This is a genomic window from Candidatus Krumholzibacteriota bacterium (assembly GCA_034520215.1).
Taxonomy (GTDB): Bacteria; Krumholzibacteriota; Krumholzibacteriia; order Krumholzibacteriales; family WJIX01; genus JAGHBT01.
Map to the genome: position 1 here is coordinate 1384117 of JAXHNR010000001.1, position 57671 is coordinate 1441787.

At 42.9% G+C, this 57671-nt stretch carries 30 protein-coding genes (2 of these 30 only partly in view); all 30 read right to left on the reverse strand.

The window, feature by feature from the left end; genetic code table 11:
• Positions 1-552 carry the 5' portion of a phosphoribosylamine--glycine ligase gene (purD, locus tag U5O15_05970; GenBank protein ID MDZ7860198.1) on the reverse strand. Its footprint begins 711 nt before the window's first position, so only the first 552 of its 1263 coding nucleotides appear in the window; the start codon lies at positions 550-552; its stop codon lies beyond the left edge, outside the window.
• A 195-nt stretch (positions 553-747) separates the two neighbouring features.
• Positions 748-1695 (reverse strand): carbamate kinase, encoded by a 948-nt coding sequence (gene arcC, locus U5O15_05975; protein MDZ7860199.1) that lies wholly within the window; start codon positions 1693-1695, stop codon positions 748-750.
• Positions 1696-1772: 77 nt separating this feature from the next.
• Positions 1773-2924: a pyridoxal phosphate-dependent aminotransferase gene (locus tag U5O15_05980; protein ID MDZ7860200.1), complete on the reverse strand. Its 1152-nt coding sequence runs from the start codon at positions 2922-2924 to the stop codon at positions 1773-1775.
• A gap of 657 nt (positions 2925-3581) precedes the next feature.
• Positions 3582-5267 (reverse strand): hypothetical protein, encoded by a 1686-nt coding sequence (locus tag U5O15_05985; protein MDZ7860201.1) that lies wholly within the window; start codon positions 5265-5267, stop codon positions 3582-3584.
• Entirely contained in the window at positions 5255-6064 is an 810-nt protein-coding gene (locus tag U5O15_05990; protein ID MDZ7860202.1) for a hypothetical protein, read from the reverse strand. Before U5O15_05990 ends, U5O15_05985 begins: the two co-directional genes overlap by 13 nt.
• Positions 6019-7785 (reverse strand): lamin tail domain-containing protein, encoded by a 1767-nt coding sequence (locus tag U5O15_05995; protein ID MDZ7860203.1) that lies wholly within the window; start codon positions 7783-7785, stop codon positions 6019-6021. Before U5O15_05995 ends, U5O15_05990 begins: the two co-directional genes overlap by 46 nt.
• Before the next feature lie 101 nt (positions 7786-7886).
• Positions 7887-10085 (reverse strand): hypothetical protein, encoded by a 2199-nt coding sequence (locus U5O15_06000; GenBank protein MDZ7860204.1) that lies wholly within the window; start codon positions 10083-10085, stop codon positions 7887-7889.
• 417 nt (positions 10086-10502) lie between these two features.
• A complete protein-coding gene (locus U5O15_06005) occupies positions 10503-10901 on the reverse strand; it encodes an STAS domain-containing protein (protein ID MDZ7860205.1) in 399 nt (132 codons plus the stop codon).
• Between the two features lie 29 nt (positions 10902-10930).
• Positions 10931-11299, reverse strand: coding sequence for an STAS domain-containing protein (locus U5O15_06010; protein MDZ7860206.1), 369 nt, complete (start codon positions 11297-11299; stop codon positions 10931-10933).
• A 45-nt stretch (positions 11300-11344) separates the two neighbouring features.
• Complete coding sequence (locus U5O15_06015) at positions 11345-12466, reverse strand: hypothetical protein (protein ID MDZ7860207.1); 1122 nt, start codon at positions 12464-12466, stop codon at positions 11345-11347.
• A gap of 90 nt (positions 12467-12556) precedes the next feature.
• Entirely contained in the window at positions 12557-13291 is a 735-nt protein-coding gene (locus tag U5O15_06020; GenBank protein MDZ7860208.1) for a ParA family protein, read from the reverse strand.
• Positions 13288-17604, reverse strand: a complete 4317-nt coding sequence (locus tag U5O15_06025) for an anti-sigma factor antagonist (protein ID MDZ7860209.1) — start codon at positions 17602-17604, stop codon at positions 13288-13290. The genes U5O15_06020 and U5O15_06025 overlap by 4 nt, the downstream gene beginning before the upstream one ends.
• Positions 17605-19491 carry a PorV/PorQ family protein gene (locus U5O15_06030; GenBank protein MDZ7860210.1) on the reverse strand — a complete coding sequence of 629 codons (1887 nt, stop codon included), beginning with the start codon at positions 19489-19491 and terminating at the stop codon, positions 17605-17607.
• A gap of 12 nt (positions 19492-19503) precedes the next feature.
• The gene (locus U5O15_06035; protein ID MDZ7860211.1) at positions 19504-33168 is read right to left on the reverse strand and encodes an Ig-like domain-containing protein; all 13665 of its coding nucleotides are present in this window, start codon (positions 33166-33168) and stop codon (positions 19504-19506) included.
• A gap of 474 nt (positions 33169-33642) precedes the next feature.
• Complete coding sequence (locus tag U5O15_06040; protein ID MDZ7860212.1) at positions 33643-34047, reverse strand: glycogen-binding domain-containing protein; 405 nt, start codon at positions 34045-34047, stop codon at positions 33643-33645.
• 2 nt (positions 34048-34049) lie between these two features.
• Positions 34050-34433, reverse strand: a complete 384-nt coding sequence (locus U5O15_06045) for a glycogen-binding domain-containing protein (GenBank protein MDZ7860213.1) — start codon at positions 34431-34433, stop codon at positions 34050-34052.
• A 12-nt stretch (positions 34434-34445) separates the two neighbouring features.
• Positions 34446-36437 (reverse strand): glycogen-binding domain-containing protein, encoded by a 1992-nt coding sequence (locus U5O15_06050; protein ID MDZ7860214.1) that lies wholly within the window; start codon positions 36435-36437, stop codon positions 34446-34448.
• Positions 36434-37987 (reverse strand): hypothetical protein, encoded by a 1554-nt coding sequence (locus U5O15_06055; protein ID MDZ7860215.1) that lies wholly within the window; start codon positions 37985-37987, stop codon positions 36434-36436. Before U5O15_06055 ends, U5O15_06050 begins: the two co-directional genes overlap by 4 nt.
• 15 nt (positions 37988-38002) lie before the next feature.
• A complete protein-coding gene (locus U5O15_06060; protein MDZ7860216.1) occupies positions 38003-38902 on the reverse strand; it encodes a hypothetical protein in 900 nt (299 codons plus the stop codon).
• A complete protein-coding gene (locus tag U5O15_06065) occupies positions 38883-39374 on the reverse strand; it encodes a DUF4388 domain-containing protein (protein MDZ7860217.1) in 492 nt (163 codons plus the stop codon). The genes U5O15_06060 and U5O15_06065 overlap by 20 nt, the downstream gene beginning before the upstream one ends.
• Positions 39374-40168, reverse strand: a complete 795-nt coding sequence (locus tag U5O15_06070; GenBank protein MDZ7860218.1) for a CDP-alcohol phosphatidyltransferase family protein — start codon at positions 40166-40168, stop codon at positions 39374-39376. The genes U5O15_06065 and U5O15_06070 overlap by 1 nt, the downstream gene beginning before the upstream one ends.
• Before the next feature lie 78 nt (positions 40169-40246).
• The gene (gene ppdK / locus U5O15_06075; protein MDZ7860219.1) at positions 40247-42985 is read right to left on the reverse strand and encodes a pyruvate, phosphate dikinase; all 2739 of its coding nucleotides are present in this window, start codon (positions 42983-42985) and stop codon (positions 40247-40249) included.
• Between the two features lie 666 nt (positions 42986-43651).
• Positions 43652-45025 (reverse strand): hypothetical protein, encoded by a 1374-nt coding sequence (locus U5O15_06080; GenBank protein ID MDZ7860220.1) that lies wholly within the window; start codon positions 45023-45025, stop codon positions 43652-43654.
• Between the two features lie 31 nt (positions 45026-45056).
• Positions 45057-47393: a hypothetical protein gene (locus tag U5O15_06085; GenBank protein MDZ7860221.1), complete on the reverse strand. Its 2337-nt coding sequence runs from the start codon at positions 47391-47393 to the stop codon at positions 45057-45059.
• A gap of 57 nt (positions 47394-47450) precedes the next feature.
• Complete coding sequence (locus U5O15_06090; GenBank protein ID MDZ7860222.1) at positions 47451-49457, reverse strand: hypothetical protein; 2007 nt, start codon at positions 49455-49457, stop codon at positions 47451-47453.
• A 218-nt stretch (positions 49458-49675) separates the two neighbouring features.
• Positions 49676-52762 (reverse strand): T9SS type A sorting domain-containing protein, encoded by a 3087-nt coding sequence (locus tag U5O15_06095; GenBank protein ID MDZ7860223.1) that lies wholly within the window; start codon positions 52760-52762, stop codon positions 49676-49678.
• Positions 52763-53275: 513 nt separating this feature from the next.
• Complete coding sequence (gene glyS, locus U5O15_06100; protein ID MDZ7860224.1) at positions 53276-55423, reverse strand: glycine--tRNA ligase subunit beta; 2148 nt, start codon at positions 55421-55423, stop codon at positions 53276-53278.
• Between the two features lie 110 nt (positions 55424-55533).
• Positions 55534-56415: a glycine--tRNA ligase subunit alpha gene (locus tag U5O15_06105; GenBank protein MDZ7860225.1), complete on the reverse strand. Its 882-nt coding sequence runs from the start codon at positions 56413-56415 to the stop codon at positions 55534-55536.
• 1 nt (position 56416) lies between these two features.
• Positions 56417-57172, reverse strand: coding sequence for a DNA repair protein RecO (gene recO / locus U5O15_06110; GenBank protein MDZ7860226.1), 756 nt, complete (start codon positions 57170-57172; stop codon positions 56417-56419).
• A gap of 36 nt (positions 57173-57208) precedes the next feature.
• On the reverse strand, positions 57209-57671 hold the final stretch of the coding sequence (gene mgtE / locus U5O15_06115; GenBank protein MDZ7860227.1) for a magnesium transporter. Its footprint extends 881 nt past the window's final position; only the last 463 of its 1344 coding nucleotides appear in the window; its start codon lies beyond the right edge, outside the window; it ends in the stop codon at positions 57209-57211.

The following is a 57671-nucleotide window of genomic DNA, read 5'->3' on the forward strand; positions in this document are numbered from 1 at the left end:
AATTACTATTCTGCTGCCCGCTTCGCCAAAATCCTTTTTTTTCATTATCTTGTTAACAGCAACCCCGGCTTCTTTATCATCTTGACAAATAATTACACCTTTGCCCGCCGCCAAACCATCCGCCTTCAACACATAGGGTGGACTGCTATTTTCAATATATTCAAGCGCAGCGGAAGGATCATCAAAAACAGAAAAACCACCGGTTGGAATCCCATATTTTTCCATAAACGCCTTAGCCCACACTTTGCTTCCCTCTAAACGAGCCCCTGATCCGGTAAACCCGAATATTCTCAACCCCTCAGAGATAAATCTGTCCGCGATACCATCTACAAGCGGGGCTTCGGGACCTACGACTGTCAAGTCTATCCCTTTATCTAAGGCAAATTTCAAGAGTCCCTCAATATCATTTGCCTCAACGGGAACAGATTCAGAAACTCCTTCAACTCCGGCATTTCCCGGCGCTGTATATATTCTCTCAACTTCCCGGGATTTGGAAATTTTCCACGCGAGTGTATGCTCCCGCCCCCCCGAGCCTATTACCAGGACCTTCATTGAAACTCCCTCCTCTGGAGATGAATTGATTATTATTAAAAACTGTTCTTTATAAAAATATCTTGCGTCTATTCTATTTCCAGCACAAATGAGATTCCATTTTAATAGTAATATATTGAATCAGCATCTTGATCGAGTATTTTTACACCAAAGAGAACTTTTAACCCGGAGAAGAAAGTTACTCAACTATCTTAATCAATCATGGTAAATATGAGTGCCGGATTTGCCCTCGCAGGCTTCAAGCAGATGAGAAGCATGGGAGATAATAGCTTCATCACCGCCGGATTCCAAAAAATCTATGGCAGCCCTTACCTTAGGCCCCATGCTTCCAGCGGGGAATTCATAATTCCTGTAGAGCTTTGTTAAATCCGATAGTGAAATTCTCTCAAGTGCTTCCTGGTTGCTTTTCCCGTAATTTACATACACATAATCAACATTAGTAAGTATAATAAGCCTGTCAGCCTTAACATCCTCGGAAAGAACAGAGGCGGCTCTATCCTTGTCGATAACAGCTTCGACGCCTTCAAAGCCATTTTCCCTTCTAACCACCGGAATCCCGCCCCCTCCGACGGCAATTATAATTACATCAAGGCTCAGGAGTTTCGAAATGACCGGTGTTTCAATAATTTCAAGAGGTGTTGGGCTCGGCACAACACGTCTGAATCCGCGCCCACCGGCATCTTCCTTCATTATCCAGTCTTTCTCTCTTTCGATAACTTCCTTTTCTTCTTTTGTATAAAATGGCCCGATAGGTTTAGTCGGTTTATCGAAGGCGTCATCATCTTCCGCCACCCTTACCTGCGAAATAAGAGAAACAACCTCTTTATTAATCCCTTCACTTCTGAGTTCACTCCCAAGTATTTGCTGGACCATATATCCAATCCCGCCTTGCGAATCAGCGCCGCAAACGTCTATAGGCATCGGAGGTATATGGTCTTTTACCGCTTCTCCCCGCTCAATAATATTACCAACGATAGGTCCGTTGCCATGTGTGATGATAATCTTCCTGCCGGATTTTATGAGAGAGCATATCTGCTTCATCGTTCTCCTCGTCACTTCTCTCTGCTGTTCTATCGTACCCTCTCCTTCAGCGGGTAAAATAGCATTTCCGCCAAGTGCTATTACGTCAATATCTGTTTTCAAAGCAACCTCCAGAAATAAAGCTCCCCGGCGAAAGGTGTTGGTTCTCGCCAGGGAGTCAAGCTTTACGTGTTATAAAACTACAGCGCCTCTTTTATAAGTTCCAGAGCTCTTTTAAGATTCTTCTGAGAATTAGCGTAAGAGAACCTTAAATAACCCTCTCCATAACTTCCGAAACTCGTACCGCTGAGGCCCGCGACACCCGCTTCATCCAGAAGGTATTCCTCTATCTCTTTTGATTTTTTCCCCGTACCGGTTATATTCGGAAAAACGTAGAAGGCACCCTTGGGTTTCAGACATTTAAACCCGGGGATTTCGTTTAGCCCTTCAACGAACATGTCCCTTCTTGCCTTAAATTCTGCCATCATTTTTTTAGATTCATCCTGAGGTCCCGTGACAGCTTCTACACCGGCCTTCTGAATAAAAGTTGATGTACAGGAATTACTGTTAGTCTGGATCTTGGCAATCTGCGCCGCCAGTTCCTCCGGCATAGAAGCGTATCCAAGTCTCCAACCGGTCATAGCGTAAGTTTTTGAATGACCCTCGAGAAGAATAGTTCTGTCCATTACTTCAGGGTAATCATATATACTCACATGATCACCATCATAGACCATCTTGCTGTAAACTTCATCACTAAGTATCCACGCGTCGTACTCAACAGCCAGTTCCGCTATACCCTTCATATCATCCGGCGTCAAGCTTCCGCCAGTCGGGTTATGGGGTGAATTCAAAATAATCAATTTGGTTTTTTCATTTACTAGATCCTTCATCTCATCTAAATCGAAGGAAAATTCTTTTTCCTCTCTCAAGGGAATTGGAACAGGTTTGCCGCCAACAAAGTTAATAACAGACTCATATATAGGGAATCCGGGATTCGGATATATAACTTCATCTCCCGCGTCAACAAGGGCCAGAATTGAGAAGAAAAGAATCGGTTTAGCACCAGGTGTTACAACGATATTCTCGGGACCAATATCAACACCGCGGTCTTTACTTATAAAATCAGCAAAAACCTTTCTTGTTTCCGGCAGTCCTGCTGATGGCCCATAATGAGTAAATCCGTCATTTAGAGCTTTAATTGCCGCGTCAATTATATTCCTCGGAGTGTCAAAATCGGGTTCTCCGATTTCAAGGTGGATGATTTCACGTCCCTCGGATTCCATTTTATTGGCTTTTGAAAGGACTTCAAAAGCAGTCTCAGTTCCAAGCCGGTTCATTCTTTCTGCCAGCATAGGTCCTCCAATCATAACTGACTATTTGCCAAAGAATTATATAATTAATAATTGAGCGGAAATATCAAACAATCCACTCTATCCTCTATTACGCATAATATTACGCGCCAGCTAACATCGTATCCAATATATTAGCTCTTCGGAAGGTTATTGTCAATATCTGTAATTTGTGGAGCTTCCCCGAAAATCCGTCAAGTATTTTACTAACAATGCGAAATACAATCATTTATTAGGATTAGTAAGTGGAATAGGGCTTTCATTGCTGATGAGTGCGGCTGATTGATATTTTCAAAACCCTCCGGAGGGCGAGCGGGCAAGGATTTCTGACCCGAAGGGGCAGAAAGAGCGAGCCCGAGGTGGGAGTGGCAATTCCCTCGCCGGGGGAATTGACCACGATTTTGAAAATATCAATCAGCCGCATACTGTTACAAATCATCGACTGCCTTATAGGTTATAAAAATTGGGGAAACTCCACTAGTAATTTCTAAAAATATAACTGTCAATCAATAAAAAGCTTCCGTTTTATCAGTGTAATTTCTCAATTCTTATTCTTAAATTATGTTAATTAACTAATCCGCTTTTCAGGTATTCAGAGTAAAAAAAGTATGGAAGATAAGCGGATAAGAAGAAGTCAATGTGAAACTTTAGCGTAAAATACTATAATCCCATAACAGCCTGTACGGTCATATCTGTCTTCCCTGAAGAATCAACTGAGAACAGCAAATGTATAAGTGTTTTTCTATAATAAAGCTCGAATCCTATGACATTGCGGAAACCGCTTCCGGAGAGATGTTTCCAGGCAAAACTCCCCCTTACGGAAGGCTGATAGTAATAATATGAAGGGTTTCCCTCAAGAGCCCTGTACGCAGCGAATGAATAATTTCCTTTGATAAGCCCGTCCATGAAAGTAAACTCCACCGAAGGGGCAATCAGGTAGCCGTATGAATCTTCTTCCCATGGGATTTTCATTGAATTGCGGATCTTAACATGCTCACCGGCTTTACAGTTAAATAATAATTTAAGGGTGTTAGAAGCTGAGAAAGGTTCAATTTCCCGGAGCATAGCCCCTTTCTTTTCTTTTTCACTGTGCTTCCATGCCAGACGGATCTTCTTATTACTCATTTTCCTGATAAGCTGAAACCTCAGGGATAATTTATTTTCCAGTAAATAGGATCGTCTGTTCATCCAACGCTCGATCGAACAGCGAAGAGATAAATCTTTTAGAAATTCTCTTTCGACCACAACAGAGATCCCGCGCTGCATCCCGTTTAATTTCCTTCCGTCCGCTGGAATCCTCCCCAGAGAATTACCAAAATATCTGTTCACATTATAAAGGAGAATCCCCGCTTTTGTTTTCCTTTTCTTAATGCTTCCGGCACAGGAAAGGGCTTTTCCTCCTTCCGCAGATAATGCCAGCTCTAAACCAAGGTCCAGACTTCCCCTTTTGATCCTTGCATCTATTCCGGCATAATTTCCAGATGATGTTCCATCTCTTATAATGGAAGCGCCAACCTTTGATTCGCCGATTTTTGTCTCTAATCTCCCTCCCCGGTAAAGATTATCACTAAAAATAAACTTTCCGTCCTTATATTTTCGCATCAACCCGTTAAAAATAAATATCCGGAATAAACCTCTTTTGTAACAAGTAGCCATTCCCCTGATAACTTTTCCGTAAAAGTAAGTTCCTTTACTTATAAACCTGTAGTTGTTCAGCGGGTAACTGTATGAAAAAGGGTAATAGAACGTCTGCCCTTCTGCTACAAGTCCCATAGCGAAATCAGGAAGGAAATCCCCGACGTAAAAGCTTAAATGCCTTTCTATAAGATCAAACAACACGTATGCGGTCATCTCGGGCGCGCCCCCCCTTCTTCTGATCCTCCCCGAAAAATCCGCCCATTCGTTCTCAAGATGAATATATCCATCATCGGTATATCCGTCTGAATCTAATAAGTGTCTGGATGTGTATCGTAACTCAAAATTGTAGCCCTTCACCGATGGGATAATTATGAACCTTTTGTATTTTACTATCTCCTTCCTGTCTCGAGGAGATAATAATAACATCCAATCACTATCGTCTTCAGATTGATTGACAGCTTTTATAACCCTGCGCGCGAGAGGTATCGTAAATCCCGGGATTTCCATAAGGTCCCCGACACTCGCTTTATAAAGATCAACAGGATTATCCTGAAGAAACTTAATAACCCTGTACTCTTCTTCGGAAAAACCCTCTATTGATCCTGCCGCGGAGTCATCATAGATTTCAGCGGACAGATTTACGTTTGTAAGAATCAGGGATATATTTATAAATATACAAGCCCTGATAAACAAAGTCATCCCGCCCATAACACACCAACTCCGGCCGAAATCGTGCTTCCGAGCACTGGATGATTGTTCCAAGTTACACCGAAATACCAATAATTTCTTCGATAAACCAAGCCCGTTGAAATTTCATTTGTGTTTTCGTCGTACCCGGACAAAATACAAAAGTTACAGCTCAAATTAACTTCCAACCCGATAAGGAAGTTATCGTCATTCCTCCTCAGAACAACATAATTAAAAAGAAGAGATATGGGGGGATCACTTATTGAAACCATGAATTTTACTTTTTCGTTATCATAACAATCAAAGTTATGTAAATTCCCCTTAACTCCCAATCCGAGAAGATTTCTCCAGTTGTAACTTGCTGATACTCCTATCGTTTTCTCTGTTTCATAGTTAAACCCGGCAACCCTCTTGCCTCTAAAACCAGGAGCTAACCCCAATTTAATACCACATCGCGCTATTCTTCTTATCCATCTTATTCTAACGCGGTCTTCTCTGTATAAATCATGATTAAGAAGAGACCAAGAGATCCATAGATCATTACTGCCGTTATGGATTCCCGTTAAAAGAAAGGAATCAGTGAGTCCTTTTATTGAATATGGGTTGGAAACAGAGGAAATCAGCCCGATATGATTACAGTCAGTTCTTAGACAATTCAAATTAGGGACGATACCGGGATGGACCGCTCCACTTCTCGCCTTAGTCCAAACCGCCGCGCCAGCGGAAACCGGCACAGGAATATTAATAATATAATACAGAATGATTATTAATATTATCTGTCGTTCTTTACCGCCACACACTTTTTCTCTATTCTGCATACACTACCACCCAACCCGAAATACTCCACAACACAGATATAAAGACCCGTCACTACAGCCCTGCCTTCGGAATCGAGACCATCCCACAGGAGAGAAAAATAGTCGGCCCCGTTTTTCTCTCCGGCCAGCCGGATAACTTCCATCCCCTCCATATTGAATATTCTCACTAGAAAACCGCTGTCGCGGCTTCGAGCCTTACCGGAGATAACAAGCTCGCCGTCTCTGGAAAGAGAAAAAGGGTTCGGCGATATTCTAAGTTTTTCGGTTATCGCGGAAAGCCCATTGAAAGATGAATTTTCTTTCCCCGGGGTTGAACCGCAGGGCGCGGCAGATCTATGCCATAATCCCCCCTTGACCAAGCTGCATACAAATGGAGAAAACCTCTCGATCGACCTTCCTCTCTCTTCCTCGGTGATATTATGATATTCGATCTTTTCTTCTATTCTATCCCGTCTGTTTTTCATAATAATAACTTCAGGTGAAGAAGGTGTACTGTAATCGTTAAGCACCGGCCATCCGCCTTCAACGTCATGGATCGCGATATTTCCGTCAGAAAGAGTTTCTTTCAGACCTTCCGGGAATTGAGCAAGAAGTAAATATCGCCCGGGAGCTATTAAAAGTTCACTGCTGGAAATCAGTTTCCCGGCCCGATTCGCGTCGCTTAAGAACCAGCCCCGCAGATTAACGCAGTTATCGCCGGTATTATATAATTCAATCCATTCAGATGAACCGTCATCAGGTCTGTACATAATTTCGTTTATTACAAGGTCTCGGGGAGATATATAGAAGGATACACAAGCTGAGTCATTCCCTGTATTCTGGTCTTCATCCTCTTCGATAAATGCTAAGACCGAAACGCTGTCACTAAATCCTGAAACTGAAAAATCATGTTTATAGCCAAAAACCTCTTCCGATTTTAGCGCTTCTTTATTAGATATGACCGCGATCTTTTCCCTTATATCTTTTGAAACTGCAGCTACACAAATGTGAACGGGACAGGAGAAATTCTCTAAACCGCAATTCTTAAGTTCGATATCCAAACTGACCGGGGCATTGGCGCATGGGAAAAGTTCATCATTTTTTATTGACAACTCCAGATCTGTTCTAAAGAAATTCTTTTCTCCCGGCGTAGGAGAAGAAGGAACAAAATCGGCATTGTTGTTTTCACTGTCTCTTCCATCCGGTTTCCTGGAGAGACTAAACCCCGCATCCACATCTACAGCGGGTTTCGATTCATAGAGAGCGCTTAAACTCAATTCTCCATACCCCGCCAGATCAACGATAGACCCGTTATATATCAGCCTTACCGCGTCAGGTCCGTTTTGCAGTCCGCACATTGCCGTAAACTCGGGAGTGGGAACACAATATTGTCCTCCAGCAAAAATTAATTCTTGAGAGGCAAGATAAATATTATCGATAAAACTGAAATATGTTTCCGAACCTCCGGTCCTGCCATCCAAAAATTCAATCCTGAATCCATTAAGATTAACAGCTTCCTCACCTGTATTATACAACTCAACAAATTCATGCCCGGTATCACTGCCTGGATGATCATAATATATTTCATTGATTACTATCCCTTCGGCACATATAGACGGGGCCGGAAATACTCCCGGCGCAAAGAGACCGAACAGCAGGAACATTCCGCAGGAAATATTAAGGTTTAGGTTATTATAGCTGGGAAAGATCTTCTTTCTGGTATGACCCTTCAACTTCATCATCACAACCTCCTCACAGGATCGATATATTCATATTAAATTAAATCAGAAAGTTATTTCAAGAACTTTTTAATAATATCTTAAAAATAATATCAGATGGTCAGCTATACCATATTCCATAACTTCCTCAAAATCCACTCGGCTGTTAGCATACTGATAATTACAACAAGGAATATGACATTAGTTCGGAATGAGCTTTTTCGAGTTATCTCGATCTTATCGGTATGAGGAGTCATACTCGAAAAAATTTCGTCAACTTTTTCCGGGAGATAAAACCTGCCTCCAGACTTCTCAGACAAACGCTTGAGAAATTCGCCATCCATGGATCTTTGGATATACTCAACTGAGAGCGAATCAACACTGAATTCCGTTTCTCCTTCAAAACCTCTGCCTGAATCCAGAATTTCCCTCGCCGCAACCCTGTAACGACCCGGATTAAGCAGGGATAGTTTAGACCTGTAAATTCCTCTTTTCGTAATTTCAGGATCGAAAATGAAAGTCCGCAGAAGATTTTCTTCATTTTTCTCAATTTTATAGAGTTTCCCCTTAATAGCTCGAGGCTTTCTCTCCGCACTTAAATATACGGATATATCGGGCTTTTCTCCGGCAGTATACCTGTTTCTAGATGGAACAACATCCAGCATATGACTCTGAGCTCCGGAAGCAACATATTGAATCAACGCGGAGAAGATCACATTGTAGATATTCTCTCTGTCCGAACCGGACAACTTCCACTTCCAGAGTGACATCCCAAATAATAGACCTGAAACACCACTTTCAATTCTTTCAACAGCTATAAGGGGTTTTAAGTCGTCCTTATTCTTATCAGTTAAATAAAGAGGAATCTCCGTCCCCATAGAAGGACTGAATCCATAAAGGTAAGCGGTCAATGGAGGAAGATTATAAATATCTCCACTCTCGGCAACCCTGATTGTAATGGGATTATTTCTATCCTGAGGGAGCTTCAAATAGTATTCACCCCCTGATATCTTTGATACCGACACCTTTTCGGCAGGAACAACACTTTCTATAAGTTTATATGAAACCTCAGCATTTAAAGGACTTTTTCCATCGGCAAGGAACAGAACACCTCCGCCATCGCGGGTATATTCAATCAAATTATCGGCATTCTCACGTATTGAAAAAATCTTTTCAGCATCGGAAATAATCACGAGGTCATACCGCTTTAACCCCGGACTGCCGGTTGGAAACTGCCATTTGAGGTATTCCGGCAACTTGATAAAGCCGTGTTCGCGGTTCCAGGTAACGAAATCAAATTCGTACCTTTTCATTTCATCCGCGAGATTACGGAGAAAAGTCATATTCCAATCGGCATGCTCATCAATGTAGAGAATTTTCTGCGTTTCCTTGAGTATATTGATATTGAATTCCTCAATTCTTCTGCCGGATAATCTTTCCTCTTCATATTCCATCTCAATCTTCATTCTGTGGCGCGCGGCCTTCCCCGCTGTATAATCAAAGTCAGCCCGGTATTCACCAATATCTTTCCCGGTAGAAATCAATAAACTGTCTATTAATTTGCCGTCTTCGAACAATCTGGCCTTTATTTGACCATCTCCGTTTAGTCCTCCCGCGGCGGATACTACTTCTATACTCGTTTTCATTCCGGCATAAACTCTGTTTTCATATATAACATCTTCTATAGATAAATATCCTCCGCCCGAAGAATCTCCAAATCCTACTGAATACACCGGTAATTCAAATCCTTCAGTCAACCTATCCTGATCTGTCTGAACACCGTCTGAAAGAAGTATTATCCCGGGAGTATTAGAATACCTGTACCGATTTGCGACTGTCTTTAACGCGGCTGTAATCATAGTTCCTTCTCCATTAGCTTCCGGAAGGCTATCCTCAGGTATTGAATTTTCATTCACACTGCTTGAAAAAGGTATGATTTCCATATCAGCTGAATATTCATCCCCCATGTTAACCAGCCTGCTCAGAACAGATATTGATGACTCAAACCGGCTTCCGCCTGAACAATCCTCTATATTCATACTTTTTGAAACATCTACAAGTACAGGAATTAACGGCTTTCTTTCTTCACTATTCTGATATGTGATAATGGGATTTACGATAAGGATAATAAGGAAAAGGAAAGTCATGGCCCTGAGACCGGATAAAATCCCCCTCTTTAATCGTGAAATGGGAGGAAAAGATCTCCTGTAGATAAAAAAAGAAAAAATAATAAATACCGCGCAGGCTATCCAACCCGATAAGCCTAATCCTGTCATCATACTTACAACAACTTCAAACACGGTTTTCCCTTCATCTTCAGGCAATGGGCAAGTGTAATAGAAAAAGAAATATCAATCAAGGAGTCATAATTTGAAGTTTTCCCAATTTTTATAACCTATAAGGTAGTCGATGATTTGTATTCTGTGCGGCTGATTGATATTTTCAAAATCGTGGTCGATTTCCCCGGCGAGTAAATCGCCACTCCCGCCTCGGGCTCGCTCTTTCTGCCCCTTCGGGCCAGAAATCCTTGCCCGCTCGCCCTCCGGAGGGTTTTGAAAATATCAATCAGCCACCATCTCTAAAAAATCAATGAAAACCGATTTGTTAAAAATTGGGAAAGATCCGAAGTATAACTCTAATATGCAGGAAAGCGCTGCGGGATATAAACAGATAGGCCAAGAGTGAATAAAAAACACTGAATGGCCCAAAATTTCTAATTTGTATTGTAATGAGCAGTCAGATCAAACTTGTTTACTGCCAGTTTTTTCCCAGTTATTCTCCTTAAATCCGCCGAAGCTGCGGACTGCTTCATCTACACTGTCATAACTTTCCAGTATTGTTTGAAACTCCAGAAGTTCGAATACTTCATAAACATCGCCCACCATGGAGGCAAGTTTAAGATCTCCGCCGTTCTGCCGTATCTTCTTAATTTCACTTATGAAAATCCCCCAGCCGGCTGAGCTAATATAATCCACATCGCCCAAATTGATAACAATATCAAATCTCCGTTCATCAAGAAGTTTTTTAATGGCTTCCTCCAACTCGCTGGATGTAGTTGTGTCTATAAATCCTTTTACAGTTACAATAGAAACATTCTGATTTTCTTCTGGTTTGGAAAAAGAAACACTGATATCGTTCATGTCATTTCCACTCCTTTTGGATTTGCATATTAATTCGTTTTATTGCTCTTTCGCGAATCGAATGCCATCAAAGCATCCGTAGCGGACTCGTATGGAGTCAATAATGTGTCAAATTCTAAGAGTTCAAAAACATCACGGACTTCAGGGGTCATCCCGGCTAGCTTGATATCTCCCCCTTTTTCACGTAACCCTTTAATTTCGGAAACAAAGATACCCCAACCAGCTGAGCTGATATAATCCACTTCAGTCAGATCAATTACTAATCTTACCCTCTCGGCGATTATTAACTCATCGAGCTTTGACTCAAGATAAAAGGAAGTCGCGGAGTCAATTAACCCAAAAAGCTTTAAAATTGTTATATCTTCAATAAATTCTTCTTCAATACGCAACTTATTCATATCTAAGATTCCCCTTTTCTATCAATAGTTATTTATAAGCAAGGTTCAGTCCAATAAGGCCCTTAATAATATAAAAATCCCCTGCCTTTCATTCTCTGTCAGCCTGATATTCTTTTTGGCCTTCTCATAATCTTTATTGATCTTAACAGCCATCTTGAAAGCCTTCCCGGCTCTGTCCATAAACATCTTGCTCTTGGCGGCGTATAGTATTCCAAGAGAATTATGCGCGTCGGCGAAATTAGGATTCTGATCTACTATTTTCTCCATACTCTCGAGATATTTATCAATCTCTATTTCTTCAAGATCATCTCCACTCTGCAATATCATTAAATAAAGTTCGCTTATAATCTTATCCACATTGATTCTATCTGAAACTTCTTCAACACGGTCAAGAACATTCAAAACATCTTCATACTTTTCTTCACTGAAAAGCTTCTTTACCTCTTCTATTTTATCCCTGTTCAAAGAAGGATTCAGCGTTGAGACTTTATCGAGATATTCGTCAAAATCACCCTTAAGTTCACGCGATAACTCATAATCCTGTTTTATTATTGAATTCAACATTAAAGTTTTTATTATATTCAAATAAGCTTCACCATAATAGTAATTCTGCTCAATCGCCCGATTAAAACTGTCCACAGCGAGTCTGCAGTTATTTCGCATATAGTATATCTTCCCGGCAAGATTGTGTAGATCAGGGTAATCCGCTCTTATCTTCAATCCCTTAATCACAGCGTGAAAAGCTTTCGTATATTCACCCATTTCATACCAGGATCCGCTGATTATTTTGTAAGGCTCTGCTCCCTTCTCACCCTTCTTTACGGCAGTTTCCGCTTCTTCGATAGCTTCATTATAGAGATTCCGGAGAAACAGAGCTTTCGCCAATTTGAGATGAGCCCAGGCTTTATCAGAGGATCTTATTTTTTCTCTTACATCAAGAAGCAGAAGAAACTTAGCCTTGTTCCTATTATGAATAATCTTTGCCGTCTCAACAGACTCGTCCGGCGTTTTTCCTTCCTTCAGGGGATAAGTAACTGAATCAAAACAACCCCCCTTTTTGAAAAACGCCGCCACAATAGAATTATCCCGAGGCAGAAAAGTAGTCTGGAGAAAATACTTTTCTCCATCCCTGCTTATTTCCTCTCTTAATTCAAAATTATCAGCCAATTTTTCTCCTTCAAATTCAAATTCTCTTGAATAGCATACATATTCAGGATACTCCAATATACAGCAGTGTCAAACCCTCATTCAACCCTGTCAAATATTCAGTATCTCCTCGGTTAGACGGTAGTAATCAAAAGCGCCTCTTGAGAGGGGGGCATGTTCATATATGGTTTTGTTAAAGCCCGGAGCTTCTCTCAGAGCGGTGTTAACTCTAATCACAGTTTTGAATATATTTTCAGAATATTTTGATCTGATCTCTTCAAGAACGATCTTTGAAATATTTGTACGTGAGTCGAAGAAAGTGGGAAGAACAATAAAGTTAATTGTCCTCTTTGGAGCATGCCATTTAACTTCATCTATCATTTCAATCGTTTGAGTTAATCCAACTTTAGAAAGATGATCAAGAGAAACGGGAACTATGACTTCATTGGAAAAGGCCAGAACATTTATGTTTATCAAGTTCAATGAAGGGGGACAATCACATATAACAAAATCAGGTCCCTTGAGATTAGAAAGGGCCTTCGACATTCTCCTTTCGCGATTCTGCTGACTTCCAAGAAGAAGTTCAACCTCCATAAGATCCTTCCCCCCTGAATCAATAAGAAAGAGATTGTCCCTCACCAGCATAATATCTACATCTCCGGTTCGCAAAAGACTTGAAAGTCCTCTTTTTCCCTGATTACCAAAAGTGATTGAAGTGTTCCGCTGCGGGTCACAATCTATAAGCAGCACCTTTTTTCCGCTCAACGCTAGTCCATGAGCAAGGTTGACACCTGTGGTCGTCTTGCCCGTTCCACCCTTCATCGTCATTATAGCGTATTTTTTCATTTATCGGTTCCTTTATCTCCCTTTTTATTCTTCTTTGAAAGCTTTTTGCCATAAGCGTCCCATCCGATATTTCTAATTTTGCTGTCTTTATCCTCCAGCCTGTCTATCTTTTCCTTTTCAACGTCAATATCTGAGCCGGAAGTAGTTTCCTCTTTTTCTGACAAATCTTTTAAATAGGAATTCTCATCCTCCTGTTTAGCTGTGTCTGACTCAATATAACCGTCTTTTTGAATATTGGATGAGTAGATAATTTCTTTTTCCCGCTTTTCTTTCTCTTCCTCTCTGCTGCTCTCTATACCGTCGGTATGATCAACTTTATTCTGTGTTATTTCTTCTGATATCTCTTCCTCATCTGCTCCTTTATTTCTATTATTTGAGGAAGCGCCCACACCTTCTGTAACTCTAAGCTCTTCAACAGCCCTTTCCGTGTTTGTAAAATGAGGAATAAGGTCTTCAAACCCGAGGTCTGTGAAAATATTGAATATTGCAGAATTCATTCCTGAAAGAGCTAATTTCATTCCGTCTGATTTCATTCGTTGTTGTGCGTATCTGGCAATATTTCCCCATCCGCTGCTGTTTATATATACCGCATTTGATAAATCAACAATCAGAAAGTCGGGATCACCGGCGAGTGATTCTTCGAGACTTCTATTGAATTCGTCATTACTTGAAGCATCTATCGCGCCTTCTACTTCAAGTATTACACCTTCACTCCCAGAATCTTTGACTCTCTCGAGATTGACTCCAAATGAGTACCCTTCTGCACCGGTGTTACTATGGTCGGCAGCCACAACAGCAGGTTCCGATTCAAGATCGTTTTCATCGTACCCGGCTGCCGCAATTTCAACATCGAAATCCTCTACCGCTTCAGCCATCACATTAAAGGAACGCATAAGATCATCAAATCCGAGCATTGTGAATACCCTGTTTAATTCTGAATCCATCCCGAATATCTTAAGGTCACCGCCCTTTCTTCTCAATCCTTCAACCCTTGAAGCGAAGACACCCCAGCCGGCGCTGCTTATATATTCCACGCCGGACATATCAGCCACAATCTTTATAGACCCCGTTTGTAATACTCGTTCAAATATATCACTTAATTTAACGGAACTCACTGTGTCAATTATACCGTTTAGTTCCAGGACGGTAATCTCCCCGCTCTCTCCAACCGATCCCGCTTTTATACTTAATGGAATCATATCAGCATGTTCAATATCCAGCCCTTCTGAAATAGGTGTCTTTTCAGGATTCTTCTTCCTGTATTTCTTCTGCTTAACTTTTAAGTGTTTCTGCCTTTCCTTGAATGGAAGTGACAGATAATCCAAGGCATCTTCTTTCAACCGGAACTGCATAATGATATCCATAAAGCCCAGCAATTCAAATATGTCATATACTTCCCGGGACATCCCGACTAATACAACATCACCTTTTTTCTCCCTTAAATTTTTCACCCGGCCCACGAATACACCCCATCCACCGCTGCTTATATAAGTAACGTCCTTCAAATCAACAATTATATTAGTTGCTCCCTCTTCAAAGAGGTTTTCCATAATATTTTCTAATTCACCTGTAGAGGAAGAATCGAGGTGGCCGGATACTTTTAGAATGGTTATATCCTCATTGTATTTTTCATCTTCAATATTTACAACCGAATCTGTCCCATATTCCATTTCCTCAATGTTTTCTTGATATTCAATTTCTCTACTTGTTTTACCCTCAACAGTTTCAGTCACGCCGGGTTTAAAAGCTTCTCCCGAATCAGTTTTCGAAGCAACAGGCAGCTTGTCAGCAGTTTCTTTCTGATCGGGTGAAACGTAACTCTCACTCTTTTCTTCTTCTATGCCGGCAGTCTCTCTTTTTGCTTTATCAATATCTTTAGATTCAACTTCTCGCTCACCTTCGAATATTATCCCGCTTCTCTTTAAATATTCCGCTCTCTTCTCGTATGTGTTCAGCCTCATTCTCTTCAGTTCTTCATATACCAATGAGGAAGTAATCTTGTTCTCCTCGGCTTTTCCCTCATTAAATCTGTCCGCAATCCTTTTAGGGCCAAACTTGGGATCCTGTTTTACTATTTCCATCAATTTTGCTCTTTGTTCGTTACTGAAACGCCTTAGATCCTGATCCTCTCTTAGATTTTTATTCTTCAGTCCGCGTTCACCCAGCAACTCAAGACGTTTCTTATATCTGTAATATGTCGAAGGAGAGACTTTCATCTTTCTGCAGGCCTCTGCAACAGATATTCCTTCAACGCTTACCAGATCCAAGAGTTTTTTCCTAATACCGGACAACACTTCATCGGCCACATATTTTTCTTTGAAGGCAACAACTGTAATATCGTCATTCTGCGGATATTCTCCCGTAAACCTATCAATATCCTCACTTAAACTGTCTAGAAACTCCTGAGGTGATTTTCCGCCGCTTTCTTTCATGAGTTTGAGAAGCCTTTTCTCGCCGTACTGCTCTCTATTTACATTCATTGCCTCGGTAACACCGTCTGTGTATATAAGAAGCATATCGTCTTTCTTCAGCTTGATCTTCTCAACATCTATCGATTTTCGAAAAAGCTTGTCATCCGGGAGATTTATTCCTACCGGAAATCCCCTTGGATTCAGATAGAAGGTTTCATTCGTACTGGCTCTGTAAAGAATCATCGGATTATGCCCCGCACTTGCATAACTGATAACCCTGTTTCTTGAATCAAGAATTACGTAAAATATCGTTACAAACATTCCTTTCTTCATGTCATCCGTGACAAACTCATTCATTTTAGCCATAACATCGGCAGCTAAACGATTCCCTCTTGCCTCCATTCTCAACGCGGTCCTAATCATAGTCATCACAAGGGAACCCGGCACTCCTTTACCTGAGACATCCGCCACAACAACTCCAACGGTATCCTCATCAACATTTACAAAATCATAATAGTCGCCGCCAACCTCCTTTGCGGCTTTATAGTAACTTGCGATATCATATCCGCCTATTTCAGGCACTTTCCGGGGAAGAAGAGAATGCTGTATCTCCTGAGCAACCTGCATCTCTTTCTGCATTCTTTCCTTTTCTACCACACTTTCCTGGGCCACGCGGAATTTTGCCGTGATATCATTAAAGGCCTTCGCTATGGCTCCTATTTCTTTCGGACCTTTTATGTCAAGTTCATCTTCGAGAGACCCTTCGCCAATTGCTAAAACTCCATCAGTAAGAGTTTGTATAGGTTTGATAAATATCGATACAAGAAGGTAAATAAGGCCTATTCCGGCTACAAATATTCCTAAAAGAATAACAATCAGCTTATACCTTTGATCCTGGATGCCTCTTTCGATCTTCCGGGCTGATACTTCCATAACGAGATATCCCAAATTAATTCTTTTATCGTCATTCTTTTCTGAAAGTATAACGGGCAAATGATATGCCTTGATATTCTCTTCATTCTTTTTCATGGAAACCCATTTCCCATATGAAGAAAAATCTCCGGCACCGGGGAGATTTTCAATAGGTTGTCCAAATTCATCAGCTACGCTCGAAGAGACTATAACACCCTCTTTGTTTACGACCCTCATAGCCTCGATTTCGGGGTGAGATTTCATTCCATCGTGAATAAACTCATTTAGCTTTCTGTATTCAGGGTGATATAAGTCATCAAGCACAAGAGCGTTTTCACTTCTTAACTCAAGCGTGCGCGCGAAATTTCTTATCTGCATCCAGGCTTTCTGTCTGTTGTTCTCAAGTTCACGTGTCTGGCTTATGAATTGTAAAATACCGATAACGGCAATAAGCACGGAAAAACCAGCTGAAGCCCTTAATAGAAATTTAAATCTAAGTGTCTGAGTCCATCTTGGTTTAAGCGAGACAAGTCGGGATCTCTTATCCTGCTGGAATGCTTCTGAACTCTTACTCATTATCAGATGGTTGCCGCCGCTGGAAGATTCATACCTAATGTGATCCATGAGACGGTTCATCAGATATATTCCAAGCCCGCCCCGTTTACCCATTTCAACGTATTCTTCAAGGTCCGGATCTTCAACACCCGACCAGTTGAAAGGTTTTCCCCTGTCACGGAGATGAATTTCAACATTTCCCGGCCAAGCTCTAATATCAACAATTATCTTACCTGATTTACCAACGTAGGCATGCTTAATGATATTTGTGCAGGCTTCATCTACGGCTAGTTTGGTATTATTTATCTCCCGCTTGCTAAATCCCGCCTGCAGACAAATATTCGAGATATAATCCCTTATGTCACCAAGATTGTTTTCGTCAGCGTGAAACTCGAGATGAAAATTTTTCTCTTTTTTCAGGTTCTTTTTCTTCAATTAATCATTCTTCCCCGAATTAATCATTTCTAACCTGTCTTCAGCTTCTTTAATATTCTTTTTTATACTTTCATTTTCCGGATCGATCTTCAGAATTTTATTCCAAACTTCTATTGCCGATCCGTATTCCCTCTGAGCAAAGTATTCCATACCTCTGATATACAATTTCCGTATTTGATCTTTTTCTTTATCGTCTAATGGAACCAGTCGGCGGCGGGTTCTATCAAGAAGCTTTCCCGCTTCCCGGTGATCAGGGTTAATCTCCAATACCCGCTTGAGCTTTTCAGCTGCTTCGCGATAGTTTCCAATACTGAAATCGTTCAATGCCTTTTCGAAGATATCAATTGCTTTTAACTTCATCCTGGTTGAATCCAAATTAACACTCAGTGTTTCCAATTTCCTCTTCAGCCTCTGAGATCCTTTCTCGGCTTCTTTATTTTCCGGATCGAGTGTTTTTATAATATTCCATTCATCCATTGCTTCGGCATATTTATCACTATTCTCATACTCGATAGCTCTTTCCCTGTGCTCCGCTATCTGCTTGGAAAGCTTTTCATCTATTCTGGCTATATATTCCAGCGCTTTCTTATTATCAGGATCAATTTCAAGCAGAGAATTCCATTCTTCTTTCGAAAGAAGATATTCGTTGTTTCTGTAGTATCTCAATCCCAGTTTAAAATGACGCTCTATAAGAACCTGTTTCTCAGCGGATTCTATTTCCTCCTGCTGCTGTTTGACTAGCTCATCTTCCAACTCAGCAATCATTCTGGAAGCTTCGTCGTTTGACGGATCATATTCGAGCACAATTTTAAACTCGTCATAAGCTTTTGCTAATTCACCCTTCTCTCTGAGCGATTTTGCTTTTTCCAAATGGTTTTTGAATCTTCGATCAATAACCTTCTTAAGATACCTTCGTTCCTCCGCTCTTCTGCGCTCTTCGGCCTTTTCCCTCTTTTCGTCAACTGATTCACCAATATTGACCGATATCGAAACCGGATGTGAAGATCCGGCTTCCTCACGGCTGAAATACCCGTAATCGGCAGTGTACCCCTGCCACGAGAATCCTATCCCGGCTGTTATTTGTTCAGAATCAAAACCAACCCTGAAACTTGCTATATCTTTTAAATTATATTCAAGACCGAACCTTATATCCTTATCGGCCCTTTCCGGTATATCCATTTGAGCTGTTGCCATAAGGGACGACCCGTTTTTAAATTCGTAAGTGTAGCCCGCTCCGAACATCATCGTTCTGTCGACCTTTTCGCTGATAGAGACAAGTTTGGTTTCAGCTCCCATGATATCCTGAATATTGCAGCCAATAACAAAACCTCTCATATATGAGACCCTGTATAAAAGGCCGGCATCCATCCCCGCCCCCGTATCTGAATAATCACCCATACTCTGATTTAACACCTTCAGTGAAGTTCCGAATGTAAATCGCCCGAACAGCTCATAGGGCAAATCAAAGGCGTAAGCCAATATCCCTTGGCTCTCGCGATAAGAGATTTCTCCAAGTTCCCTGCTGAATCTGTCAAATTCTCGTATTCCGTCAGTCCCTGTTGTCATTATCCCGATCCCAAAGGCGCCCGCTGAAAGAGTGGGATATACTGCTCCGACAAAATCATAAGTGGAGCCGCTGAAATCGGAGAAAAGCTGGATATGATTCGCCATTATTCCCGTATATTTGTTCAACTTCAGCCCGGCCGGGTTGTAATAAATAACGGAAGGATCATCGCCGACAGCGGTAAATGCACCGCCGAGAGAAATTGCCCGTGAACCCGCTCCAAGTGTAAAAACAGACCTTGTTCCTCCCGTACCCACTTCAGCGGACATACTTTTGCCCCCGGCAAGCAGTACTATCAGTATCAGAATTATTGATCTTTTCATGTTAATACCGTTCTACTTTGCTACCCCTATCTTGAAAATCGCTGAATTAGAACCCGCCGTAATTTTACATATATATACCCCGTTCCTTACTATATTCCCCCTTCCATTTCTTCCATCCCACGGAGTACTGTGATATATCTTATCTGTACTGCCTGTAGCTCCAACGCCGCCGGAAGCGATATCCTTAGACCACACAAGTTCACCTGTGTAGTCATATATCCTTATTTGCACATCTGAATTCTCAGTAAGGAAATAAGCGATTTGTGTTTCCTCGCTTCCAGCTCTGAAGGGGTTTGGATAGTTATGCGTGTATTCGGAGAAATTGCTGCTCATTATCGTAAACGGAGTATTAAAGAAATGTCCTGTTATTTCATCATCATCTCCGCTCCAGACTACACTGACGGGGGTGCTTTCTCCGCCTATAGATAATCTAACATCGTCATTACTGACAAGTTCAATTCTCATGCCGCCGGCCGGGGCGCCGCTCGCGATGTCAACTTCTAGAATTGCCGCGGCGCTGTCGGTCGAATTAATCGTAAAAGCGTGATCCACGATAACCGGTACGGGATTTACATCTGTTGCTCTCGTTGAATATTTAACCTCTCCGGCAACAAAACTTACGCTGTCAACTACCTGCGAAGGATTCTCGACATCCAGACCGTTCACGTCGCGAACAGTTACGAAAAGTGTGTCGAGTCCTACTGTGTAAGCCGACATGTTTCTAAAAGAAACCTTGAGCATAGGGACGTTACGTGCTCCCTGCGGTACCACGTGCGGCGGAATCGCGATTGTGTCATTCTTTGAAATATTACTCATCGAGACAATACCCGCGTCTGTTTTCACAGGAATTGATATTTCTCCTGTTCCAATTTGAGCGGCCTTGTCCGTATTGACGTCAATAGCGTAAGGTTCTCTGAAATGAACACGTATATTACCCGGAGGCGACATAGAAGAAGGAGCCTTTAAATTCCATGTTACAGGTTCTCCTATAGAAAATTGCCTTATACTGTCTCCGTCAACAAAGGTGTAACCGGGAGGAAGATCAACTTTCAAACTCGCTTCATCCGTGTTGACTCCCGCGCTTCCGCTATTTGCCACTTCAGCTTGAATATTAAACGGAAGGCTGACAGACAACTCCCCTTCAAGAGCCTGCTCGGGACCTGATATAAACGCGGACAAATCAATAACAGCGGCAGATTCAGTCTCAACCTCCAGAGAACTGACACAGCCGCTGAAGGAACTCCCCGAATTAATATCCTTCCCGCCGGTAGTCAATTCTATTTGCATCGGCTGCGGATCTTCATCAGGTGGCGCGGAAAGATTCCAGACAACAGATCTTTCAATTCCTTCTCCATTTCCGATATTACGCCTGAGATCTCCTTCCGCTGAATATCCGCCGGGGAGTAACAGCTCCAGCCACACTTCATCGGAATTAGACGAAGGTGTCGCAGAAGCCCTGACGGTGAAATCCTGATCCGTCGATAAGAGCCCATCCACAGCACCCGGAGGTGAATCAACAGCCAGACCGCAATTTTTAACCATTGCCTTTTCTTCAGTTAAAATAATAATACTATCATACGGTTCAGCGCGGAAAGCAGGCTTGTCAATGTTGACGTCAATAGGGACTGCGGTTATTCCAACACTCAGTGTATCAGAGGGATCGGGGATTGAAGGTGAAATCAGAGTCCATGTAATATCTTCATCCACAACAAATGACCTTGCAAGCGGTTCGCTGGCAGAATCCGCCAATGAAAAACCGTCGGGCAGAGTGATGCTTATTTCGCCTGAATTATCAACCTCAGCTTCCCCGTTGTTATTGACAGTAGCGTTGACAATAAAACTCTGTTCCGTTGAAATGGTATCATCAACCGCTCCCGCGGGAGATATTATTCCGATAGTCAAAGCAAGTTCAGCAGCGTTTTGTATTTCGATATTCTCAGCCGACTCTACTGCCTGAAGAGGAGATATCTCTTCGCCCGTACTGACAGAAACAGCCTTAACGATCGAAGCGGAAAGAACTTCAACTCCGGGATTTAAGGAGGCCGTAACGTTAAACACAAAAACGCCCTGTTCGGCTGTTCCGAGCTGAGGGCAGCTGTCCGCAGTGCTGATCAAGGAAGTCCCGTCAGTTACAAGCGCGACATCGATGCTGTCAAGATCATCTCCCCCGGTATTTTCAATCGTTGCCGTTATATTAAATTCCTGAGAAGTATTAACTATTGAAGTGTTCTGAACTCCCGTGTTGTTTGGAGCATCGCTGTCTATAGAAATAATCCTGAGCCCGGATGGTTCCCTGACAATTACCGCGGAATCACGGCTCACCTGAGTCTGCGAAGAATCCGGAATATTCTCATCTCTCCAACCCAGAGTACAGCTCACAGAAACGGTACCGGTATCAAGTCCGGTAGATGAAATCAGATACCGCAGAGAATCAGTCTGACCTTCCTGTAAAGTAAAACCGGAAGTGCCGGACGAAAAACCATCAGGAGCAATTACCAGATAATCTGTCAGTTGAATGGAGTTCTTATAAAATACGATATTACCACTGTCAGGCTGATCCAAGGTGACAGGCGCGCCGCCGTTATTATTAACAACCGCGGTCAAATTCCAGTCGGATGTCTGTCCGGCTGTTACAAACTCTTGTGAAGGAACTACTCTTTTTATAACGAGCTCCCCGGAACTTTGTATTTCAGCCGCGGCCGTGCTGTCAGTAGCGTTAGAGAATATAGTAATGTCACTCTGCCCGGAATTGGTATCAACAGCATATTCCAACGCGGCGTAGAAATTCTCACTGCCCACTGTGGAAGAAGCTCTGACATTGAAAGTATCTTGGGCAACATCACCGTAAGCGAGAGAACCAATATAATGGACAGGGTTTTCAATAAATGAAGATCCGTCGCTTGACAGAGAGACTCCGATGCTGTCAGCAGGCGCGCCTCCGTTGTTTTCAACCTCCAGCACTACTGGAAAATACTGATCAGAATTAACGAATGGAGATCGGGGGGCGGTATTCTTAAGTGAAAGAATTGATATATCAGCTGGAGTTTGTATCTCAATAATACCATAACCAGTGTGTTCAACGCCAGTGTCAAAGCTCAAAAAATGTGTTCTGTTATTCTCGAACACACCAACATGACTGTAAATTTCAATATTCTCGGAAACTGTCACCTCCGGAGAAGGGGTGACACCAAATACAAGATGCTTGGATTCTCCTCCGGCAAGAGACAGTCCTCCGCCGGAGAATTCTGAGGGCGGGGAAGGAACCGAAAGACTATAGTTACTGTATATATAAGTACTATCCATAGAAAGGGTTATATTAGCTTCACCCTGATTTTCAACAAGCAGATCAACTTCCCAGATAGATGTCTGTCCTGAAGTAATTGTATTCTGGCTGAGAGTTGTTCCGGTAACAGCAAGTATCGCGGGTTCCTGAACACTAACGTATCCTTCCCCTCCATTGAATGTGTCATCTGTTATGATATTCGCGCTGTTAACGTCACTCGCTGTTACATGACCGTCAATTACCGCTATACCCGTTGTCGTTCCTGTAATTGTAACACGGAACAGAAGTGTATCCACCTGATTACCCGCGAGAGTATCAGTTCCCGCTTTCTGAAGACTCCCGGGATTTATGACAGTGTATTCCCCCGTACAGTCACCTGACCCGGCTACATTAAAAGTTAGATAAGTGTTCGAAGCTGAAAGATCCATATCCAGTGACGCTTCACCGGTGTTGTGAACAACCATTCTGACTTCCCACTCAGGCTGCAGCGACGCCGTGACACTCTGAGGACTCTCTATACTTGTGATACTTAAGCGGGGAGCTGTTTCTACTTCGATATAATCGGAACCTGAAGAGATATCTGTTTCAAAATGATTTCCATTTTCTTCTCCCTCAAGATGTGCCGCAAGAGTGTAGGAACCCGGGGCTATGGCTGAATCGACTGTGCTGCTCTCAAAAATTAAAACAACACTTTCTCCTCCTGAAACTAAATGCTGAGACGCTGGCGAAAGATACGCCCTGAAACTATCACTATCCGCGTCAGCAAATGTTATGTAAGTACTCGAAGGATGAAGGTCAAGAGCAGAGGATTCACTATTGGGGCTGGCTACACCCAATTCAATTGAGATTTCTGTTCCCGCGCTTGCTGAAAGAGGAGATAAACTGGAGGATATATATTCCGGATTTGGCTGTAACTCGAACGTAACGGAATCAGAAGTTGTAACTTCTCCCGGGTAAGTATAAACGGCATTATCGCTGTTTATCTCTCTTCCCACAACAGATCCGGAAAGAAGCCGTTTGCCGGGAAGCACAGATCCCGTCGTTGTGACGACAAAACGCAGCACACCCGATTGGGAGGCCTTAAGAGTTACACCTCCACTTGACAGTTCATTTGGATAATCAAAAACAAACCCGCTTCCTCCCTGAACACTTACCGTGGAAGAATCATGGTCGGAAAGGTCAAGCATTACATCCGACCCTCCGGAATTCACTATATTCACGTCTATATACCAATCGTTAAGCTGACCTATTGTAACCGGATCCTGAGAGGCGTGGAATCCGGTAATTTCAAGTAAGGAGGGCAGCTGAATCAAAACATCTTCAGTAACTCCGGGATCACCCTGTACAGGGTAGATAACGCGGGAACTGTTAATCTCTCTCGCTGTTCCGGCGATATTGATAGTGCACGTTCCCTCAACGCTGCCAGTGGAATCTATCAGAAAATGGAGTGTATCAGTTGAATTACCATATAAAATTGTATCGCCGGATACAAAAGCGGAAGGTGAAACAACATTAAAATCATCCGATGTGGAGAATGTAAGATGTGTATCCGTAGAGTCAAAATCAAAAGCAAGGTCCGATTCTCCTTCGTTGACTAAGACAACATCAACAAACCAGTCTTTACTCTGATAAACAGTGGCTTCCTCTACCGAACTTGTTATGGCTGATACAACAGGTATCCCCGGAGTCTGTACAAGAAAATCGCCTTTTCCCCCATATTCAGTTGTACCAACAAGCTCGTTCTGACTATTGAGATCGGTGCCCCATATTGTAGCTTCTATGACCACCATACCAGTTGTCATTGAATTTGACGTATCATCCTCGAAACGAACTTGAAAACTATCAATCTGCCCGCCGCCGAGTTCTTCCGCTCCAGGATTAAAATCGATATAGGAGAGCAGGTATTCATCCGTTACAATACTGCTTCCCGAATATAATCTACACTGAACACTGTCAAGTCTCACAGCAGCTTCGCCATTATTCTGAACTTTTATACTCCCCGTCCAGTATGCCTGCTGATCTTTCGTTACCAGGTCTCGAGGTGTAACATCAATACTGTTAATAGCCAGCCTGGATGGTTCTTCGATTGTTATAGAAGTATCGGGATAAATATCATCAGTGAAAGGCAATCCGTTCTCATAACCCTCAACATGAATAACAGGGCTGTAATTTCCTGTGATCATATCCGTGGGAACGGCGGCGGACTCAAAATAAAGGGTATTATTTCCGGGGCTTAGAGTGTCTCCCTGCTGATCATTAAGAGAAGAAGTATAGTAAACAGAGCCATCATCGAATCTTATGTAAGTGCTTTCGCTGTTACATATAACATTCGCTCCGCCTGAATTAGACAGACCCGCGGTGAATGATACCCAGCTGTTTTTACTCACCGATACGGGTGTAAGAGAGGCGGGAAGATAGTCAAGTTCTGCCGGCAAAACAACATTTACAGAATCACCAAGGACAAAAGATGTATCAAAATCAGCTCCATTTTCCTCCCCGGACAGTGTTAACAGTACCGGATATTTTGCCACATCCATCGAGGAGGGTATCATGCCGGCAGTAAAATCAATATCTGTTACAGCCAGACCGGGCAGGGCTTCATCGACTTCCGGGTAAACCGTAAAAGATTCCGTTCCGTCAGAAAAAGAAAGGTTCGTATTATTTCTGTCGATAATAACCGCCGCTTGACCAGTGTTTTCAAGGGATATCGAAAAAGCGTGGCTTTGTCCCCTTGAGACCACTTCGGGTTGTATAGTTCCCGCTTGATAAGTGAATCTTGCGGCTGACTGAATAAGCCAGGTTCGAATATTCTCATCAGCGGAATAATCATAAACATCCATTCCGTCCGAAGTCGCGTGAACAGTGGCATCCACCGTATCTATTCCCACTGGAGAGCCGGGAAGAACACTAACTAATCTTGAATAGGTTTTGCTCATTCCGGACGAGATAGTGTCAACTAATGGAGGCTGCCAGTTATCAAGCAAACTGTAATCACCCGTACTGAATTTCAGCTGCAGTCCATTTACGAAAACATCAGAGCCTCCGCCGTTTTTAACTGTAACATCAACTTGGCTTGTATCACCTCTACTCAGAATAGTCTTATACAGTGTGATATCCTCTATTTCAACTATAGATACAGAAACAGAATTATACCCCGCGTCAAATTGTGTTGTGTATTCCGAAGAATATACATCATTACCCGTAACAGTAACCTTAGGTGTATATGTTCCCCCAAATAAACTGGATGGGACAGTGCTTTCGTTAAATACGAGTGTATCCGAAGAAAGTCCCGGGATAAAATAACTGGACCCCAGAGCCGCGCTGAACGTGCTTACACCATCTGAAAAGGAAATTCTACTTGAACCGTCAATATTCACTCCTGTGGGACTGACATTTTCTATCAGGCATTTAAATGCCGCGCTGCTGTCGGGAACGATAACTGCGGGAGCTAAATATCCTCCGTACTGACACTGGGGTTGCGGCGCGAAAACAAGGTTTGCCGAACCGGCGGCGCTTCCTTCAACGCTGTTGAAAGCAACCGTTACATCTCCGGGGGTTCCGGATGATCTGGTAAATACACTTATTCTCCCTGTTGATCCGGAAACTCTCTGTACCCCCGCAAGAGATGTATTCATATCATCGCTCGATATCAAACCGTCAGTTACAGAAACTGTTATTTGTGTTCCTTCCTGAACGATATTACCGAAGGTGTCCGTTATGGGATCAGTCGTTATAGCACTTGTGCTACGGGAATCAGCTGTAATAGTATCGGGTATTACTGAATATATACCTATAGTTCCGGAGGGTATATCAGGATCTATCGTCAACGTATCACTGAAGCTCAACGCCCCGCCTCCAAGTGTCCGCGCCGATAACACTACTCTCTCAGCGATATTATCATGAACAATAACAGTCGCTGAGCCGTCTGAAAGCACCAGGGTGTCATTAGAAAACAAAGCGGACCCGTCACTGCTGAGCTCAACTTGGGTAGTGTCATCTCCGTAAGCAATATTATCATTCATGTCAAAAGCAACTATTTCAACATCAAAATTATTTCCCGCCGTATGAGTGTAATTGCCTGTGGATATCTCGTAACGGGAAATATTTCCGGCAGTAGTTGATACATTGAAATCCGTTCTCTCTCTTGAAGGAGGATCTCCATCGAGAATAGTAGCCGCCACTCCGTTTGTACCCGCGTTAATATCTGTCACCAGACTGCATGCGGCTGTGCCTGTCGAATCCGATATGTCCAACCCGTCACCCGGATCACCGTTATCGTCTATCAGAACCGGTGTACCTCCAAGGTTAGTGGTGATAATGAAATGAACGATTTCACCGGGGACAATATTCAAATATTTATCCGTTACACTCACTTTTAATTCAATCGTGTCACCGGAGATTACACCTGTTGTATCACCATTTATTTTTGCTATATTATAGGCGGGGGCGGGACTGATTGTTAAATAGGAACCAAATGGACTTAGCACCTCGCCGGCAAGAGATTCAATCGAAATCCTGTTGTCTCCGGCTATTGTATCAACTGCGGTAAAAGATACCTCTCCTCCTGACAAAACCAGAGTATCCTGAGAAAAGAGCATGCCGGATGATTCCGCGACTGGAATAAGCTTTGTTGTATCGTCGGATACTATCAGGTTGTCATTATGATCATACGCTGACGCCTGACATGAAAATACCTGCCCCGCTTCAAAAGATGACCCCCCGACAACTAAATCAACATAAGATATCACATTATCCGCCACAGTGCTTATTTCGTAAACACGGGTTTCCAGCCCTTCCGGATAACCATCGAGTATAGCCGCCCTGACTCTGTTAAGACCGGCATACTCGCCTGTATAATAAGTTACAGAAGTTGTACCTGCGCTGTCAGTTGTCTCCTGGGCGGATTGGAGATTGCCGCCACCTTCAAGGACCGCGAAAGATACTGGTTCGCCGCCAACTCTATTGCCGTAAACATCCTCGACCGCTGAACGTATAATCACGGAATCACCGGCTGTTACGGATGTGGTATCGCCGGCAATTTCGATTATCTGATATGCCTGGGTGTGATCCACGTTTATAGTATCACTGCAGCGGACAATAGAGGAAACGGTGTCTGTTACTTCTATCTTTATGCGCTCCGCTTTTTTATAATTGATGTTATTAGTTGAAAATATTCCATTTACAATATTTCCGGCACTAATTGACAGTGTATCCCCCGCGGACTGACTTGTGTCAATGGCACTTACAGCTCTAATTTTTATATACCGCGAAGCTGTCGGAATAAAATTTTCAAAAGAATCTTCAGCCCTTACCTCAAAAGAAAAATCCTCACCTGCTATAACTGATTGGGAGGCATTGACTTGATATGAGGCTATAGTACTGTTAGCTGATACATCTACATTGAAAATAGTTGAAGTAAGCGTCGGAGCTATGGCGCTTAGGTCGATATTCCATTGACCTTTCTTTTCAGCCCTTCCATAAAGTGTTAATTCCCCATTTACTAAATCCCCTTCAGTAACTTCAGCTCCAAAATCTGAAAGACTAAATACAATCTCTCCTTCACTTTCCGGTGTTAATGATATATGACTGCTGTTATCCGGATCCAGATTACCATTACTGTCAACAGCTCTTATCATGAAAGAGAATGTCTCTCCCGCCTCTACCGGCTGAGGTGTAATATTTATTACATCAAGACTTGTCGCTCCACTTGCAACAGATGTAAAAGCAATATCTGAAACACTGTCGGCGGGGACCTCGGGATTATGATAAGCATCCATTGTATCTGCTAAACCTGCTGTCGCGGATGTGTTATAAAGAACTGAAATCGTTCCCGTACTGTCGGTTGTTCCGTAGCGGGTTGAGCTTCCCACAGAATAAGTAGGGTTTGAATTGGACCCGTCAAGTGATAAATTGCCGTCCGGATAATCTCTAATGTATAGATAAATATCCTTTCCAGTCACCAAATTGCTGTATTGATCTCTTAAGGTAGCCACAACACGTTCAGAACTGTTTACCGTTACATTTCCTCCGGGCGGCGCTATAGTAATCGCCGCGGGTATATCGTGATCTGTAGTAGCAGAAAAGGAAACCGTTGTAACAGAACCTGAAGATATTGACGCCCGCACTTGATCTGATTCGTATCCGCTTACAGTACCCAAAATCCAGGATTGGCATTCTGCCAAACCACTGCTGTTAGAATAAGAATTGTTCTGCAACCCTGAAGTCAGTGTATCTGTATCAATCTCTCCTCCGCCATCTGTTACTGAAAAGATAACCTCCGCGCCGTCAACGGGATTAGACCATTCATCCTCAACTCTTACAATGATAGGATTTTGGGCGGGATTACCAACAACTTCTCTCTGATTATTGCCGCTTTCTATAATTATTCTATCCTGCTGGGCATGACCGACAGACAATCCCGGACCAGTGGAAATCACGCCGCCCGACTCCGCTGTTATAATAATTGACTCTGCTTTATTATCTGTAAACAGAAGGGTTATCTCACCATTGTCAGTTGGCGAGAACCTGTAACTAAGTGTATCTGTATCTTCCGCTATTATTGTTCCTGTACCTGTTCCTATCCCCCATGATATTCTGTCGGCAAGGTCTGTTGTATTTGTATATATTTTTACGGTATCTTCAAAATTTCTTTTTAGATTATTATCAGCATCCCTAACTTCAAATGTTATATTTTCCCCGATACCGGCAGTTGCCTCCCCGTCGTGTAAAATAACAAATCTGCTTAGATCCCCGGGCTCAAATAACACCTCAAGAGTGTCTGTTAGATATAAACCGTCCACTGTCGCCCTTATCACCTTCTGCTCTGCTGCTGTGGATGTCATAATCCCAGCCGCGATACCGTCTGATCCGGTAGTATCTGCCGGCTGTGTAATATCATTGCCGGTTCCGGTTGACTCAAAGAGTACCGTACTTCCTGAGATCGGATTGTTATATTGGTCACGTACCACCACAGTAAGCGCAAGCTGATCTGTGCCGTTTGCGGTTACAACATTGGTATCACCGGAGAGTGAAGATGCCGCCAGGTCCGCAGCCCCGGGCTCAAATAACACCTCAAGAGTGTCTGTTAGATATAAACCGTCCACTGTCGCCCTTATCACCTTCTGCTCTGCTACAGTGGATGTCATAATTCCGGCCGCGATACCGTCTGAGCCGGTAGTATCTGCCGGCTGTGTAATATCATTGCCGGTTCCGGTTGACTCAAAGAGTACCGTGCTCCCTGAGATCGGATTGTTATATTGGTCACGTACCACCACAGTAAGCGCAAGCTGATCTGTGCCGTTTGCGGTTACAACATTGGTATCACCGGAGAGTGAAGATGCAGCCAGGTCCGCAGCCCCGGGCTCATATAAGACTTCCAGACTGTCTGTTAGATATAAACCGTCCACTGTCGCCCTTATCACCTTCTGCTCTGCTGCTGTGGATGTCATAATTCCGGCCGCGATACCGTCTGAGCCGGTAGTATCTGCCGGCTGTGTAATATCGTTACCGGTTCCGGTTGACTCAAAGAGTACCGTGCTCCCTGAGATCGGATTGTTATATTGGTCACGTACCACCACAGTAAGCGCAAGCTGATCTGTGCCGTTTGCGGTTACAACATTGGTATCACCGGAGAGTGAAGATGCCGCCAGGTCCGCAGCCCCGGGCTCAAATAACACCTCAAGAGTGTCTGTTAGATATAAACCGTCCACTGTCGCCCTTATCACCTTCTGCTCTGCTACAGTGGATGTCATAATTCCGGCCGCGATACCGTCTGAGCCGGTAGTATCTGCCGGCTGTGTAATATCATTGCCGGTTCCGGTTGACTCAAAGAGTACCGTGCTCCCTGAGATCGGATTGTTATATTGGTCACGTACCACCACAGTAAGCGCAAGCTGATCTGTGCCGTTTGCGGTTACAACATTGGTATCACCGGAGAGTGAAGATGCAGCCAGGTCCGCAGCCCCGGGCTCATATAAGACTTCCAGACTGTCTGTTAGATATAAACCGTCCACTGTCGCCCTTATCACCTTCTGCTCTGCTGCTGTGGATGTCATAATTCCGGCCGCGATACCGTCTGAGCCGGTAGTATCTGCCGGCTGTGTAATATCGTTACCGGTTCCGGTTGACTCAAAGAGTACCGTGCTCCCTGAGATCGGATTGTTATATTGGTCACGTACCACCACAGTAAGCGCAAGCTGATCTGTGCCGTTTGCGGTTACAACATTGGTATCACCGGAGAGTGAAGATGCCGCCAGGTCCGCAGCCCCGGGCTCATATAAGACTTCCAGACTGTCTGTTAGATATAAACCGTCCACTGTCGCCCTTATTACCTTCTGCTCTGCTGCTGTGGATGTCATAATCCCAGCCGCGATACCGTCTGAGCCGGTAGTATCTGCCGGCTGTGTAATATCGTTGCCGGTTCCGGTTGACTCAAAGAGCACCGTGCTCCCTGAGATCGGATTGTTATATTGGTCACGCACCACCACAGTAAGCGCAAGCTGATCTGTGCCGTTTGCGGTTACAACATTGGTATCACCGGAGAGTGAAGATGCAGCCAGGTCCGCAGCCCCGGGCTCATATAAGACTTCCAGACTGTCTGTTAGATATAAACCGTCCACTGTCGCCCTTATCACCTTCTGCTCTGCTGCTGTGGATGTCATAATTCCGGCCGCGATACCGTCTGAGCCGGTAGTATCTGCCGGCTGTGTAATATCATTGCCGGTTCCGGTTGACTCAAAGAGTACCGTACTTCCTGAGATCGGATTGTTATATTGGTCACGTACCACCACAGTAAGCGCAAGCTGATCTGTGCCGTTTGCGGTTACAACATTGGTATCACCGGAGAGTGAAGATGCCGCCAGGTCCGCAGCCCCGGGCTCATATAAGACTTCCAGACTGTCTGTTAGATATAAACCGTCCACTGTCGCCCTTATTACCTTCTGCTCTGCTACAGTGGATGTCATAATTCCGGCCGCGATACCGTCTGAGCCGGTAGTATCTGCCGGCTGTGTAATATCGTTGCCGGTTCCGGTTGACTCAAAGAGTACCGTGCTCCCTGAGATCGGATTGTTATACTCGTCACGTACCACCACAGTAAGCGCAAGCTGATCTGTGCCGTTTGCGGTTAACGTGTCATTTCCGGATGAAATACTAGAAGAGTCGGAGTTAAACGCGGCATTGTTAACATATACATTAGTATTTGTTTGATTCAAATCAGGTGGACTGCTGTCATCATCGAACACAAGCAGATAACCCAAGTTCATCTCCATATTCGTGTTCATATAATCCACTTCTTTTGAGCTGTTTCCGCTCGGAATAACTGTCCCTAATATCGAAGTGGAATGATCATAAATCTCGTAGAAGTCTCCGCCTGCTTTTATTAAGTCAATAGTCTGATCAGATGAAAGCGGACTTTCGTTGCCGAATGTATCTTCAACTGAGATTATGAATCTTGCATAATCGCCTGCCGTTATCGTAGTATCACGGGGCGTTATTTCTATATTTAAAGGAGAACCCGGATTAACTGTAACCTGCTGCTGAGCGTCAGTCCAGGATTGTCCCTGAGCTGACGCTGTAATATCAGGGGTTCCCACTGTAATATCTCTGTAATAGAACGAGGTTGTATCTTCACCGGATAAAATTGTAACACTTGAAGTATCACTGAACCCGCCGCCTCCTGAAATAGAGAATTCCCCATCTGAAGAAGTGGAAGAAAGATTCACAACCTGATCTGAAGACACTGAACTCGGATTATTATATTGATCTACTGTTTGGATTCTTATTTTATCAGTTATATCACCGGCAATCACGCTTGTCTCAGGTGTAGTAAAGATTATACTATCAATCTCATCCGGCGTGGTATTTAATACCGGCGAAGAGGAAATAGCTACTGGAGAACTGCCTGAAGGATCAGAACTCACTGTAAACTCAATGCCTGACTCTACGGAATTCTGTGCTGCAGCCTGCCCGGAACTTAATTCTGTGCTGTCCCCGTATACTATAGCGACAGTATCCGCTGTTGTAAGTGAATCGATTGATATTACTATTACACTCGAGGCAATACTGATTGGGTCAGCGGCCAGGATCCCTTCACTCGACACGGTTACATATCCGGATGAGGAACTGTCAGAAGACTGAGGAACTGTCCACCCCGCCGGTATAGAAAGAGATACTTCTCCATTTGAAAAATTCTCAGATGCAATATAGGTAATTGTCCATTCTCCCGAACTACCTACAGTCACATCGTCGGCGGGAGTTATCGTCGCTGTACCGCTTCCCGAAGCAGCATTTAAAATTTCCGCTGAAGATAAAATTAAACCGATAAAAATAAACAGCAGTAATTTGCTTCGCCGGCAGAGATTCGCAATAAAATTATTCAATTTAATATTCATCATCCTTACTATAACTGGCAATTGTTATGCCAGTTAGCCGGACAAATACGGAGTAAAAAAGCTCTAATCCGTACATTGCTATTAAGGTAAAACAGCAAAATTACATCTAGAAACAAAACTTGTAGCAAATCCAACTTAATCTATTGCTAAGTAATAGTATACAACATAAATAACAAACTCAACTCATTCAGCCCACCTGTATAATTTATGTAACTGAAACCTGGTATTATTAGTAACTAGCCTCACATTTCAACCAAGATTACTACAAAAGTGGTCAGAATGCAACAAGGCAAACTATGACAATTTATCATAGTGTAATAAAATATGTGATTTTGATGAAAAAAAGAAAAGGATAAATTTTTCTAAACAAAATCATTTTAACATAATATATTATTTAAGAAAACAATACGGGATAACCTGAAGCTGATTTCTTAGTGGTTATATAAGAATATTAATATTTCTTAGGTAAAAAATTATCTACTCTTCTAATTTTTTCGGGACAATTACAACAGAATTAACTTCCCCAAAGCCATCATCGACAGTCTTCAGATTTCCCGGATCAGGAATCCATTTTTCTCCGTCAATAACAAACTTGTATTCATACCTTCCGGGAGATAAAGGTATAGTAATTTCCCATAAACCTTTTTCATCGGTTAGCGAGAGTAAATCAACTGATTTTGACCAGTTGTTAAAACTGCCCGCAATAGCAATCTCCTTAGCTTCGGTTGAATAAACAGAGAATCTTATCCCGCTGCCAACCACCTCAGGCCCGGCAGAAGGCAAAATATCCCTACCGCCAAATCCCGGAAATCTACCGCATCCGATTAAAATAAAAATTATAAGGAACGGCAACTTATCACACATATTTCTTAATAATCTCATAATTACGGCACTATAAGGAGATTTGCCTTCCCTCCTTTTCCATCATTCACAATTCTCGGATTATTACTGTCCAATAACCAAACAGATTCATTGATCAAAAACCTGTATTTATACCGGCCCCTTTCAAGTTCAACGGTCCTTTCCCAGCATGAGACTGAATCATTTCTTGTCATCAATCCTACGAAAACCTCTCCCTCGTCGGCATCCCCTTCCGACCAGTTATTCCAATCCCCGGCGACCTGGACTACTTCAGCAGCTTGGTTTTTCAAACGAAAGGTTACACTATTGTTATCTACCACGGGGGATTCTATAGATTTTCCCAAATACCTCTCGCATGACAATAATAACATACCCGATATAGATATAACCAATGCTATTCTGTTCATGATTTCCTTATATCAGAAAACAAGTTTTGTTTCAAAAGAAATCATCCAACTGGATGACATCTCCTCTTCGGCGTTGCCCAGACCGTCTATTAATTCATTCTGATTCAACGGTGAAAGTTCTCTGAAAACTCCTTTATCTTCAAGAAATCTTTCCCGCCCGTTATATGAAATATTATAATACCATTTATCAAAAATATACGGATTCAACCCGACACCAATCATACACCAAGAAGATTCATTGAATTTCTTTCTCAGCGCCAGAAAGGGATCAATAAATATGTTTTTACCGCTCCATTTTCTGTGATTATAGGAAACACCTCTTAAATCAGCAAATATGTCTATATTCTTTAAAATTGGATTTTTATCAGCCAATTCAAAGGGTAAAAACGGATACAGAGGAATCGAATGCGTTATTTTCATCTCTATTACTCTGTTTAAGATATCACCGCTCTCACACATAAAGAGTAAAGATATATCAGTTCCTCTTGAATTTGGATATGTTTTATTTTCATAACCCGCTTTGCTTAAGTCCAGACGCGCTTTGTATATCCCGGGTGAATTCAAAAACAGGAGGCTGCTCGAGTCAACTCTATCACCGTCAAGCCAGAAGTTGTTACTCTGAAACCAGAAATAATTTGCCTTAAGATTTGAGAAAAATTCTGCCATACCGTTTACACCCAAATAAAACCTTCCCAATGTCATATCTGCGTCAAACCCCAGTGACTGCGCCGCCCCTCCTTGAATTTCCGCAAAATCTTCAGAACTGCCTTCTCTCCTCTGGTATGAATAGAATAAATCGAGTTCAGCGTTGCTGAATTTTCTCCTGATACCAGCATACATCTTCCAACCTGATTCTCCCCGGCTATCATCCATATAACAATCCCCGACAGATTCAGAAAAATTTTCAAGCTGAGACAGACGGGTACTTCCATGTAAGTATTCCAGTTCAACCAACATACTGTCGCGAAGGTTAAATGAACACCAACCTCCATTGATATTTACCAGTTCGCTGCCTCCCAGAAAGCAATCACTCTCATTTGCTGAAAAATACCATTTCGCGTAATTCTTATTATGGCGGAAAAGATAATTTAAATTTATACCCCCTACTTTCCCCTTTAAAATCGCGGCAATAATGTCGGAATCACTCAAATCTCTTTCAGCATATTGCATTTGATCGTTAAATACTATATCGTTTCTCTCTCTTGTAGAATAACTGCTGTAGCCGTTAGTTCTTCCAGCGTAAAAGACTCTGCCCGAAAATTGTTCCGCGATATTGACACCCGCGTCTATGCCCCGGCAAAACAATCCAAGAGGATAATTATAGGGACCTACCGAGCCGATAAGTCTGAGGGGATCATCGAAAGCCAATTCGCCCATTCTGTAAAAGGCCCTCATCTTCCAGCTACCTTTATCACTTAATGCTTCGGAACGTAAAAGTACCGGCCCAATGGCGTCAGAGTCTGTTCTTCTGCTATCGGTAAGTATCGCCGATGAAATCCTCAATCTTGTGTCTTCCTCAATACTTCCTTCCAACGCTCCCTTTACGGAGATTGAATAATCGTCTTTATCATAAACGGCGATAACCTCGGATGACAAATCAGTTTCAAGCAAATCTTTTTTATTAGTAATCCCGGACTTTCTGAAATATCTAATTCTGTACTTTCCATTATCTTCACTGAAGTAAAAACATGAATTCCCATCTTTATCCTCGCACGGATTATCAGTGTCAGCCCTTGTTTCTCCATTAACTACATACATATACTTGTGTTTACCCGGCAACAAAAACAATCTGATTTCATAACGGTCATTTTCCCAAACCATTTTATCCATCGTGGGATTCCAGTTGTTGAAATCACCCACGAGATAAACTGAAGCCCCTTTGGGAATTGATAAACTGAATATTATCTGCTCACCGTCAAGAGAAACGGCTCCATCGGCGGGAGATATAGCTAGAGCGAGAACACCAACAAAGATTATTATCATTCGGCCGAAATCAGTATTCAATCTCTTATACCCCCAAGCCATATTCTTGTAAAGAAGCAGATTTGTCTGTTTTCTTCAGAGAGACTCGGATTCCATTCCTGATTCAGGGAAATCGCTTTAAAGTACGGGTTGAAAGAGCCAAAAGAAGCACTGAATAGAAATCTAAGCGACGGACGATATTCAATGGACATACTGTACCTGCTCTTTGCTGACCTGTGCAGATATAGTGAATTTCGTAACATCCATGAATCTGATATATTTACCCATCCGTCCGAAAGAAAGGAGATCTTGTTTTCGCCGCCGCAGTCATCTACACGAAATGTAGTTAGAAGCCGGCTGAAATTATTATCGTCTTCTAATGTTATAATATATGAAGACCTTTTCCCTTCCCTTAAAAGAAGATTTCCGCCTAAAGTAACCCCTTGCCTAAAACGCAGGCGGAGAGTGTTTCTGAGATATTTATATCTTTCATTAAGATCATAAGTATAAATATCCCCTCCTTTTACTCTGAAGGAGGCCGCGAGCCGGGGATGACGCCACAAGCAAAGCAAATAACTCTCGATTAGTGAATTCTGAATTTCTCCTTCAGGGTTGCTGTAATCAACTCCGTAGTATCTATATGCGGGAACCAACATGATAGAACCGTAAGAAGGATTTTTCCACCTAGCCCCCTGTAATTCCATGGAAAAAATTGAATTATCGGGGAACATTCCGCTAACCCCATACTTGCCAAATTGTTTCAAATCCAAAGCCGTAAAAGATTTTCTGTTCAGGTCCATAAAAGAACTATTAATTCTCTCAGAAAACTCAGCTATCACTCTTACTCCCGAAAAAGCCAGCTCGTTGCTGAAACCAAAAGTTACCGCATTCCCCGACTGAATTGACTGTATCTCTGAGACAGAAATACCAAAATGAATAATATCTCTCCATTTAAGATTAGTTTGTAAATGACGGAAACTCCCAGCGGGGTCATTGAAATCAGGCAAACCGCCATTTGAATATTCAGGATTAATTTCTGATATTCTAACTTCCTTATAAGATATATCAAACCATCCGCCCGTATCAATACCGACATCTATCCCCGCTGCGTTTTTTGCCAGATAAGGAGAATCATTTGAAATATAAGGCAATAACAACATGCCCGAATTATAAACCCTCTCTCTAAGATAAGCCTTAAGCGAAAGTTTATTAGAGAACAAATCCAACCCGACATGCCCCTGCTTAAGATAGAATAAATTAGTATAATCGGAAGATCCGGCATCATACCTTCCAGTTGAGCATTTGACGAATATATCAAAGGGATCAATATTATTAGCTTTCGCCATAAGAACAATTTCGTCGTTCGAATGAGAATGTTCGTTCCAGGAGAAAGGGCTCGAGTTCCTGTAAAGTTCAATCTTATTTCTACCAACAGCAGACCAATCTAAATATGATGTTAAACCTGACGAAGAAGCCGAGATGTGCGAATAGGAAAAGATTGGAGAAATTGAAAAAAGACAGGTAATAATCAAATATTGGTATATTTTACCGAGAAAGGGGAAGCGTCTTATTATCTTGAACTCTTTATCCATATTAAATTGCCGTAATTATTTAAAAAAAGTGGCGGGGAATCTGCCGGGCTCCAGCTCTAATGAGACCCTTCCTTGAATGTTCCCTTTGTTATTTCGGAAAAAAGCGACCGAAGAACGGATAAAATTCCATCTCAGTCTCACGCCGCCGGATATGAATCCCTCGGAAAAACCGGCCATAAGCTCCAGCGGCGCGCCTGTTTCCAGGCAAAAACCATAATGGTTAATTAGATGACTGCCCCTGTATTCTCCTTCCCAGGATACAAGAAGCTTTTCTTTGAGATATAACGTGGCCCCAAACCAGCTTCCCCTTTCGCTGAGAACATCAGAATCATAATCCAGTTTATTACGTTCCCGTAACCCTGCAGCTGTATATCTGAAAGAAACAGGCGGTACGGGTCTTATTATTATTCCAATATCACCCGTTATATCTGAGTCAGACACTCTGGTTTCGTTACAGGAAGAACAGCCGGAATAAATATCGAAAATGAATCGATCTATTCTTAAAGTTGCTCCAATTTCTAAATAAGTACTTGGAGTGCCGCTGAATAATTTTTTCGAAATTCCAGCGGCTACAGATTCAGCTGCTTCGTTTAGCTTATTTCTTCTGCGATAAAACGAAAATCCCATTTCCATCTCTTTGAGAGGATAAACAAATGCCCCCTTCATTCCGCTTATGTGATTGCCGGTATAATCAAAATAAAAAAGGGGGACATCTATATTCGAAACAGCCGCGGGATTAAGAAAAATCACAGACGCGTCATTATTAAATGATTCACGCGTTCCACCCATTGACTCTGATCTTGTGGTGCGTATGATATAAGCTGATGCTGATCTTGAACAAACAGAAACACAAACAGCAAAAACAGCAACCAGCAGATATCTACCGCCGAAATCGCTAAATCTTTCGAGCTTCATCCAACCGCTTTAAACCTTCTAGTAAAAGATGATCCAATTTGACATCTATGAGTATATCTTCATTTTCAGTCTTCGCGTCTGCCAAAAAGATAAATTGCCCCTCGACCCATTCCAAAACCATGTAAACCACTCTCTTTATCTGTTCTTGTATAACAGAAACAAGCACATTTTGATCTATATCCTCATTTTCTATAAGAACATCCCCAACCCTCTTATCGACATCATCTCTCCGGCTCTCTTGAAGGGCTTGCTCCAACTGGTCTTCACTTATTAATTCCTTTTCAATAAGTATCTCTCCAACCCGCTTGTTACCCGTATCGATCTTAGCGTAAGTAAGTTGTCCCGTCTCAAAATACAAAGTCGCCACGTTGTGGGCTGTAATCAATTTCAATCTGCCAGTAAGATTGGCAATATTTATCATCTGAAATATAATAGACGGCTCAAGAACTTTGAGGTCTCCGCCAAAATCCATCAACAACCTCCTGAAATAACAGAACGTTCACTCTTATTAAATATAGCGTTTATACCTATAGACGTCTGAGACACAATAACGGCAATAAATGATAATCCCAGAACCAGAATCAGTGAATCCTTGACATTTTCTTCCAATACAAATCGCGGAAAGAGTTTTTGTAACACGAGAATAACTACTCCGAGAAACTGAATTACACCCACAATCTTCCCTGTTATTGTGGCTCTGAGAACAGGCCTTTTGTCATAATAATACAGCAAAATCAGACCTGTGAAAAACTCAAAATATCTGAATGTCAATAGAATAAAAAGCCACAGGGGAATTTCAGACTCTATCAGTAAAAACAGATATACCGACTCTGTCGATAAGATATCCCCTATCGGATCCAGCATCAAACCCATCCTTGTTTCCTGAGAATATCTTCTCGCGATATACCCATCGGCGATATCGGTAAAAGCAGCCAGGAAATATAATGCAAGTGCCACATATAAATAGTCCCTGAAAAAAAACACGAACATGGGAACAACAGAAATAATACGCACACTAGTCAGTATGTTGGCCGCTTTGAAAGATTTCTTTCTCTTACCTTTATCATCACACACAAAGCGAAGGTTGAATAGTATAACTAAAGTATAAATAAATATCGCGGGGATAGTCCATAACAGGAGATCTTTATACAATCCCATGTCGATACGCATAAAAACAGCTCCGGAGACGATTGTAAATATCAAGGCCGTTGACATCATGGTTTTAATTACAGACATTCTCAGAATGGGAGAATTTTTAAACGCCATCCAGGATATTCCAGGCAATTTTAAGAGCTTATCGATTCGCTTTTCACCTTTGATAAAATCTCCTTTTGTCAAAACCCCTTATTCATTCAGAGCCGCCTTCGCGGCGGCAAGTATGGCGATCGGTACTCTAAAAGGTGAGCAGCTTACATAATCGAAGCCATTATTACCGCAAAAGAGTACAGAAGACGGATCTCCGCCGTGTTCACCGCATATACCTATTTTCAGATCACCTTTTACATTACGTCCTTTTTCAACGGCAATCTTTATGAGCTCGCCTACTCCCTCAATATCCAGTTTCTGGAAAGGATCGGCGGGCCATATTTCCTTATTAATATAATCATTCATAAACTTACCTGAGTCATCGCGGCTTACTCCAAATACTGTTTGAGTAAGGTCATTCGTCCCGAAAGAGAAAAATTCCGCCTTTTCGGCTATTCTATCCGCGGTCAATGCCGCTCTTGGAATTTCGATCATAGTTCCCACAAGATAATCGACCTTCACGCCCGTGGATTCCTGTACCTCAGAAGCTGTAGATCTTACGAGCTCCTCCTGCATCACAAATTCCTCTACCGATCCTACAAGGGGAATCATTATCTCAGGTACCGGGTTTGATCCTTCTCCTGAGAGTTCGCAGGCAGCTTCGAAAATAGCTCTTACCTGCATCCGGGTTATCTCCGGATATACAATTCCAAGTCGACATCCTCTGTGACCAAGCATAGGATTTGACTCCTTGAGAGAGGCAATTTTTTCGCGGAGTTTATCCTCATTTACTACCATAGCCGAGGCCAGCTGGGATATTTCATTGTCTTCATGAGGAAGAAACTCGTGTAGAGGAGGATCGAGGGTTCTAATCGTCACAGGCCTGCCGTCCATAGCTTCAAAGATCCCCCGAAAATCATCTCTCTGCATTGGAAGAAGTTTTGAAAGAGCTTTCTCTCTTCCCTCAATATCGGACGCTAAAATCATTTCTCTTACAGCATCTATTCTGTTTCCCTCGAAGAACATATGTTCTGTTCTGCACAACCCAATACCTTCAACGCCAAAAGAAACAGCCGTAGAGGCCTGATCGGGCCTGTCGGCATTTGCCCTTACTCCGAGTTTTTTAATTTTCCCGGCCCACGACATAAGTTCTTCGTAATATGAATAAACTTCCGATTCCTCCCCGCTCATCGCACCCTCGATTACACGAATAACATCCGAGGGAGTTGTACTTACATTTCCCGATATCACTTCTCCGGTCGTGCCGTCTATTGAAATAAATTCCAGTTCCTTTATCAAGGTATCACCTGCTCTGATAACCCGATCTTTGTAGTTAATATTCAAATCTTTAGCGCCGGCAACACACACTTTCCCCATCTGCCTCGCCACAAGAGCCGCGTGAGAAGTAGCTCCGCCGGCGGAAGTGAGAATACCTTCGGCAACGCTCATACCTCGAATATCCTCCGGGCTTGTTTCCACTCTCACAAGTATGACTTTTTCACCTTCTTCCGCTTTTTTTTCAGCGTCATAAGCTGAGAAAACGACTCTTCCGGATGCAGCCCCCGGACCGGCATTTATCCCTCTGGCAACAAGACGTCCTTCATCTATCGCTTTCTGCTTTTCCTGAGTATCAAAGACCGGTCTTAGATATTGGTTTAACTGCTCCGGTTCCAATCTGGAAATTGCTGTCTCTTTTGAAATAATCCCATCCCTCACAAGGTCAACGGCAATTCTTATAGCTGCAAAGCCGGTCCTCTTACCCGTCCGTGTCTGAAGTATCCATAGTTTTTTATTCTGTATCGTAAATTCTAGATCCTGCATATCCCTGTAATGTTTCTCAAGGCGGTTCCTTACATCAAGAAGCTGATCATAGACATCTTTCATTTCTTCTTCGAGTGAAGGAATATCGGCATCTCCCTTCTGTTGAATATTTATTGGATGAGGCGTTCTTATACCGGCAACGACATCTTCCCCCTGAGCATTCATAAGATATTCACCGTAAAAATTATTCTCCCCCGTCGCGGGATTTCTTGTAAAAGCAACGCCCGTTCCCGAATCTAACCCAAGATTTCCAAATACCATAGCTTGAACGTTGACCGCCGTACCCCAATTATGAGGAATTCCGTTTAGCTTTCTATAGGCAATAGCCCTTTCATTATTCCAGGAATTAAAAACAGCTCCAATCGCCCGCCAGAGTTGTTCTTCAGGATCATCAGGAAAATCAAGATCTTTTTTATCTTTGATTAGTTGTTTATACTCTGAAACAAGATCTTTCAAGTCATCGACATCCAGGTCAATATCGTTGTCTATCTTCCTCTCTTTCTTCTTCTTAATAAGAATCTCTTCAAAGGGATCAATATCATCCCTTTCCTCGGGTTTCATTGCCAGAACTACATCACCGTACATCTGAATAAACCTGCGGTAACAATCCCAGGCGAAACGCTCATCTCCGGATTTTTCAGCAACACCTTTTACCGTTTCTGAGTTTAGACCGAGATTTAAAACTGTGTCCATCATTCCCGGCATACTTATACGCGCGCCGGAACGGATAGAAAGAAGGAGCGGATTGGCAGGATCACCGAATTCTGATCCCATTTCTTCTTCAATCTTCCTCAACTGCTTGGTAACCATCTCCTTTAAACCTTTAGGATATTCACCATTATTTTCGTAGAAGTCGATGCATACCTTTGTTGAAATTGTAAATCCAGGCGGTACCGGGATACCTAAATTAGCCATTTCAGCGAGATTTGCCCCCTTACCTCCCAGCAAATTACCCATTTTGGAGTTGCCTTCGGCTTTACCGCTTCCAAAATAATATACCAGTTTTTCTTTATCCATTCTTCCCTCCACTTGCAAAACACAGACATATAACTTCGATAATATTTATTACACGGTATTTATCTTATGATACTAATCTTACAAGGAGAATTACAACATAAATTGAATAATTTGCTCAAATAAAATAATAAACCTAATTATTAAAAAGCAAGCATTGCTCTAACTCATGCTGCCGTTACTTTTGAATTGGGATAATTATAAAACGATATTAATATGTTATTACTAATAAGCTTAACAGTTGGAGGCTAAAATTATAGTATTGGAGTTTCCCCGGAAATTGAACAGGAAACTGAATAACAGCAAATTAATAAATAAATTAGCGTAATGGACGAGTGGAATCAGTATTATGGATACCATACGACAGTTGATTGAATTTGTCAAAACCCTCGCCGAGTGGTGAGCGGGCAAGGATTTCTGACCCCGCAGGGACAGAAAGAGCGAACCCGAGGCAGGAGAGCCAGCGATTTCCTTGGCCGGCGAGGAATCGACAGCGGTTTTGACAAAATCAATCAACTGGAAGCTGTCCAAATTGGGTTACTACTCGATTTGAATTAAAATTGGGGAAAGTCCTGAAATTATAGTAAGAGTGCGCCGCAAAATAAAAATACTTATAATATAAAGAAGGGCATTAACTGATAGAGAAAGTCTTTTTAGTCCATTTCAGAACTACCTGATAACTATGACCTTGCCGTAAGTATCGTCGCCGTTGGTGTCTTCGCATCTATATATAAAAACTCCTGAAGTAACCTGCCGCCCTTCCATATTTTCCCCATTCCACTTGATTATACCCTCACTTCCATCAGAGCTGTCGTTGACTGCTTTCCAAACAAGATCACCTGAAATAGTAAATATTCTCAATTTGGCTTGAGGGGGAATATTAAAAAATTTAACGTAATCCCCGTCTTCATAATTATGATAATATGGTGTTGTTTGAGCCGATGAACCCGTTCTGAATGGATTCGGCACAGCATAAATATCGTCCATAACGCCTGTGTGCGGAGAACCTACCCATATTGCTTCCATAACATCAGAGCATGGGATCGAGTCATTATCACAGACAAAATTATCTGACACGGAATCCTTAGAACTTCCCCTGTAAAATCCCCTGTCGTAACTTGTAACACTGTAGAAGTACTTAAATCCCGGAAACACATTCTTATCCAACCACTCATAATATACCAGTTTATTACCTCCCAGGCTGTCAACTCTGGGATAGGCCATTTCATCACCGCGGTCGGTGAAATACTCCCAGGTTTCTAATCTTTTGTGAGGTATGTCATCGATTCTGTTAATTTTTGAATAAAGGTAATATTCCTCTTTAGATATCTCGGCAATAGCAATCATGTCAGTCTGGGAGGGATAATCGTCGGAATCTTTGTTTTGGACTCCTTTCCTCCAGACATGGAACCCCTCAAATGTCTGCAGGTCGACAGAGAAATAAGCGCTTGTTCCATTCGAGGTTGTATCCACATAACCATCTTTAAAATAAACGCTCAATCCAAGATCTTTCTGATTGCCTGTTTCTCTGCTCATAAGAATAAGTGGAATTGTATCACCGTATTGCCCGAAGTTTCCTATATTGATTCTCTGTTGATAAGTTTCGTATTTAACTTGATGCCTTCTCAACAAATCATTATAAACCCAGAATTTATCGGTAAATTCAATAATTATATTAATCGTACCGCTTCCGCCGTCGGCGGCGCTTGCAACATGATAAATTCCTTTTTCCGACAGAGAAATATTTAGTCCCCTGTCGATAAATCCTTTGTAATCTCCGGTAAATTCAATTTCAACACCATCTGTTTCGTGCTTATAATTCCAATTATCATAAAATTTAGTGCCAACTTCTGTCGTAATTGAATCGGGAGCGGGATACCAGCGTATTCTCACATTTTTCCCGTCATTTTTAACGGTAATTGAGTCTGGTTTTACCGGTTTCAGTATAACTTCTTCTCCAACAGCAGGCGTAATCGGATTAACCAGAAAAAATAATATTAAATTTACGAATATGTAACTTTTTGAAATTGCTTTAAACCTCACTATCCCTCCTTTAAATACCCGATATAATCTTTTATTTCTTAATCTGCCATTCAGTAAATACAGTTTCGAATATCTTCTCGACAGATTCGTGCTCAAGATACCAAAGTGGAAATCCGAAATGAAAGCTGTTAGCCGGGACAGATGTGCCCCTGAGTGGAACTCTGTAAGCATTCTTTGTCAGTATAAGCCCTACGGGTGAATTGTTGAACTCTGAAAATTCACTACAGGCTTTCATACGATACATTGGATGGAACCAGTCGAGATGTCCGGAAATGCCCTCATTCTCCATATCATCTGGACCGTCGAAAGTCTCAACATACCACAACCCGCACCGCGATGGATCACTCGATTCGTAGTGCCAATCCCAAAACCAGCCCGGTCCTGTGATATTCTCATTCAACTTAAGAGTATCAGGAAGTCCAGGATACATCGATGTTACAGGGTCATTTCGGTCAAGTATCGCCATAGTCATCGAATTATCGGCAAAATCTTCATAATCCGCATAAGCGATTTTATTCATTACTCTTACACCGTAATCAGCGTATACCATGCAGTCCTCATAAGATTCGTCATTTTCATTTCCGATAAGGTCGTTTTCTATAGATATCGGAAATCTTTGATCATTACGTTCTTTACGGTTGAAATCGTCCCCATCGAAACAGTCAGTTAATCCACCTCCGGAACGCGCGCTGTACCCGTATGTCAACACATGCCCTCCTGTGTGTAGAAACAACTTTATAAGATTGAGGCTAATCTCGCTTCCGGAAGAACTTTCAGCGGACTCGCTCTCTCCCACAAACTCGAGATTCTTCTTCCATTCACTCTCTGTGCTTGAACTATATATCCAGATAATATTCTTGTAATCAGCGATATCGGATATTTCCAAAGCCCCTAGAGTAGTGGGATAGACATCACCCGCGGGAAATTGAGCGTCATTAAAATTCGATCCCAGGTTATCATTAATTATACCTGCGAGAAAATTATCGTGATCATCCTCTATAGGTAACTGCCCATTCCAGTTTGTTTGAGTTCCCATATAACTTATCCAGTCATCTACGAGCAGAAGGTCCCTTTCCATTTCAAACTGTACAATCTGTATCCTTATAAGTCCTCTGGATACATGCCCCGCGTCATCTTTTGCTTCTACATAAAGAGTATGTGAACCCGTAGTCCATTCTTTCGTACATTGTTTGTAGTCAAGCCCAAAAGTTGAAACATCCCATTCTTCAGCATCCTGTGTATTAATAATATCCCAGCCATACCTGTATCCTACTATCATCCCTCCATACTCAATGGCATTTGCTGACCAAGAAAAATTCAATTCAACTCCCGGAGGTAAAAAGACTTCCTTCGGCTGGGAACTGGTTCCGGTGAATGTTGAACTCCCAATAGTCGCTTCTCTGATAGTCAAATTGGGTGTCTTATTCGGAGAAACAACAAAATCTCTTAAATTACCTTTCTGGTCAGCATCCCTCTTCATAATTGATGTTACGGCGCCTGCTTCATCCTTTGCCTGAATCGCGAAAATGTACTTGCCGGCTGAGGGAATTAATTCTTCACCAATATCATCTCCATATACTACCCCGGATCCCTCCCCGGTCGAAGAATATTCTTTCCAATCTCCCCACAGAGAATAAAATTTCTTCGGCGAACTATTCATGCTGTCAGCGATATTATACTCATTTGGTTTATCTTGCCCCTCAGGATACAAATTACCTATATCCTTTAAAGACGAGCATAAATATCTTATTGATTCAGGAAACTGTTTATTGTCAGGTGAATCTATAAAGTCAGTTGCTTTCCAGCCAAATGTTATAACGACACTATAGTTCCTGGCAGTTCCTTTAGGTTTCTCAATTGTGCATGTCGGGGAAAGGGTCCAAGATGTAAATGAAACATGTTCAACCTTCGAGATTGCTCCCTCTTTATCAATAGCTCTTATAAAAAAGGTGTTGGTCTTCTCAAATTTCGTATATTCAGAATCTTCTTCCCATCGGGATGAAACACTGTCACACTGAAACGCGAATATTTTGTCATTGTAAACTTTAATCTCCGTTGAATCTTTATCGGTATACGTGAAGGCTTTTTCCCACTCTACCATTGTGTCAGCTGGTGAAAAGCCGTAGGGATCTCCGCTTACAATAATATATTCACAATATTCAACCTCACCGTCAGGATCGAAGGAATCCCAGTAAAAATGAATTTTATAAGATGTTGTTGACCTCTCAATCGGTACACGGGTGAGTCTGACAACCGGAGGTTTGTTTTCTGCCATTTCACCCGTAAAGAGGTCTTCAGAACAACCAATAAAAACAGACGCTGCCAGCAAAATAATAAGCGGGAAGATAGCCGATCGGAATATTAACATTACTAATTAACCTCCTGCCTTGATCCTACAGTCCCGATGAATAACCCAATCTGGTAATCACCAGCTGTTTTCAATATAAAACTGCCCTTCCAGAGTATCCTTCCTGGCATAATTGCCGAGGTTACCGCCACTGGAATAGATATCTCCACCGGGTGTACTCCTTATCTTTTGTTTGAATATACAACTATTTTCCTCAGGATCAAATTCACAATCTCTTCCAAGGTCAAAACCTATAATATGCCAGTTCTGAACTCCCGAAGGTATCTCCCCAAGTCTGGTTGTATCAACTGCACCTCCGGATAAAGGTATATTAATTCTAATATCCTTCAATAATATATTATCTGTGTCCGGATAGAGCATTTTGTTCTCATCTCTCAAATTAGAATTTCCTTCAACCCAGTAATACCAGGATTTGACCGCGGACCATGGGGGATCTCTGCTATCATCATGTCCTGTGGCTCTAAGCAAAATAGGATAATACAAACTTTCTACGCCTGTAGACCCAATAACAGGGACAGGTCTGACCTCCCCCTCTGAGTTCAGATACGATTCCGGACAGCTGAAACACCAATTGCCGATATCAGTCGGATCGGCAAGTTTCAGAGGATCCAGCGGAACAAATATTGTATCATCATCCGAGTACGGATTTACCACATACTCAAACACACCTACCTCGAAACTCTCCACTGTCGGTTGAAAATTTCCGTAAAAAGTAACTTCGGCAGGGGTATGATCATATCTATACTGCTCGTCGTATGAACGAACTGAAAATATATATTCACCCGAACCTATAGTCATCGAAACTGAATCGATCTCTCCGGGATTGTTGTTTTCAGCATTTACCAGTATTGGAAAGTATGGTGTTGAAGCAGATGACATTTGATCTTCAAGATTTGAATAGCGGTTGGTCTGAAGCTTGTATTTGAATCTAATTGGAATTGGAGGGTCATATTCAAGTATATCTCTTTGATCATCCCACCCTGTATAGTTGATCCGTAATACTGAATTTAAGGGGAGAGTATCAAGATTGACATCAGAAAAACTCACCGTGTCGCTATCCGCTTCACCATATTGATTCAGGAAGTAATTATCACCCCACAACACCTTGGTATCAGGGTCGAAATTTATTACAATATGACATAATCCATCTCCCGATACGGGATTGGCTTCAGACTGAGCTCCAGCCTGATCACGGGCAACTCCTCTGAAATAAAAATCTCCATTTTCAAGAGGATTATCCTTCGTATTCATCGCGGTAGCGGTATTAAGGGTATCGAATCCCCCGTATTCATCTTTTATGTAATATTTATTATCCTCGGAGGGGAATTCAACAATTTCACCGGGTGCGGGAATATAGGGTTCATCTGAAGGAAAATTCGGATCTTTCTTATCACGCGGATAAGTAACACCGCTTACTGACCAATTATAGCCCGTAATTACGTCTCCCGCAACTTCTGTAATGCCCTGGAATTTGAATCTCAAAGGTGTAAACAGGCTGACCGTATCGAGTGAAGAGGGATCATATGAGTTATAAGGTTTATCTCCTATCTTAACCCAATAGTTAATTACAGGAACCGCGTCCACGGTGGCAAAGAATTGTATTCTCGCCGGGGTTTCATCAATTAAACCGCCGTCATCTACCGCGGCGATGTGAAACGCCTGCCTATTTCTGGTTTCTTTCTTTTCAGCGTCATACCCTTCAAACATGATGACAGTATCAGTTCTGGTTGTAAAATTTCCCTTTAAGTAATCAGATTTTCTGTTGGCTGGATTCCAGTCGAGCATTTCCGCGTTTCTATCTTCAAGAGGCGTTAATGTTCTGAGCGAATCTGATATATAAAATATGTATTTACTTATCATTCCATCTTTGTCTTCACCGTGCCAGTATAGATGTACTTTGTAATCAGCGTTAAGTGTTTCCGGAGGAGCGTATGTAAGGTATGTTTCAGGTTCCCTGTTTTTGTCAAGGGGCTCCTCCTCGAGCCTGCACCCTGAATAAATAAAAAATGCCATAACTGTTAATATAGCAGAAACTAACACACACAATGTCTTTATAATCTTCATAATCTTTCCTTTTAATATCAAGATTATCATACTGTTTTCAACAGGTATAATATATGTAATCACTTCCATTAAAGTCAATGAAAAAAATAGACAGATAACCCCTGTTCAAAGCTGTATTCGCGTTAATAAAATCAAAATTAGTATCTAAATAGCAAAAAAAGTGGCCGGGAGAAGACCCGGCCACTTAAGGCTAACCATAACAATCCAAACGACCGGCTTTATCTAAGCAGGATCATCTTTCTTGTCTGGGAGTAGTCTTTGGTGTCCATACGATAGAAATATACACCGCTCGCAACGCTAGCGCCTCTGTTGTTGATTCCGTTCCAGGTCTCTGTGTTAAGACCGCTGTCGCGTACGTCGTTTACAAGTGTGTTTACAAGCCTACCCGCAACATCATATATCTGTATCGATACATGACCCTTCGCCTTCATATTATACTTGATGGTCGTACTCGGGTTGAAGGGGTTGGGATAGTTGCCGTGAAGCTTTGTGAATGCCGGTGTATCCTCGACATCTGTGATTTCCCCGTTTACTCCATTTTCGAAGAAAAAGAATGCCTTCTCCAGGAATTCATTTCTTATAGGAGCACCCGAAGAATTAGCGTCGCGCATAGCCATTATGCTGAAGCCAGTTGTAATAGCTCTCTTCGGCATATTCGTGGTTGTTGTATCATCCATCGCGACAGCAGCGAAGCTGCCGTCAGGATATGTCAACGCGCCGGACGCATGAGTCTCATTGACGTCGAGTACATCCAACTGATTAATGATAGGACAACCGCCGAAGGCATAGAAAGCTTCCAGTCCGTCGAAAGGTCCGCCGGCAACTGGGGATACAAGTGGTGAAATTACTCCGCCGCCTGTATATCCACCGGTGCGATTGTAATAGCTGTTATTTACAAGCTGTACACCGAGAGTGTTAGTCATGAAACTGGTAGCGGTGGCAAAGGTGAGGTTTGTAATTACGCCGTCACCCATAACAAGCAGGTTCGTAGCGTGACCTTCACCATCGATATCATCAGCCCAACCCTCGAGAAGCGCGCAATCGTCTTCTTTACTGTCTGTTCCATTATTTATGGTTCCGATATCAAGATCGCCGGAATCCCATATAATCTTTTCATAGAACATACTCAGTTTATCCACATTGATGCGGCTCGCAAGGCCGTTTCCAACGCCTGAAGTAGGCGCGTTAACGTCATAACGGTCATAGGGTGAAGCACTGACAGCGTTAAGCGCGGGTGTCATGTAGTCATCAACTCGGCCATTCCAGCTTCCTCTATGCTCAAAATCGTCTACATAGAGTATGCTGTAAACAGTAGGCTGTGTCGGTAGACATTCCCACTCAAAACTTCCGCCCTCAAGAGCGTTCGAAGGCAGATAGTTTGTTTCAGCGTTAATATCCGTCGCTGAGAAATAATATTCGATAACGTGATCATAAGTGAAGATCGCGTCGTTAATATCGAACATATATTCATCGGCTACCTTTGTTGAAGGACTACCAACTCTTGCGTTTCTACCCTGTACCTTAAACCAAGTGCCGTCGGCTACAGGTGTCGGAAGAGCATAGGGGCCAACTTCGCCGGTATCAACAGATGCCGCGAAATCAGCGGCGACAGCTCCGGAAATGGCGTCATACACTTTAAAATGCATATAGACTTCGGCTGTCGCGCCGGGGCCATTTTCATATCCGCTGGCATCGACTCCAGCAATTGCTCCGGCTACAGGTGAAGTTACCTGAACCGTGACTGAATCACCGGGATCAATTCTATTCGGCTCTTCACTTGAAGCAATGTCGTTAGCCGCGTCAGCTCTCACAAATCCGGTATAATCCGCGTTAGGCGGGAAATTATCCTGGAATAGATCGAGGTGGCGGTAACTCCACTGAGGACCGCTGGTTTTCACACGTTCAACATATACATTGTCAAACCATGGTGAAGGACTATGGTTTGTGCATGTTCCATAATATCCGCCCCATACGTCGCACATATCGGAAACACCGAAATTAAGCTGAAGTATGGAATCCGGCTTAACAAGATCACTTACGTTTTCGCCCGTAAAGAGATAATCCTGATCCGGACCGTAATAGACATAGTTTCTGTCTTTCCATGATCCTGGACAACCGTCTTCTACATTACGAACTCCCCAGGTATAGAATACCAGGTTGTCGAGAGGCAGATCGCGGTAGACCTGGAACCTGAACAGTACTCCGCCGAACTTAGGAAGATCGGCTGAAGGAATGGCAGTGTCCTGGACATGGGTTTGTGTAGATGAGTATTTCATCATGTCAATCGGGGGTGATATAATTCCCTCGTTCTGACATGGCGCTGCAGTACCGGATTCGTTAAGACAACGAGGTGTCACGTACATACCGGGATAAAGATCCTGGCGTGATGAAAGCTCAGTTGAACCTACAAGGAAACCCCACTGAGTTCCATAGTCATCATGACATGGATCAGGTTCCATAAGGCCAGTCAACTTACCGCTGTGAATGCCGTAAGCAGGCTCGCCGAATGAAGTCCAGAAAGTCGTGTTGTTATCGCCAACTGTAGATGCTTCAAAATCCTCTGTATTCAGAACAGCAGCGTCAGCGGTAACTTCAATGTCATCGAGTATGATACCGCCGTCTGTGTTCAGGAGACCATCCTGATCACTCCACGCGCCGTCCGCGGTAAAGTGGAAACGGAACTTAGTGCTGGTTCCGGTTTCCGCTGACGTAAGAGAAATTACGTCAACCGTGTCATGATAACCGCCGTATGTTCTGTGTGTAACCCACTCATCGTTGCTGTCAAGGTAGTCCACATAGGCTTGATCATAACCTCCGCCTTCATTGTGGGCCACGGCGTGGTAGCTGAGCCCGACAGTACTCGTAAGAGTAATCAAATCACTCTCAAAGTGCTGATTCCAGTTATTACCATAACCGGGGGCTTCTCCCCAGGCACAGAGATAATTGCTGGTTCCTGGTCTCGTACCGCACCACATGGACTTCGTACCGGAAATCGGCACAAGTAAACCGTAATCTCCGCCCGCAAGTCCAACAAAATCATCGACGTGCCAGAATATACTCTGCTGAGCTGTGTGATCAACCGTCGTCCAGCCTTGAGCACTTTCGAAGCTGTATCTTACGATATGGTATGTATCAACAGCCGCAGCCTGATAGTAACCCGGGACACTGTCATCCGTAAGAAGTCCAGTGCCGTTCAGGGCTTTTTTAATCCTCTTGCTGCCTCTGTCGATATCACGCGCCGACACGGTACCGGCAAACATTGCAACAAGACAAATACCTAGTACAATTACTAAGGTCTTCTTCATTTCTTTATTCCCCCCAAGTGTTAAGAGAATAAGCTAATTTATTTATGTCGCTTGACCAGGATCGGCTGATTATTCGGCCGAATCAATATGTTACCCGCCTCCTTTGTAGCTAGATTCGGCAAACCAGCGGGGCCCCCTTCCGTTTTTAGTTCCAAATTTATGTCGAGTAAGCCTGGACTCCAACGGTGGCCGGCGTAAGGCAAAAACCCCACTTTACACGAAAACCACCCCTTTACAGGGTTCTCGACCCTATTCAAGGACTATCGTATTGTACCATAGAATCATTTGTCATGTCAAGAGGGAAACTGCTCTTTTCTCAATATAGGTAATTACCCTGTAACTTTGCCGTTACTAAAATATTGCCCTGATTTTGGGGGAATGTCCAATAATGAACCTTTATTTTTAATTCTGATGTTAATTCTTAAACGGGATCAAGAACTATCCTTGATTCCCCCCAACAAGACACACCGCTTACCCGCGCCGTCAAATCAGTATAATATTAAACTGACGGGGCTATTCTTCGGTTATTCTGGAATAATCACAAGTGTAAGAAAAGGCGGAACTTAAAGCGCGCAGAAAAGACAACCTGTTCTTCTTTGTTTTTTCATCATTACAATTCACAAGAACTTCATCGAAATATCTATTTACGGGCTCGACCAACTCTTCCCGTAATAATGAGAAAACCATTTCCTCTCTCTCTTCACTCCTCAGTCTCAAAATCCCCGCCGCCGACTCTATGGCGGCATCAAACAGATCCTTCTCGGCTTTATCTATGAAAAGTCCCGGGTCGAAAGTCATCTTCTCGATATCTCCGCCGGCTAGCAGTCCAAGCATTTCTAATCCGTCAATTCCAATATCGCTTTCTGAAAGGTCTCCCGCTATATTTGCTATCCTTTTCATCGCGAGAATAAAAGGAGAAAGTACTCCGTCATCTCTCATACGAGTAAGTTGGACAGCCATCTTCCTTGTCAAAAAAGGCACGTTCCAACCGGCTGACATAAGAGCGGTCACTATATCATGACCGAACCCCTCGGCGCGGAGCATATTGAAAAAACGCCGGCTAAAGAATTCATAGATTGCGTCAAAGAGGGATGTACCTTCCCCCTCAACATCTTTAAATAGAGACAAACTCACATTTACAGCCCGAGGAAGTGAAACCGGAATCTCCTTCTCGATCATAAGACGCAGGACACCCATCGCCTGTCTGCGAAGGGCGTATGGATCCACAGACCCGGTGGGCTGGCAACGCAGAATATACCCTCCGGAAATGTTATCGATTTTGTCGGCGCAGGAAAGAATAACACCGGCATATCCTTCGGGAATATCATCCCCGGCGAAGCGGGGCAGATTGTGTTCATATACTGCTTCCGCCACACTCTCTTCTTCTCCGGAAACCCTCGCGTACTCCCTTCCCATATAACCTTCCAGCAGAGTAAATTCTTTCCCGTCCCTTACCATTTCACTCGCGAGATCGGCTTTCGCGAGTTTCGCGGCCCTTGAGATTACAGATGAAAGACCGTCACCGGCGGGGTTCCACTCCGACATAATCCAGAGAGCAAGCTTTTCCATCCTCGAGGATTTTTCAGCCAGACTGCCCAGGCCCTCCATCCACACAATATCTTCAAGTTTCTCCGCCATCTCAGAAAGCGGCAGTGAAGTATCTTCATTGTAATAAAATTCCGCGTCGGCGAGCCGGGCCTGAAGCACCCTCTCATACCCCCCGATTATCTCTTTCCGGTTCTTCCTGACCCCGTCGGCAAAGGCTATAAAAAAGGGTTTGAGCTTCCCGTTTCCGTCCTCAACTGAAAAATATTTCTGATGGCTCCTTAGAGCTGTAACAATAACTCTTCGGGGTAATTTCAGGAAGCTGTCATCAAATCTGCCCGTAAAGGGCACAGGAGATTCAAGGAGGTTGGCAACGGTGGCAACGAGCTTATCATCCGGGACTACTTTCGCCTTGATCTTCCGAGCTTCTCTTCGCAAAGCTTCAGCCACCTTTTTCCTTCTCTTTACGGGATCCAGAATAATCCCGTTTTTCTTCATAAGCGAAAAATACCCGTCTATGTCTTCAACTTTCGTGTATTCGTCAAAAAAGGGGTTGACTCTGGTCTTCCTGCCCGAGGAAACCGAACCAATGGTTAACTTGAATGCTTTCTTCCCCAGAAAAGATAGTATCCATCTGAGGGGTCTGGCAAAGCGCAGACCACTGCCGTCCCAGCGCATAGTCTTGGGGAATTTAAGCCCCGTTATCCAGTCAGGTACTATTTCCATAAGGAGTTCATTGGTCTTTCTACCCTGAATTTTCTTTACGACCGCGAGATATTCCCCCTTCTTCCTGCGAACTTTCTTAAGGTCCTCCGCGGAGACATTTTGCGATTTAGCAAACCCGTAAGCGGCCTTCGTGTATTCGCCCCTGTCAGATACCGCGGCTGAAATCGGAGGGCCGGTAATTTCTTCTTCAACAGTTCTCTGTTTACTTGCCAGATCAGTTACGTAGATAACAATTCTATTTGGAGTTCCGAGGACGTAAACGGAATCAAATCCTACCCTTTTATCTTCAAGTTCCGAAGCGCATTTCTTTTCCAGCTGCTCAAGAGCAAGGTCGAGATAACTGCTCGGCAGATTCTCGCAGCCTACTTCAAGTAGAAAATTTCTTCCCATCGATTCTCCTTTCTGCACCCTCAAAGCTCCGCGTCAATCCCGTTTTTCTAAAAAAACCTTTCAGGTTCCGGTTCTCTCCAACCTTTATTACAGTAATTGGACAAACCGGCCTAATAAGCTTTCTGACTCGCGAGCAGGGGAAACCCGCCCGTCTCTCTTACCGCTACATATTCCGCGGCTACTTCTTTCGCGAGGTCTCTTATCCTCGCGATATAACTGGTTCTTTCCGAAACACTCACAGCCCCCCTGGCGTCAAGTATATTAAAAATGTGAGAACATCTGAGCACATAATCATAAGATGGAAATATAAGCCCTTCCTTGAGCATCCTCTTCGCCTCTTTATAGTAATTATCAAATATCTTGAAATACATGCTGATATCGGCTTTTTCGAAATTAAAGGAGCTGAAATCCTTTTCGAACTGATAATAGATATCCCCCCATTTAATCCCCGCTCCCCATTCGATCTCCATAATATCATCGACACCCTGTATATACATGCATATTCTCTCAAGTCCGTAAGTTATCTCTGTTGATACGGGGTCCAGCTCTAATCCCCCCGCCTGTTGAAAATATGTAAACTGAGTAATTTCCATGCCGTCAAGCCATACTTCCCACCCAAGTCCGGATGCTCCGAGTGTGGGCGCTTCCCAATCGTCTTCTATGAATCTGATATCGTGACGGGATGGATCGATGCCGATCGCTTCCAAGCTCTCAATGAACAGGGGGACAACATTACTCGGAGACGGCTTGAGTATAACCTGAAACTGATTGAACTGCTGTACCCTGTTGGGGTTTTCGCCGTACCTGCCGTCTTTTGGTCTTCTGGAAGGTTCAACGTAAGCCGCCTTCCAGGGTTCAGGCCCCAGAACTCTCAAGAATGTGGAAGGATTCATCGTTCCGGCTCCGACTTCAGAATTATTAGAGGTTACAAGCAGGCACCCCTTATCCATCCAGAAATGCTCCAGATCAAGTACAAGCTTCTGAAAGTTCACTTCAATTCACCCCTTTTAACAAACCAAGAGAAGAGGGAAGCTTGTAATTATCAAGATGCGATCTGAAAATCTCGTGCAGGAAACGTCCGATCTCCCTTCGTTCTCTTCTGCCAAGTCTTAATCCAATAATATCATTGTCCATAGGTTTTCTTTCCATACACTCTAATATATAAGAGGCGGATGCTGATATTAAAAACATACCTTCCCTGGCACATCTTTCACATCTAACATCCCCCGATGAAGTATTTATCCATAATCTCTCGCCGTCAAGATTCTTTCCACAACTTTGACACTTTTTAACAGACGGGAATAATCCCGTTAGTTTCAGCAGCTTTACTTCAAAAGTAAAAAACCCGGCCCACGGATCTTCAACAATGGGTAGAAGTGAAAAGAAATTATCGACGAGAGTAAATATCCTTTCATCTGTTTCCCGCTCTATGACTGAACGGTCCACAATCTCAATCGTCGCCTGGAAAATAAGCAGCCTTTTCAAATCACTTCCCGCTTCGCTGAAGGATGAACGGCAATTTATCTCTTTCAGGATATGAAGACCCCTTCCGGCTTTATAATAAAAAACAACCTCACATATATTGCCAGTCATAAGACTGCCGGAAAATCTCATTTTTCCCCTTTTAGCTCCCTTCGCCAACACTCTAACCTTACCGTTCTTCCTGGTTAACAAAACAGCAATCAGACTCGATTCACTATAATCAAAGGTTCTTAATACTACAGCATAGTCCTTGAGAATCATACTCATTACTACTCCGCGCGGAAACCTTTAGCCGCCTGTAAATCACTTGAGAAAGAGTGTGGCAATACTCAAATAAAAGATTATCCCGAGTATATCATTGAATGTAGTAATAAAAGGTCCAGTGGCAAGAGCTGGATCGATATTAATTTTATTGAGCAGCAGTGGAACCGATGTGCCTATAAGAGCCGCCCATAATACTACAGAAAAGAGGCAAAGCCCCAGAAGAGTCGCCAACTTGTAATCCTTAAGCCATATTACCACAACGATAAAGAGAATTGCTCCGAGAAATGTGCCGTTAAGAACTGACACCCTCAATTCCCTTAAAATCTTTCTTGTCGTATCGGAAAGACTGAACTCCCCCGTAGCTAATTCCCGGACAACAACCGCGGAGGATTGAATCCCCACATTTCCGCCCATAGCCATAATTACCGGCACAAAAAAGGCCAGAGAAAGAATCGATTCAAGAGATTCGCGGAATTCGCTCATAACAAGTGCTGCAGTAATC

Excerpts from the sequence above, each read along its gene's own strand:
- recO (MDZ7860226.1), bottom strand. The coding sequence starts at position 57,172 with ATGAGTATGATTCTCAAGGACTATGCTGTAGTATTAAGAACCTTTGAT.
- U5O15_06045 (MDZ7860213.1), bottom strand. The coding sequence starts at position 34,433 with ATGAACAGAATAGCATTGGTTATATCTATATCGGGTATGTTATTATTG.
- U5O15_06065 (MDZ7860217.1), bottom strand. The coding sequence starts at position 39,374 with ATGGATTTTGGCGGAGACCTCAAAGTTCTTGAGCCGTCTATTATATTT.
- U5O15_06035 (MDZ7860211.1), bottom strand. The coding sequence starts at position 33,168 with ATGATGAATATTAAATTGAATAATTTTATTGCGAATCTCTGCCGGCGA.
- U5O15_06070 (MDZ7860218.1), bottom strand. The coding sequence starts at position 40,168 with ATGGCGTTTAAAAATTCTCCCATTCTGAGAATGTCTGTAATTAAAACC.
- U5O15_06010 (MDZ7860206.1), bottom strand. The coding sequence starts at position 11,299 with ATGAATAAGTTGCGTATTGAAGAAGAATTTATTGAAGATATAACAATT.
- U5O15_06020 (MDZ7860208.1), bottom strand. The coding sequence starts at position 13,291 with ATGAAAAAATACGCTATAATGACGATGAAGGGTGGAACGGGCAAGACG.
- U5O15_06005 (MDZ7860205.1), bottom strand. The coding sequence starts at position 10,901 with ATGAACGATATCAGTGTTTCTTTTTCCAAACCAGAAGAAAATCAGAAT.
- U5O15_05985 (MDZ7860201.1), bottom strand. The coding sequence starts at position 5,267 with ATGGGCGGGATGACTTTGTTTATCAGGGCTTGTATATTTATAAATATA.
- glyS (MDZ7860224.1), bottom strand. The coding sequence starts at position 55,423 with ATGGGAAGAAATTTTCTACTTGAAGTAGGCTGCGAGAATCTGCCGAGC.
- ppdK (MDZ7860219.1), bottom strand. The coding sequence starts at position 42,985 with ATGGATAAAGAAAAACTGGTATATTATTTTGGAAGCGGTAAAGCCGAA.
- U5O15_06095 (MDZ7860223.1), bottom strand. The coding sequence starts at position 52,762 with ATGAAGAAGACCTTAGTAATTGTACTAGGTATTTGTCTTGTTGCAATG.
- U5O15_05980 (MDZ7860200.1), bottom strand. The coding sequence starts at position 2,924 with ATGCTGGCAGAAAGAATGAACCGGCTTGGAACTGAGACTGCTTTTGAA.
- U5O15_06060 (MDZ7860216.1), bottom strand. The coding sequence starts at position 38,902 with ATGAAGCTCGAAAGATTTAGCGATTTCGGCGGTAGATATCTGCTGGTT.
- U5O15_05990 (MDZ7860202.1), bottom strand. The coding sequence starts at position 6,064 with ATGCAGAATAGAGAAAAAGTGTGTGGCGGTAAAGAACGACAGATAATA.
- U5O15_06030 (MDZ7860210.1), bottom strand. The coding sequence starts at position 19,491 with ATGAAAAGATCAATAATTCTGATACTGATAGTACTGCTTGCCGGGGGC.
- U5O15_05995 (MDZ7860203.1), bottom strand. The coding sequence starts at position 7,785 with ATGATGAAGTTGAAGGGTCATACCAGAAAGAAGATCTTTCCCAGCTAT.
- U5O15_06040 (MDZ7860212.1), bottom strand. The coding sequence starts at position 34,047 with ATGAGATTATTAAGAAATATGTGTGATAAGTTGCCGTTCCTTATAATT.
- U5O15_06090 (MDZ7860222.1), bottom strand. The coding sequence starts at position 49,457 with ATGAAGATTATAAAGACATTGTGTGTGTTAGTTTCTGCTATATTAACA.
- U5O15_06085 (MDZ7860221.1), bottom strand. The coding sequence starts at position 47,393 with ATGTTAATATTCCGATCGGCTATCTTCCCGCTTATTATTTTGCTGGCA.
- U5O15_06055 (MDZ7860215.1), bottom strand. The coding sequence starts at position 37,987 with ATGGATAAAGAGTTCAAGATAATAAGACGCTTCCCCTTTCTCGGTAAA.